Genomic DNA, 43,611 nt, shown 5'->3' with positions numbered 1-43,611 from the left:
TCGCCTTCGTCATCGACGCATTCGACCGCGAAATCATCGCCTGGACGGCGGTTGCCAATGCAGGCATTTCCGGCTCAGACGTGCGTGACATGATGTTGGAGGCGGTCGAGAAACGCTTCCATGCAACACGAGCCCCGCATGCTATCGAGCATCTCTCTGACAATGGCTCGGCTTATACCGCGCGGGACACGAGGCTGTTTGCTCAAGCACTCAATCTGACGCCCTGCTTCACGCCCGTGGCCAGCCCGCAGTCGAACGGAATGTCCGAGGCATTCGTTAAAACCCTGAAGCGGGATTACATCCGTATCTCGGCACTACCGGACGCCGAAACGGCGCTCCGTCTCATCGATGGATGGATTGAAGACTATAATGAAATTCATCCCCATTCCGCGCTCAAGATGGCTTCCCCTCGGCAGTTCATCAGGGCTAAATCAACCTAGCCGACGTGTCCGGCGAAACGGGGTGCACTCCACGCGCCGTTTATGCTCCGCGTATCGCCGACGAGGGTTGGAAGATAACCCAATGTAAATGGATTTCTCTTCTCCTTCGATTGCATAAATATACCGATCAACTTGACTTAATTTATCCTTCATATGAGCCTTACATTGCTCAAGAACATTATATCGAATGGCCGCAGTATACGCGGCAATATTGCGCGATCGAAATTCCCGAACGCTCTCGTATTGAAGGGCAACCCGAATAATTTTCTCAGCAGTCCACGACTCGTTCTGGGGAGTCATGTGCTGACAGAAAAAATCTAAACCCCTTTTGTGCCTTCGTGCGGCTGTATATGCTGCTGTCCCATGGTCGTGGAATTGTGCTCGCGTCTCATAATTAAGTGCTTCAGCCAAAATTTTATCTTCTGTCCATTTAGCCATTAAGCCACCCTCCCCAGCCAATCCTGGTTATCATTGGCCGCAACATACTTACCCGCTTCATTGCCCCACTATGACCAGCCCGGCCACGCTTGGCGTGCGAACAGCTCAAGGTACGGACCGTCCACAAGCCGCTCGATGCGCTCATAGTGCTCATCAGGCTTTCGGCTATGCTCACGACGGGGTGCCTTGATCAGCGAGCGCACACCTTTGCTAAGACGTCGCGGCTTTCCTCGCTTGAACAAGTGGCAGATTTCAACTTCCTGCCGGGTCCAATAACCCATTCCCATGCGCCCCTTGTCCCAGACAAAAGCCACGCTGACAGGACGGAATCCCCACGATGCAGCAACATCGAAAGCTTCACGCTGCAGATGTGAAACGGTCCACATGAACAGCAAACAATCGCTGGCGCATACCTGTTCGACAGGTAGCGCCTTGATATCGTCAAGCGACATCACGCTGTAAGGCTGGCAACCTCTAGCCGGCGCGACGTTCTTTTTGCTGTAGGTTCTAAATGCCCATGGCGGGTCCGCAAGGACGCAGCCGAAAGGCCCGCTCGGTAGCGGCTCATTCATCCTCATCTCCTGGTGTTTCGTGGTGGTAACCCGCCAGTTGGTGGCTGGCGGGGTGGTTGTTATAGGCTGGGTGCGCCACCGTGGCCGTTGGCGCAGCATATGCCGGACAGAGTCATGAACTGCGGCTCTCCGCATTCAGCGCAATTCTTCTGACCGCCGCATTGCTGCACAGCAGCAATCGGGCTGTAAATGTCGGGGAACCAGTCGTCATAGGTGGCGACGTCAATCATTGCGTCCGCCAGCGATTCAGTTTCTTGCCAATAGGCGTGGTAGTCAGGCTCGTCCTGTGGGCCTAGTGCGGCCATCCACGGTGCGTAGCTCACGCCGCCCTCACGGTAATTGTCTCACCGCCAACTCGCAGCACCGCACCCGGTACATCTTCGCCAGCATCAAGCGCCGCCTTTATCGCCGTTTTGTCGGGCTCGCGCTTCATCTTCACGACGTTGTCAGGAAGCAGGCTTTCGTCCACAATCTCAACCCCGGCGCGCCCTTTGCCGACCGACACAGTTGCTTCCGGTAAGCTCACCTTGTTCAAGTCAGCGGCTTTCAACAGACGCAGTAGCAGCGCACGCATTGCGTCCTTGCGTCTGCTGTATCGATCCTTTCGCGCGGCCAATTCCTTGGCACGCTCGCCAATAGCAAGCGCCATGCTGTTGGCATCGCGCTCGATTGCCAGTATCTTACCGAGCACGCGGTAGGCGTCAGTCTCGCCTTCGATTGTGTCGGCGCGCAGTTCGTCATCTTCTGCCAGTTCGGGGTATGCCGCAACCAAGTCGGCGAATTCCCGTTCCAGCACGGTAACATCATAGGCCAGATAGTTCTGCGCTTTCGCGTTGTCGGCTTTGTTCTGCATTGTTACTCCTCGTGTCGGTGGTTGGTATTGCTGCGATAAGCAGCGGTAGGTAAGTTAACACGCCTCGCGGCGTATCCCGTTAACGGGTTGTCAAAACGGAATATCGTCGTCCAATATTTCAGCCAGCCCAGCAGACACGCGGCCATAATTCTCCGCCGGCTCATTGTCGTTGCTCGCCTCCGGCACGTTATCATTGGCCGCGCCCGGCATGGCGTCGACCACTTCCCAGTATTTGCCGTTCGGCTTCACGACAATCTCTGCGGTTGCCAGCAATTCGTTCTGTCGCTCCATGAATTCCAGCACGGTTTTGGGGAACGGTGCCTGACCGCCGTGCTTTCGCCACCACCTGTCTGACTTAGACTTAAAGAAGCCGGTATGCGCAGGGCCGAGCCATTCATTGATGGGCGACATTCCAACCCAGTAAGACACCTTCACGCTGTCCTGCTTGCCGCCCTTGCCTTCGTGGTATGCAAAGGTGCGCCGTTCCACCTGACGTGTGCTGGCGTTGTCCTTCGACAACATCGGCACGTCTTCGGCCTGCGCAGATATCTTCGGCGTTTCATCAACCGGGAATTCATACCCGCAATCCGGGCAGGTGTGCAGCGAGGCATGTATCAGCGAGCCGCAGCCTACTAGACCACGATCGTCAGGATCTTGCGGACACTGCTTGACCGGCGCCTCCCCGTCGCCCTTCTTCATTCCGGGTGGTGTGACAGCATCGATCGGACCGTGCTTACGAACGACGCCCGCGAAATCCAGAAACAGGCAGTTTTCCTTGCCGGGATAAAGACGCAGGCCACGACCCGCCATCTGGACATAAAGGCCCGCTGATAAGGTGGGGCGACAAAATGCGACCAAGTCGATGATCGGCAGGTTCGTGCCGGTTGTCAGTACCGAGTTATTCGTCAATGCGCGGATCTTGCCAGCCTTGAAGTCAGCCAGAATCCGGTCGCGCTCACCGGTCGGAGTGTCGCCGGTCACTGTCTCACAGCTAAAGCCTCTACTGCGAATTTCATCCCGCATATGTCGGGCGTGTTCAACGCCGCTGCAAAAGCAAAGCCAAGCCTTACGCTCCGCACCTGACGCAGTGCCATATGTGACGATCTCGTCGACAACGGAGGCCGTGATATCGTCCTTGTCGATGGCCGCTTGCAGCGCGTTCTGCTTGTAATCGCCGCCCTGCTTACCGACGCCAGATAAGTCGAATGCGGTTGCCATACCCTTGGAAATAGGACGGCAGAGATAGCCTTCCTCGATCATTTCGCCGATCGGCTTTTCAAAGCAGACGTCGTCGAAAAGTGCGCCGTCACCTTCCGTCAAAAGCCCCTCGCCCAAGCGATAAGGTGTGGCCGTGAGACCTACCAGCTTCAGGTCAGGATTGATGGCACGCAGGCCCTCGATAAGCTTGCCATACTGCGTTTCCGAATTGCGTGGCATCAGGTGTGCTTCATCGACCAGAACGACATCGATATGGCCGATCTGCTCTGCCTTGTTTGCGATGGTCTGCACGCCGCCGAAAACGATCTGCGCCTTCGCATCCCGACGACCTACGCCGGCCGAAAAGATACCCGCGGGCGCAAACGGCCAGATGTTCAGCAACTCCTGATAGTTCGAGAGAATGAGCTCGCGAACATGTGTCACGACGAGCACGCGCATGTCAGGCCAGCCTTCGATTAGCTCCTTGCAGATCGTGCCCAGCACGAGGCTCTTGCCGCCGCCCGTCGGAAGCACGATAAGAGGCGAGCCAGGTTGTTCGCGCCAGTAGTCATAAAGGCCGTCAACTGAGGCGCGTTGATAATCGCGTAAGGTTAGCATGTCTTCTGAACCATGGTCCTTTGAAACTTGGGTCGCCATCACGTCTGCAATTGCAGCAGTTTCATCTGTGGCGTTTTCTGGTTGGTCCGCCTTCCAGTCAAAACGACAGGCTGACGCGGTTTTCGGCGATGTTCCTGCGTCTTTCGGGCTCTATCAGGAGCCAGCCAAAGAAATATCTTCGTTGTCAGACGCGACTTTTGAGATTGTGAATCACAATCGTCAGGCCCTGTTGCTGCACTCTCTTTCCATGGAATTTCCAGATGGGGTTGAGGTTATGCAGGCCCACGAAAGTACTGTCTCACTAATTCGAGACATCATTTCACAGCTTAGAAATAAACAGTCCGCGTACACTTTTGACATCCCGCACAGGATTCGTGGTTGCGGGGCCAACAGCGAACCACATCTGTTCACAATTCCGTTCAAGTGCAGATGGATCGACTACGAGAAGAAAAAATTTCCCTTCTCCTTGTATTTCAAGTGCGAGTACTCGTACGAAGGAAAGCCTGATAGGCATTTCGGATATCCTGGCGTAAGAATAATTCCACCTGACCATAGGCTAGACTGAGTCACCCCTCACCCCATCCACCCAAATCTCACCCGTCGCCAGTCGATAAGTAACAGTCTCCGCAACCTCATCGGCATCGATCTGCTCGCCATTTATCAGCCCCGGCAGATAGAGGTGAGCCGGGCAGCCGTCGCGTTGCTCGTCGATCGACAAAGGCTTGTTCCAGCGCGCGCATGACATGTGGCAGTCACCGCCATGTTCTGGCTGAACATGAAGACAGGTGCGGCAGTTCACGCGCGGCTGCACGCCTTCGTGGCAGACGCCACGGTGTTTGCAGAACATGCAGCCGAAGAACTCCGGGTCTTCACTGACACGGCTGGGCGGTTCGTCCGAAAACACGATGCGTTCGCAGCGTGCCAACAGCCGAAGGCAGAACTCGACGTCGTATTCAATCCGCTCGGCATAGAGTGTATCGGTGTTCTTGCACGACGCCAGATACAAGCAGCGCGTCAGACCGAAATCGTGCATTCCTAGCTGGCACTGGGCATAATGCAACGGCTTGGCTTTCTGGCAGCCGTGCTTCTGTAGTTCCTTGATGCCCTTCTCGTTGCTCGACTTAAATTCTAGTAGATGCTCAGTCTTCGGCGCTTCGGGCACGCCCATTGCCTTACCGTCGCACTTGCCCCGGACGAACCCCGAGACGAGCCTGATTTTGTCCTGTTGCCCGTAGACGTCGACGCCAATGCGTTCGAGGTCAGCGACCAAGCGATCTTCCTCGATATTACCCGTGGCGAACAGGCGAAGCTGGCGGCCCGAATGAACCTCGTGCGCCGACACCCAGCGGAAATTGAACCAAAGGGCTCTGTCACATTCTGTGCCAGCCTCGCCAACGCTGATACCCCACGAGTCCCAGGACTTAGCCTGGGCCTCGTAAGCTGCGTAGATGGCGCGGACCGTGCTGGATTCTGCTTTTGGGAGGGGGGCCATTACGCACCCCCGCCTTCCAGCAACAGAAATTCCTTCTGCGGATCAAACCATTCGTCTTTGATGATATTGCCTATATGGGTCACACCAGAATGGCTCGCGATTACCCGGCAGGCTTTACCCTTAAGATCTGACCACTTTTCTACGCCGACAACATCCATAACGCGTCGGATGAAAACGCCACCGTAATTGCCTGCGCCGGGATAATGCGGTGAAGTCGGATGCTGGCAAAGAACATATCCGCCAAAACCTTGACCAGCACCGCCGTAGTTCAGGTGAACCCATGCGCTCAGCACGCCATGATCGGCAGTGGAAAGGATGGCATCAGTAATGATTGCGTTCTTGGTTTCAGCCATCAGGAAATCACCTCCAACTCGCGCAACAGGCATTTGACGAACGGCATCAAGCTGGACGCCTCGTGGATTTCGACTTCGTATTCGCCATCTTCTGAAATCGCGATCTCGGTCACGGCTTCATGACGCAGCGCATATTCAATGGCGTTGAAGATCGTGGGTTCGGGGATTGTCACTGCCATCCCCTAAACCCTCAGAGGCATCAGCACGGCAGTCCATTCGCCCTCGCCTTTGACGACAGCAGGCGAGCCTGCATCGCTGAGGGCAAAGCGCACGCTCAGTTCGTCCAGAGCGCCAAGCATGTCGTTGACGTACCGGGCGTTAAAGCCGATTTCCAAAGGCTCGCCTTCGAACTCAATCGAAACTTCATCGCTGGCCTTGTCAGCCAGCATCAGCCGCAGCACATCGCCGACGGCGAACTTCACAGCGCGCGATTTGTCGTCTGCAACAGCGGCGACACGCTCGACCGCCTTGATGAGAGCTTGACGGTCAACGGTAAGCACGTTGCTATTGCCGGTAGGAATGACGCGCACATAGTCGGGAAACGTGCCGTCGATCAGCTTTGACGTGATAACCGTCGGGCCAGACCTGACACGCACCTTGTTCTGCGACAGTTCAACCGTAACCGCACCTTTCGGCAGTAGACCGACCAGCTTGCGCGGCAGGATCACGCCGTATTCCAACGTGCCTTCCGGGCCGGTGTTTCGCATTAGCCGGTGCCCGTCGGTTGCGACAGCAACCAAGCGGCCGTCAACGGTATGGAGATAAACGCCAGCTAGGTAATAACGGGTTTCTTCCGTCGAGATGCAGTGCACGCACGGCGCAACAAGCGCTGCCAGATCAAGCTCCAGCGTCGTGTCGAACTTCCCTGCGCTGAAGGACGGAAAGTCTTCGGCGGGCAAGACGTCGAGTTTATACCGGCTGCGACCCGACGCGACGGTAAGGCGGCCTTCATCTAAGGCAAGGGTAACGTCACCCATCGCGCGCTTTGCGATGTCCGCAAGCATCTTGCCGGGAACAGTCACGCTCCCCGGCTGGCAGTCGAGCACCGGGAGACTGGTCGTTATCTCCACATCCAGATCGGTGCCGGTCAGGCGCAACTGCCCGTCCTCGACCGCCAAGAGAACGTTGGCGAGAATAGGAATTGAATTGCGGCTTTCGATAGCCCGCGTAACGGTTGCCAAGGCGTGCGCGAGCTGTGAGCGGTCAATGCTGACTCTCATCAAAGTCTCCTCGTGTTTGGTGGTAGAAGGCGCGGTTGGTAGCCGCGCCTGTTTGGTTTAGGCAGCCAAAGGCCAGCCACCCTCGTCGAGTTCAGGCAGGACGAATTCGACGCCGTTGAGATTTGCGATATGCGCCAGCAGCGCTTCTGCAGTGCTCGGCATGTTGTCGTTCGCAGGCTGCACCCACGGCTCGCTTTCGGCGTCGTCGACGGTCAGGGCGTCAATTGCCGCCTCTATGGTGAAGGGTTTGTCTTCGTTGCCGAGAACAACCTTGTCGCCGTAGGCGCCGCCAATCTGGTCTTTCAGATCGTCCCATGTGTCGATTTTCACGCCACGAACTGCCAGTGCGATCTTCATCATATCGCCTTTGCCGATCGTGTAGCCGCGCTGCTGGTACTTCAGAACGCGTGTTGACGAAGCTAGCGGATATCGCGTTCCAGAGTTGAATTTCAGGAACCGCTGGCTGTTGTGCTTCAGGAAGTCCGGATGAAAAACAAAGCCGGAGTCGGGATGCTTTTCGCCAAGCGTGACACGTGAACCTCCCCTCCATTCGATTTTCTCCCCAGTATCCAAATCCACAGCACCCATGCAGACGGTGAAATCGAATGCCTTGAAGATATCTTCGGCAGCCGGAAAGAAGTCGAAATACATCAACTGGGCGATATTGTTGCTTTGGTCGGCAAACGTTACCGCCCGCTTGCTGGCCGCGACACACCATAGGCCTTCCTCATATGCGTCATAAACGGCACGCTCAAACGCCCGACGTGATTTGAAGTAAAGATCAACGTCATTGATCTTCGCCCCGGTGAAAACGCTCGTCACAGCGCCACCAGCTACAAAAGCGCCGTCAAAGCGTATTGGCAGCGCGGCATCGATCTGTCTGCGCTCCGCTTCATAAGCCATGCGTATCTCCTCGTGTTTGGTTCGGTACGGTGGTTGCTACCGGCGCCTTCGCGCCAGTAGCGGGTTGGTTAGCTCAACCCCAAGGTCGCTTCTTGCCTGCCGCAGCAGCAGCAGCCGGTGCAGGCTTGTTGCTGTTTGCCGCATCCGGTCGGTTGTCATTGGCCGGAAGGGCCTGCGCTACAGGCTGGTTGGTGTCGATTGAAGGCTGGGGGACGTTGCCTTCGTCGGGATAGTAATAGCGCTTTATCTCGGCGCGGGCTGGATACTGGCCATCCTTCGATGCCTTTCCGAGACCAATCTTTGCCGTGAACGTCTTGAAATGCAGTTCTTCGGAATCCTCGACTTCCGAAACACCAATTGCCCGGCAAAGGCTCGCGAACTGACGCTGGCCGATCTCTTGCGCCTGAGTGCTTTTGTTTTCGAGGTTGTAATTGTTGAAGAGCTTGCGCTTCGCGTACTCCTCCGGGCGGATAACGACCATTGTCGTCTTCAAGATGGTGCCCGTTCCGTCCTTCGTGGCGGCTACTTCGCTGGCCTCGATTTCCAGCTCATAGTCACCGTTCGGCAGCTCCGAGTAATCGGACTGTGTCGTGTCGTGTTTGGTCGCATCAAATGTTGAGCCAAGTCTGGCCATCTATAAAATCCTCGTGTGGGTGTGGTGCGGTTAGATATTCGTTACGGATGTTTAACTATTAACCATTTTCTTCTCATGGTAATTCGCTGCCGCGTAAGTAATCAGGGGAGGAGGATTACTTTGCGCCGCCGCTCCGCGCGCTCCGTCCGCAGCGGAGCGGCGTCTTTTACTTAATACAGCAACGTTGAGGTTTGAGCGCTTAAGCCTTCGCCCGATGAATGGCCGGGCGGAAGAACCCGCCGATGAAACCGAGCGAAGCGCCTATCTGCCACATCGCAAGGCCCGCCGCGTTGATGCCAACGGCGGCAAGGAAGGCGTGGATTGTTTCTGCGAAAAACAGGCCTACAACCCAGCCGACAAACGCGCCGCCGAGAACGCCGATGAGCGGTGCGAAAAAGAGGATGGCTGCGATTGCGACAAGGCCAGCTAGAGCTTTTTCCATTAGGCGGCGTCCTTGTTGACAGACAATGCCTTCGCCTTTGCAGCGGCTTCGCCCTTTGTTGGGAACAACAATGGGCTGTTACCCTCAATGACATGCGCCCATTTGCCATATTCAACGTTCACTTGAATGCCAAACAATGGCTCGAGCGTTGTGGTATCCACCCATTGATGAACACGGTGCTTACGGCCTTGCATTGCTGCACTGAACTGCACCGCCATCACGCCGCCTCCATCTGATCATTGTCGTTGGCAACCGGCCAGAACTTGGCAATATCGGTGAAACCCTGCCCTTTGCGGTAAACAACGCTGTCCGGCATCGAATAGCGGTTTTTGGCGTTGAAACCTGCCGCCTCGTTGAAGTGCACCTGGCGCTCTTTGCCGCCCTCGGCGTGGCTAACCTTCGTCTGGCGCGCCACTTCTTTTTCCTTGATGGAGATGCGGTAGTTCATGAAAGCGACGATGTCGGACTTCTCGCGAACCAGTGCATTCGATCGTTTATGCAACTTAGGCTGGTATCGACTATATGGATCTGTAGTCGGACTGTCGAAGCGCACGATTTCAGGGTGGGCCAGCATGACTACATACATGCCTGCACGGGACAGCGCCGACACGGCGGCCATAAGCTCGTTCCATTCGGTATCGGCTTCCACGTAGCCCTTTCCGAACCCAGCATCCTCGATGCCATTGATGCCGAGGCGGGCAGCAGTCGCACGCCAGACAAGCGGTTCCAGCCCATCGAGGCTGTCGATAATCACGGTGCGCCGATCATGTTCTTCGGTCAGCAGTTCGCCGATGACGTTCAGCAGATCGTCGAAGGATTCAATCGTGCCGGGCGTTGCCATTTCGATATCAGACGGCGGGCGCTCGCCTTCGGTTGCCAGATAGATCGGGTCCGGGAATTCTGCCGCGAGCGACGTTTTGCCGATGCCGTCGACGCCGTAGAGAAGGATCACAGGCGGATCGTTTCTCTTGGTCGACTTTAGGCTTGAAAGAGATAGAGCCATAGGTTTCCTCGTGTTCAGTAGGTGTGGTGGGTAACGGCGATTGCGGCGATGACAGCCGCAAGTATGAGCCAGCCTACAAGCCATGCCGGTGGGCTTGTAAGCAGCCACGCGCGTGGGGCGGTCACGCCGCACCCCACAGATAAAGCAGCCCATAGAACGGCAGCAGCAGGTTCCAAAACAGGAAGGCTGCGATTGTCATGGCGATTGCCAGCGCGAACGCTGCAAGCGCCAAGGACTGCCCTACGCGTCCGACACCGGGCTTTCGCCCGGGATCGATGTGCGGCATGTCAGCCGTGGCTTTTGTGGTGAAGGAAATCATGCCAGCACCCATGCGTAAAAGCCGACGGTCAGAGCGAGCGCAGCTACAACTGCCAAGCCCCACACAAAGCGGTCACCAAGGCCGAGCGTGGTTTCCGGCTCATAGAAGGTGTCACCGTCCGCATAATCTTTAGGCGCATAGTTGCGGGTGTGGCTGTACGTGGTGGAGGTCATGCGGCCCTCCGCGAATACTGCTCGTCGTGTTCCGCCCAGTGTTCAATAGCCCGCTTGGTTGCAGCCAAACCAAGGCCGGTTACGCGCCGCAGTTCTTTGATTGCCGCAACTTTCTGCCCGTTGGCCGCTAGGTTCTGCCATTCATGTTCATAAAGAGGGATCGGTTCGCTCACGGCTTCGGACAGCACGAACACGCCGAAATCCTGCCCTTTGTGCCTTGACGCGAGGCGCTTGGCTTCCTTGATCGCCGCATACTGGGATGGGTGAACACGTGGCTGCTCTGACGGCTTCGGCTGGCCGTCTTTGATCAGGGCAACGATTGCGGGTTTGGACGGCGCTGCGTTGTCGTTGCTCGTTGGCTCATCGAGCCATTCGGCGATGAGGTCTTTGTCACTATCTGGATGCCCCGGATAGAGAAACTTCCCGTCAGTAGACCAGCAATCAGACTCGTTTGATTTGTCGACAAATGGAAACAAAACACTCATGAGCGTGTTGTTGCTGCCGATTGGCCCAACCTTGCGCCCATCGCGGGTACGATAGAACTTGCCGGTTTCGATGGTGAGGGGAGCTGGTTCTAGGTTAGAGAGTTGGACATGCCAGTTGCGTCCTGTTTCTCCCCATCCGTCGAAGGGCGCATCAAATAATACTCGGGCATAACTCTTTTCTAGCTTCTCAATAAGGCCGATCGAACCACTGTGACGATACTCATCTTCACCGGCAGTTAAACGCACCCGATCACCGACCTTGAAGTCAGGCTTGCCGGTTGCGTCTGCAACGGGCAGGAGTTCGAATTCGTCAGTTGTCAGATAAAATCTGTCACCAACATCATCGGTCACCCATATATCGCCATCAAAATCGATGTTCTTGACTTCGTAGGTCGCTCCCTCACGCACATCCAGTTGCGTAACCAAGCTCTTGACCTTGTCGCCAACCTTCACTGTTTGCTTGTCAGCCATCACGCTACTCCCCTCGTCTTGGTGTTTTTCGTAAGCTTCACTTTCTTGGTGAAATCGACCGGGATGATGTTGTCCTCTTCAGGCTTGTCAGCATCGACACCGCCGCCGTCCTCTTCAAAATCCGGCTCGACTTCGAAGCGCGAGACCTCAAGCTGCACAAGGCCCGTACCGGGAATCATGAAACGCACCGTCAGCCAGCGAAAGCTGTCGCGCTCCTCGATAATGATACCCTTCCACTTCCAAAGCTTGTGGACGACGATCTCGCCCGGAAGATCCCAGCATTCACCGCAATCGCACGTCATGCGGTACCTCTTTTCGGTGCGCGGTGGTAAGTGACCGGCGCGTTGGAAACGTAGCGGCCGTCCTTCAATAATGCGTACTGCCGTGCTTCTGCTTTTTGCGCAGCTGTCCGATAAGGCTTGCGGTTTGTCATGTCCCGCTCGCCAGTTCGTGTGTATTTCGTTTTCAAGTAATGGCCTCCTCGTAGGGAGGTTAGTCGTCGGCCCCGTCTCTCTGCGGTCGGCCTGCCTTTCAGCAATTGCGCTGCCTCGTAAGGCTAGTGGACTGTGCCCGTAAATGGACCGTCCAGAATGGTTATGCGGGGCAACGAGACATAAATGTCCATGCACCCTCCCGAATAACCGCCGTTAAAAGTTGTGCGCCGCACAACAGTCTTCTCTGTTGGGCTTGGTGGCGGTAGCGTGGGCGACCTCTCCGAAAGCAGCGACCAAGCGTGGCCTCTGGTAATGCCCATCAGTTCCGCGATCTTCCCAAATGAAGCGCCTTGTTTACGGTGCGCGGCGGCAGTTGCCTGCAGTTCGTGTCTTGATGAATGCTGCATGTCTCCTCGTGTCGGTTGGTGATGGTTGACAAGCGCCGCATCTATCGGCATCTGTCTCGTCGGCCGGGGTGGTACCTGGCAAGGAAACCCCGGCGTAGAAGTGGCTTCGGCCCTCCTCGTGTTAACCGGGATGTACGGGAGCGGCGGGGTAACGGGTGGTGCCGACCCACAACGCCGCTCTTTTTAGATTTCGGCGTTGGAACCAAATTCGCCGCCAAGTAGTTTTCTTCTTGATAAACAAGGAGATCATTATGCTTACAGCCGGTGTGATGTGGCTTTTTGGCGTTCCGCTCGTCGTCGTAATTCTTGTCTACTTCTTATTCCTCAGAAGGCGTTAACGCCTTCGTCTGGGAACGCCGAAAGCGCCAGCCGCGTTTCAGCGGCCAGCGTCCCTGATAATGTCTATGGCGGCACTTCAACGAGAGCCGGTACGCTTCTGTCGGCAACTTTCGTCATTCGCTCTCTCCTCTATTTCGATTGCGCCTGAGCGCGGCTTCTATCTGTTGAGTGCCGATATCCTTGGGAGGATGTTTTCTGGCATCATGAGGTAGGCCCTCCTTCGAACTGTCCGGCGTCTTCTGCGTCGGTTGATGAGAACGGTTATATACGCGATTCGTATTTTCGTCAATCACTACAATACGTTTTTCGTATTTTTTGTTATAAAAACAAAAAAGGGCCGCTATAGCGACCCCTTACTACTATCCGATTAGCGTATTAAAGTTGGCGCCAGAATTCCCGCGAAATGCGTATCACCAGCTTGCGAGCCCAAACAATCCGAACGTCCTCTATGTCGGGAGCATTCGTACTAGATAGCGTGAATAACCCAGGCTCGGATCCGCGGCGGATCGTTTTGATTAGCATCCTGTCGTCCTCAAGACGAACCATGCAAGTCTGGCCAAGCGCATCGTCTGCAGTCAACTCCTTACCCGAATAGGCAACTAGGTCGCCATCTTCGAATATCGGATACATGCTGTCGCCACGCACGATAGCACCGACTGTCCCCTGCGGCAGCGCCGCCGCTACAGAAACCTCATAAAGCGGATCGCCATCATCGATTGGATATACAGCCGCACCTGCCCCAACATAGCCAAGCACTGGAATCACAGACTTGCGATCCGGCAAAGGCAACCCGCTCAATCGGCTCATGACGACCATTTCATGAGCTTTAAGCTGACGCTTGCCTTTGAGTATTTCGCTAATAGTAGGCTGACGACCGAGACCGAGCTCTTTCGCTACTTGCTCCTGGGTGAGCCCGCTGGCCTCTAAGGCCTCCGCAAACCACTTGATTACTTCGCTATCCATAAATGCGTTATCGCATAATCGTATATTTATGTCATATACGCTTTTCGTATTTCTAGCTTGACCCATCAATACGTTTATCGTATATATCTCCTCATCAGCAGCACGAAGACAGCCTCACCAGCTTGATCTGCTGACCAACCAAAACACGAGGAGAAACCCACATGACCGCAACAGCACCTAGAAGAAGAAGCTCGAAGCCTCGCCTGAATGAAAACATCGGCGGCGGATTCTTTGTATTCCGCCGCGGCAAGAAGACTGGCCGCGTTGGCGTCTTCACCACCATGCCATACGAACACGGCTCGTTTGAGCAGGCCTTGGCCGAGGCGACGCGTCTCGCTGCCCTGTGCCCCGGCGAGACCTTCGAAGTTTTCCAGACGAGCGGCGCAGTGGCCTGCTGTGCTCCGGTATATCTGGCGGAGGTCGCGTAAAATGGAGCGCGACCCCAACACTGAACTGGAGGATGCGCCGCTGTCGCGCGGACAAAAGAACATCGTCGACGCGCTGGCAGCGATCTATCCTCGCCGCATCTACATCAACGACCTCGTCGATAACGTCTACGCCTTCGATCCGAATGGCGGACCAGACAATGCGCGGCAAGTTTTGCGAACGCAAATTTGCCATCTCCGCAAGCGCCTGCCTTCCTTTGGCTGGATGATTCCGCAGACAAACGGCCAGCAAGGTCAACGGGGGTTCTACCGTCTCATGCCAGTTGCCGAGAACGACAACGTTCCAGCGGTGGACCGGAGGGCAGCAGCATGAACCGCGCGCTTTTGGAACTGCTTGCCGATGACGAGTTCGAAACGGAAACCGACGCACCGAAGGCCGGCAGTGTCGAGCCTATGCGCCGTCCTGATTATCGCGCCAAGAAGCACGCCCGGCCTCAGCCGTGGATAAGGTATGCAGCCAGAGAAGCTGTGGAGCTGGCTGACGTGCTGGGGTTCGTTGTAGCCGTGTGCGGCGTTGGGTTGGGGTTATCCGTATGAGGCGCGAAAGATAGCGACGGGGCGCTTAAGCCCCGAACCTCCCAGAATGACTGCCCTTGCGCATCTGGCGCCACGGCTTTTTGCACCCACCAACCACGAGGAGAATGACATGCACAGACATGTATCGACGACGTATACTGTTGTGGCGCCCACCCTGACCGCAGCTGAATTTCAGCAACAAGGCACGACCGCCGCGCAGGTCCTGTCGATTTCAAAGGCCGTGCGCGCTCTTGGCTACCACACTGAAGCCGAGACGCTACGCGACACTGCTTTCGAACTGGCGCGCCATACCGGCGCTCGGTTCCGCTATGGCGCGCCGCGCCAGCGTCGCAGCCCGGCCAACGACAATCGCCGTCGGCCACATAGGTACTAAGAGCTCGGAACACCTAAGCTGCGATATCGCTATCAAGGCTCATCAAGTATTCGACGAGCTCTTCCGCATCTCTCTTCCGGAGAGAACAGCACATTTGGCCATTAAGCGAGACAGGTTGGTTCGTGACCGTTTCTTGTACTGACCAGAGACCATCTGGTTGTTGAGAAATGTAATAAAAATGACTTGTCATAGCCAGCCCTCGCCACAGTGCATTCGACATCTTATCTCTCCCGCTATTCAATTATTAGGACAAATACCCCATCAACCAGAGCACCAGAATTACAGGGAGGGGTAATCCAATGAGCCAAAGCAATCCGCCCTTCAGCATGTGCAAAAATCTCCATCATTTCATTCCGCGCACTAACGCCGGAGGACGTTCGATGGTTCCGCTAAAGATCATGAATTGAGAAGATTTAATCAGCCAGTTTGTAGGAGCAGCTATGACCCTCCTCGACCGCCGCCCCAAACTAGTGACGTCGTGTAGGCAGTCCACGATGTGTAAAGGAAGACTGCCAATTCAAATAGAAGGCGATGTCGGCCGCTTCTGCTTCGGAAAGATCGCACACAAATTGTCCGCCAATTTTCGGGATTTCACCCGATTTGGCGTCAAATACCGACCAAGTACCATTCGGTTCACAGCGAGTAAAAAAGCGTACTTTGGGCATAGTCGTGGGCTCGTAACTCTGCCATTTTTACTCAGAATTTTGGGGTTTTCAACCGCCATTTCGCGCGCAAGGAGGCTGGGCATGACTTCTAAAGAACTAACACACGACGAACTGAAAGCCATCGTTGCCGCAAAGCTGGATATTCCAAACACCACGGCGACAGACATCCTGTCCGCGATTCTTGACGCGCGGCAAGAACCCTCTGAGGCAATGAAACTCATAGGAACGTGCTATTGCGATGAACCGGCTTCAGCTTGGCTTGCAATGCTTGCGGTGTCTCCTCTTGTAGAGCAGAACATATGAAACTCACCCGTGCGCAAAAGAAGCTATTAATTTCTCTTCAAAGCCGTGCTGAGTTTTTGAGTCGTGGAGAAGAAGTTCCTGAGCAATTGGTAAAGATGCGATTGGCGAAGTGGGTTGATACCTATATGGGGCGAGGTCTTCTATCGATTACACGTGCGGGCCGCGCCGCACTGAGCAAGAAAGATGAAGTGCAATGAACGCGCGTAGGCAAACGCGAATTCTCATCATCGCTGTGGCCATCGTCGCCTTCATCGTTGCCTATAACAACATTCCGCAAATTCGCATCGGAGAGCGTGCGCAAGGCAGCTACGAGGGTGGAAGCGCAACAGACGAGGATGTTTCGAAGGCAGTGCAGGAAGCAGAGAAAGCCGCGGAGAAGGCAGGCCGTGTCGTGTCGCCGGAAAGTGAGTGAGCGGTGCCAGCTTACACCTACGCCGACACTGAACGATGGCTAGACGCTATTGCCGGTGTAATTGCATTATTTCCTGAGACCGAAGCGAAGCTGATTCCACTTTATGAACGGGTGGAAGTCATGCAGCGCAATCTCACTGCGAACGACAATATTCGCGACCGCATCAAATCACGGCTGCGTCGAACGGCAGCGTGAATTTTTCCATCTGTTCTTTTCGCCATTCCAAGGAACCGCCCGTGCCATATCGTGGGCGGTCAACCGTATGACCCATCAGCATCCGGCGCAGTTCATCATCAAGGCCCGCCTCTTTCATGCGATCCTCAAAGGAATGGCGAAGCGAATAGACGGTATAGCCGGCACCCTTCGGAAACAGATCGTTGTCCTTGAAATACTTATTCAGCGTCGCCGATAGCGTGTCTTCCTTGTTCTTGTAACGAGGGAAGCCATTCCGATGTTTCTTAAAAACCTCATGCGCTATACCGACCAAAGGCAGCTTGCGAACAGACGAAGCGGTTTTAATCTCGCGCGGATCTGCAGCATCTTTTCGTGGCGCAATCAGGATATGCGGAACTTTGTCGGCCAGGAATATGTGCTCGGCCGTAATGTTGCAAAGTTCGCTTGGCCGACAGCCCGTTTCAATCATCGCTAGCACAATCCCGCGTGCCTCATCGTTCATACTGACGAGCGGGCCGTATGTCAGGAACTTGTCGCTGATCAACTGCGTCGGGATCGGTGGCCGTGACTTTTCAACCTTCTCTGCAAAGCTTAAATCGCGGAAAGGGTTCGGCCGATCCCTGTCGCCCATATGCTTGAAGTATTCAGCACAGAGAACACGCATCCCGCCCATCATGCGATTGCCCATACTTGCGGATATCGGCTGCTTCCCTTTGGCTGGCTTCGTTATCATTTGTAGCCAAACCTTATAGAATTTCTGGGCGTCTTCGCGGGTTATGTCAGCGATTGCTTTATCTGAGACAATCTTCACAAAATGATCGATCGCCCGCTGCTTGTGCGCGCGCCAACGTTTCTTCTGGATTTCGCTCTTTCCAGTCAGTTCATCAGGCGTAATTTCATCGAAGTAGATTTTCAACGCCTGCTTTACAGACACCGACGGGATGCTTGCGGCTCCCACGGTTGCAGTGTCTTCAGCAGGATTGCCCGTGACGAGTTTTAAACGGCTAGCCAGCGCATCATCAGTCAGCAAAAGCAGCTTTTCTGCTGGCATATAGGAAATGCCGATAGCGTCTGCTCGTTTAATGGCTGCATCATAAAAGGCGCGCGCTTTATCTCCGTCCGCTCCGGCCTTCAGCATTGACCAAAGTGCATCGTCAGCAGATTCGTACTCGTTGCGCTTCGTCATCGCGCGAGCCAGGTCATTTGTCTTTAAGCTGATCCTGACAATCGGGGCTCGGCCATCCTTGGACGCGACGTCCGTCGGCACTCGCCTGACGTATTGGTAGACGCCATCACGATCTTTCAAATACCGGTGCGGATCAGTTTTGATACGATAGCCAGCCATACAAGCATGATAACATACTGTTGCACACATTGTAGCGCATTTTGTAGCACAGTTTGTATCACAAAATGGTACGTTTAAGATCGAACCAACAATAAAAATTCCGCCTAAGCGGTTGATATTGCTATATTATTTTTGATGAATGGCTGAAAGTAATGGTACGGTCGGTTGGAGTTGAACCAACGACCTCAGGAGCCACAATCCTGCGCTCTAACCAACTGAGCTACGACCGCGTACCTTTGCCGGTATGAGCGCCTCAGCGCCGCCGACAGGGGGTCACATACGGAGAATCGATCCATATTGCAAGCGATTATAGCGCTCTTTTTTCAGAAATTCCCAATTGTCGGATTCAATGTCGAATTCCACCCATATTCTACAGAGACTGGTAACCATTGCAGGCGGCTGGCTGTGAACAACCGAAATATCGGGCACAACCTGTAAAATTGCCATCCCGGCATTAACTAATGAAACAGAAAATCGGGCTCATACCGTATGGGAATATGGACCCGCGGCCTCAGTGAGCTTATTAACAGGCGGTTAATAGCTACGACGGGGCGGTCGAGAGAACAGATAAGGACCGGTATGTCTGGATCATACCCATTCATCGATATTGCCGCGCTGGACGCTATCCGCGAAGGCTTTGCCAAAGGCGATGCGCAGATCGTGCTGACACGCGACCTGTCGGCTGTGCTTTGGGTGAACGGCGCCGGAGCCAGACTGTTCGGCTTCGACCGTATCGAGGATATGATCGGCAGTGCAATCGATCTGCCTGTCGCCGCCCGCCGTCAAATTGCAGCCGCCAGCGACGATAACGGTGCAGAACCCCGCGCAGTGTCTGTGCGCCTTGGCGGCGGCCTTCGTTCTGAACTGACGCGCCTTTGGATTTCCCACATTGTTCTGCCCGATGGCGTGGCTGGTCTTGCGATCACCGCCAGCGGTGCATCGAGCAACGCGGAGGATATCATCGCTGGTCTCAGCGATGACGACACGCATGTCGCGCTGATCGATGCCGACTGCAAGGTCATCGCGGCAAGCAAGCGTTTCGCCGCGCTCGATATTTCCGCTGCAACGCTTGAAGATCTGGTCGTGGAAGCCGCCGATACGCCTGATCGTATCGTCAAGCGCCGCATCCGTGCAGGCCGCCAGTCGGTTCCGGGCGCCATTGCCCGGCTGATCGATGCACCCGCGCTGCATCTTCTGTGCATCGTCGCCGAAGCCCCGGCGCAGGTCACAGCCGAGACGCCATCGGTTCAAGCGCACGAGCAAGCCGCTGTCCAGCCGCCAGAAGGCGCTGAAGAAATTCTAGAAGAAATGCTCCCCGAACAGGCACCGACCGTTCAGGACGAGCCAGTTGCTGCGCCAGTGGCTGAAGCCGTCAGCGAGCCCGCAGCGGAAACGCAAAAGCCGCAAGGCTTCCAGTTCGACCGCGATGCGCCGCCTGCCCGTTTCATCTGGAAGACCAGTGCCGACGGTGTTTTCAGCGAGATTTCGCCGGAGTTCGGCATTACCGTCGGCCCCAATGCGGCGGATGTAACCGGACGCCGTTTCAGCGATGTCGCCAATGTGTTCGGCTTCGATCACGATGGCAGCATTGCATCGCTGCTCAGCAAGCGCGACACATGGTCGGGCAAACGCCTGATGTGGCCCGTCGAAGGCACCAATCTGCGCGTGCCGGTGGAACTGGCCGCTCTGCCGGTCTATTCCCGTGATCGCGCGTTCATCGGCTTCCGCGGCTTTGGTCTGGTGCGCCCTGACGAAGCGGTAGAAGATCCGGAAGAAATCGGCCTCGCTTTGGCGGGCGGCATTCCGCAAAAGCGCAAGCCTGAAGTTCAGGAGGCCGTCAACAGCGATGCCTCTGACGACGATGTGCTGGCGCTGACCGAAGAGATCGCCAATGACGATCATCCCGGCGAGACGCTGCCGAAGCCGCCGCTCAACATCGCGCCCACAGCCGGACGCCGTGATTCAGACAAGGTGATCAACCTTCTGAATGCAGCGGCGCAGGAAAAGGTCGCATCCGATCAGGCGAAACTCCTGAAAGTCAGGGAGCGCGAACAGCGTCCGGAAGGCGGGCTGACCAAGACCGAGCGCAATGCGTTCCGCGAAATCGCTGATCGTCTGCGCAAGCAGGGTCTTTCCAGCTCGCAGGCTGAGACGGTTTCCAACGTGCCGGCGGACACGCCTGTCATTACGCCGGAAGAAGCCACCGCTGAAGCAACCCCGACAGCACCGGTTATCGAACATGTCGCTCCAATTGCGGAAGTCCCGGCAGAACAGCCCGCTGTTTCGCACCGCGAAGAGCAGCAGATCGAAAGCCTTGCCAGCGACACCACTCACGAAACATCTGCTATCGACGAGACGGCGCTGCTGGCCAATCTGCCGGTTCCCGTAATCATCCATTCCGGCGATGAAGTGCATTACGTCAATCAGGCGCTGCTCGACCTCACCGGCTATGATGCGATTGAAGACATTCGCCATGCGGGCGGCGTAGAAGCGCTGTTCAACAGCGAAAGCGATGACCATGCGCCGCGTCAGGGCATGGTGTTGCGCCACGCCGATGGCAGCGAACAGCCGGTCGACGCGCATCTGAACGCAATTGCATGGCAAGGTGGTCGCGCCTTGTTGCTAAGCCTCATGCCCGTTGCCGAAGCACCGGCTGCAGCTGCACCTGTTCAAACAGCCGTGCCGCAATCCGTCACCGATGACGAGGAAAGGCAGGCGCTGGAAGCCCATGTGGATGAGCTGAAAACCATCCTCGACACAGCGACTGACGGTGTCGTGCTGATCGACCCGGAAGGGCGCATCCGCTCGATGAACCATTCTGCATCCGCTCTGTTCGGCTATGACCGTGACGAGACGGAAGGCAAGTTTTTCTCCATGCTCTTCGCCATCGAGAGCCAGCGCGCGGCGATGGATTACTTGAGCGGACTGTCCGGCAATGGCGTGCTGAGCGTGCTCAATGATGGACGCGAAGTGATCGGTCGCGAAGCCAAGGGCGGCTTCATCCCGCTCTTCATGACTATCGGCAAGCTGCCGCAGAAGCGGGGTTTCTGCGCCGTGCTGCGCGACATCACGCAGTGGAAGCGCACGGAAGAAGAACTGACAAATGCGCGCAAGGAGGCCGAACGCGCCTCCAACCAGAAAACCGATTTTCTGGCGCGTATCAGCCATGAAATCCGCACGCCGCTGAATGCTATTATCGGCTTTTCCGAACTGATGGCCGACGAGAAATTCGGCCCCATCGGCAATGATCGCTATCGCGATTATCTGCGAGATATCAACCGCTCCGGCAATCATGTGCTGGCGCTCGTCAACGACCTGCTGGATATCTCCAAGATCGAAGCTGGCGCCCTTGAAATGCAGTTTGAAGCGGTGTCGCTGAATGACGCAATTGCCGAGGCCATTGCACTGATGCAGCCGCAGGCAAATCGCGAGCGCATCATCATCCGCTCCAGCTTCCAGTCCAATCTGCCGGACATCGTCGCGGATGCGCGTTCGATCAAGCAGGTGGCGCTCAACCTTCTGTCCAATGCAGTGCGGTTTACCGCGCCCGGCGGTCAGGTCATCGTCTCGACCAGCTATGAAATGAATGGCGACGTGGCGATGCGGGTACGCGATACGGGCATCGGCATGACCAAGTCGGAAGTCGAGCAGGCGCTGAAGCCGTTCCGTCAGGTCAATGCCTCGCAGCGCCGCCCAAGTGAAACGGCTCGTGATTGGCGCAATGAAGGCACCGGCCTCGGATTGCCGCTCACCAAGGCGATGGTCGAAGCCAACCGCGCCCAGTTCGCAATCGACTCGACGCCCGGTCGCGGTACGGTTGTGGAAATTCTTTTCCCGCCGACACGGGTTCTGGCCGACTGATCAGCTCCATCCTGATTTCCAAAAAAAAGCGCCGGGCAAAGCCGGCGCTACGAGAATCTCAGAGACAAAGACACAAAAGCAACTTGCAAGAGGATGCCGGAAACGGCGGCTCGATCATCACCCGTTGTGTTAACGCTTTCTCGCATAATGCCAGTTAATGCGACCTTAATTTCATCGTTCAGAATTTACACATTCGTAGCGACTGTAAAATCAGGGTTAAATTTCAGACAGTAATTGATTAACCATAGAGCGTTGCCAGCAAAATTGTGACACGGTTTTGCGTCAGGAACTGCGCGAAAACAATTTGAGCGATTCCCTTCAAGGCAGAACCGTTCTAAACGGAATCTGCGAAGGCGGCTTTGCTTTGTGGCGTGGCTCGTTTAAACGATAATAAAAGGGATTAGGGATCGGATGGTTGATGCGCTGGCCTAAGTTCGCACGCCTTGTCATCGCGCTCGTCATTCTTTGTGCCGCGGCTGCAGCGACCTTGCTGGCCGTGGTGCCTTTCATTGTCTCGACCGATGCAATCCGCGTGCGTGTGGCGCAGGAAATCAGCGCCTGGACCGGCTATAGCGTCGAACTTCGCGAAGCCCCTCGCCTGAAAGTCTTCCCCGTGCTGCGCGCCTCGCTGAACGGCGTCACCTTGAGCAAGATGACCGAACAGGGCCAGAAGCCCTTCATGAGTGCGGCCCGCATTGACGTTGAACTGTCGCCGCTTGATGCGATCATGGGGCATATTTCCTTCTCGGAAACGCAGATCGTGCGCCCGCATGTCAATCTCGACGGGCCGGTTTCCAATTTCCCCGCTTTGCTTGACGCCATCGCCAATTCCAACGGTCGTCTCGGCACCGCAATCCGTGCGCAGCGCGCCTTGCAGCAGCGCGGCACAAACAACAACACGCAGGCAGCCGAACAGGCATCGCAGCCTTTCGGCCGCGTGGTGGTACGCGATGGAACGGTTTCATTTCCGCGCCCTGAAAATGGCGGCGGAAACGGTGGAGATCCTGCCAAGGATGAACAGCTGACCAATGTGAACATGACGCTGGAATGGCCGCAGACGTCGAGCGCGGCGACGCTGCGCGGCAGCGGTAAATGGCGCAATGAAGCCTCGCAGTTCAGTATCACGGCGGCACAGGCGCTGCCGCTTCTGGCAGGCGGCACTTCGGATGTGACGGCGAGCTTTACCGCCAATCCGCTGAGCCTGACCTTTCAGGGCAAGGCCAATATTTCGGAAGACCGTTTCTTCGAAGGCGATCTGAGCGCGAAGACACCCTCCTTGAGCGGAGCGGTGCGCTGGCTGAGCCTGCCGCCCATCGCTGGCAGTTCGCAGGTTGGCGCGTTCTCGCTCGATTCCACCATCACCGCCACGCCGAAGCGCTGGAAATTTGCCGACGTTGAGATGAACGCTGGCGACAGCCCTGCCAAGGGCGTGATTGAAATCGGCCTTGAACAGGAACAGCCCGCCGTCACCGGCACGCTTGCCTTCGACAAGCTGGACCTTCGCAGTCTGTTCGCCGCTTTTGTGCCCCTGCCAGACACCACCGCACGCGCACCCAATGATCGAGGCAATACGGACGCCATCGATACGAGTTTCTTCGACCGTTCGGAGTTTGATCTTCGTCTTTCCGCCCAGAACGCCACGGCAGGCCCCGTTACGCTGACGGGTGTTGCAGCCGCGATCCAGATTCGCGGCGGTCGTGCGATTTTCGATATTGGCGACGCCAAGGGGTTCAACGGCACCTTGCAGGCCAATGTACAGATCGTCCGCGATCTCAAGAGCGCCACGGGTGAGCTGCGTTTCAACGCGAGCGATATCGAGAGCACGCAGTTCCTGACGGCGCTTGGTTTCGACAAGCCGTTTATCAGCGGCAAGGGCAATGTCTCGTTGTTCATGAAAGGCCCGGTCAATCGCTGGTCCGGCCTGCTTTCAAGCGCACAGGGCAACGTGTCGGTGCAATTGAACAACGGCCAGATGCAAGGCTTTGCCGTTCAGGACTTTCTGACCAAGGCGCAGAGCGAGCGGTTCTTCGCGCTGGAACGGAAAGACAATGTCGCACTGGCCTTCAACAGACTCGATCTCAAGGCCAATCTTTCCGAAGGCGTGGCATCACTGGAAAGCGCACGCCTCGACACTTCGGACGGGACGCTCAATCTCGCTGGCATCGTGCCTTTCGTGGATCGCAGTCTTGCGCTGAGCGGCGAGGTCATCTTCCCCAACAGCCAGCCTGAAACGCCAGAACAGCAGCCGCAGGCCGGAGCGGAAAGCCAACCAGCGCCAGCGACCGCCGAGAATGCAACGCCCGCCAAGCCGCCATTGCATTTCTTTGTCGGCGGCTCGTGGGATCGGCCATTCATCTCGCCATCGTCAACCGGATTGGGGCAGTAAACCCCAATCGGATTTTAACCCATACGGAATGCTGCCTGCTCATCGCGACGGCGCTGCACTTCGCGGCGCTTGTTGACGATGGATGCGATGATGACTCCCGTGGTCACCAGCGCGATCAGAATGGTGCAGACCGCATTGATTTCCGGCGTCACGCCAAGGCGCACCTGGCTGTAGATTTTCATTGGCAGCGTTGTGGCGCCCGGCCCGGAGGTGAAGCTTGCAATCACCAGATCGTCGAGCGACAGGGTGAAGGCCAGCATCCAGCCGGAAACCACGGCAGGCAGGATGACCGGCAGCGTGATCTTCATGAAGGTGGTGACCGGCGGCGCGCCGAGATCCATCGCCGCTTCCTCCAGCGAGCGATCAAAACTCACCAGACGCGACTGCACCACGACCGCCACGAAACACATTGCGAATGTGATATGGGCCAGCGTGACCGTCCAGAAACCCCGGTCGAAATTCATCGCCACGAAAAGCAGCAGAAGCGACAGGCCGGTGATGACATCCGGCATGACCAGCGGTGCGTAGACCATGCCCGAAAACAGGATGCGCCCGCGAAAGCGGGTATAGCGCGTCAACGCCAGCGCTGCGAGCGTGCCCAGCACGGTTGCAATGGTGGCCGACAGGAAGGCGACACGGATCGTCACCCATGCCGCATCCATCAGCGCCTGATTGCGGAACAGCTCAACATACCATTTGGTCGAGAACCCCGCCCAGACCGTCACCAGCCGGGATTCATTGAAGGAATAGATGACCAGCAGCACGATGGGCAGATAGAGGAAGGCGAAGCCGACAACCACCGATGCGATATTGAAACGGGACCAGTTGTTGTTCATCGCTTATTTCCCCTTTTCCTGCGCACGTGCCTGCACCTGCTGGAAGATCACAATCGGCACGATCAGCAGGATCAGCAGCACCACCGCAACAGCGGATGATACCGGCCAGTCGCGGTTGGAGAAGAACTCGCTCCAGATCGTCTTGCCGATCATCAATGTCTGCGACCCGCCGAGAAGATCGGGGATCACGAACTCACCGACAGCCGGGATGAAGACCAGGAAGCAGCCTGCCAGCACACCGGCGAGCGACAGCGGAAACGTAATTTTCCAGAATGCGGCAAACGGCGTGCAGCCCAGATCCTGCGCCGCTTCGATCAGCGAATAATCCATCTTTTCAAGCGACGAATAGATCGGCAGCACCATGAAAGGCAGATAGGAATAGACGATACCGATGAAGACCGCCGTATCCGTATTCAGAATATTGAGCGGCGTATCGATGACATTGAGCCACATCAGAAACTGGTTCAGCAGCCCTTCCGGCTTCAGAATACCGATCCACGCATAGACGCGGATCAGGAACGAGGTCCAGAACGGCAGGATCACCAGCATCAGCAGCGTCGGGCGGATTGTCGTCGGCGCGCGCGCAATGCCATAGGCCATCGGATAGGCCACCAGCAGCGTCAGGAAGGTCGAAATGGCTGCGATGCGCACGCTCGACAGATAGGCCTTGTAGTAAAGCGGGTCATCCAGCAGCCAGAGATAATTGGCGAATGAAAGCTGCTTGATCTTCTCCCAGTTGGACGCGAAGCCCTGGGCCAGATCGAATGTTGGCATATAGGCCGGGATCGCCATCGCGACTTCCGACAGGGAAATCTTGAAGACGATGAAGAACGGGACGAGGAAGAATACCAGCAGCCAGAAATAGGGTATCGCGATGACGAGGCGGCTGGCGATGGAAGCAATTAGCTTCTGCATGGGGCAATCCTCACGCTGTGAGCACCAGACCGGCGTCGGTATCGAAGGAAACCCAGACGCGCTCGTCATAGGTCAGCGGATTTTCGGTCTTGCGCACGGCGTTGAGGCTGGCGGCCTTGATGGTGCGGCCATTGTCGAGACGCACGTGGAAAACCGTCATATCGCCGAAATAGGCGATATCCCACAACTCGCCTTCCACCGCGTTGACTGACGCTTCTTCCGGCTTGGTGCGCGAAATGCGGGTCTTTTCCGGGCGCACCGCATACCAGACCTTCTGGCCGGGATTGAGCTGCTCGCGGGTTTCGGTCTGGATATGGAAGCCAAATTTTTCGGTGGCGATTTCCGCCTCGCCATTGGCGGACTTCACCACTTCGCCTTCGATGATATTCACATTGCCGATGAAGTCGGCCACGAATTTGGAACGCGGCGCTTCATAGACTTCGGCTGGCGTCGCCACCTGCTTGATGCGGCCCTTGTCCATGACCGCAATACGGTCTGACATGGTCATGGCTTCTTCCTGATCGTGGGTCACGACCATGAAGGTCATGCCAAGCTTGACCTGCAAATCCATCAGTTCGAACTGGGTTTCTTCGCGCAGCTTCTTGTCGAGCGCGCCAAGCGGCTCATCCAGCAGCAGCACCTTGGGGCGCTTGGCGACAGAGCGGGCAAGCGCCACGCGCTGACGCTGGCCGCCAGACAACTGATGCGGCTTGCGCTTGCCATATTGCTCCAGCTTCACGAGCTTGAGCATTTCCGCAACGCGCGCATCGATTTCCGATTTCGCCATACCGTCCTGCTTGAGGCCGAAGGCGATATTGTTCTCGACCGTCATATGCGGAAACAGCGCATAGGACTGGAACATCATGTTGACCGGGCGTTTATAGGGCGGGATGCCGCGCATATCCTGACCGTCCAGCGTGATACGGCCAGATGTCGGCTCCTCGAAGCCTGCCAGCATGCGCATCAGCGTGGTCTTGCCACAGCCGGATGCACCCAGCAGCGCAAAGAACTCGCGGTTGAAAACATTCAGCGACAGATCATCGACAGCGGTGAAATCGCCGAAGATTTTCGTCACATTCTCGAAAGAAATGTAGGGCTTGGCCGCCGCGTCATTCCAAGGCGCAAATTTGCGGCGAAAGCTGCCAAAAGATTCCATACCGTTCCCCTATCCGATCTACCCGGAACCAAAAGTCCGTCTCAAAACGAGACTGCTTTCGATGATTATGCAGCATTTACAAGACGTAGAGCGGCCCTCTGTCCAACAGTGAGCCGCTCTTCACAATGTCATATGCGGGTCATACCCCGGCATAGAGCGGTTCCAGTTAAAAACGGAATCGTAGAACCGCTCTATCTATTTGTTTTTCGCATTATCCGACGCAAAACCGCTACGCACTTTTGCTGGAAATGCTCTAGCGTTCGATTATTACTGGCCTGTGACGATCTTGGTCCAGGCACGGGTCACCACGCGCTGGGTCTTGGTGTCGTAAGGCGTCGGCACGAACAGCTTCTTCATGACGTCTGCGGTCGGGTAGATCGCCGGATCATTAAGGATGTCCTTGTTGATGAATTCCTGCGAAGCCTTGTTGCCATTGGCATAGAACACATAATCCGAAGCCTTGGCCGACACTTCCGGACGCATGATATAGTTCATGAATTCCAGTGCTTCCGGCACATGCTTGGCATCAGCCGGGATTGCCATCTGGTCAAACCACATCAAAGCGCCTTCCTTCGGGATCGAATAGCCGATCTCGACGCCCTGATTGGCCTTTTCGGCGCGATCACGAGCCTGGAAAATGTCACCCGAATAGCCGATGGCCATGCAGATATCGCCATTGGCGAGTGCATTGATATATTCCGACGAGTGGAACTTGCGGATATTCGGGCGGATCTTGAGATAGAGATCCTGCGCCTTCTGCAAGTCGTCCGGCGACGGAGAATTCGGATCGAGGCCGAGATAGTTCAAAGCCGGACGCAGCATTTCGCTGGCTGAATCCAGAAGATAGATGCCGCAATCCTTGAGCTTTGCCGACTTTTCCGGATCAAACAGCACATCCCACGAATCGATGGTGTCGGTGCCGAGCGCTTCCTTGATCTTGGCCTTGTTGTAGCCAATGCCAGTCGTGCCCCACATATAATTGACCGAGTATTCGTTGCCCGGATCGTAGGTTGCGGCGCGGCTCGAAATCTCGTCCCACATATTCTTGAGGTTCGGCAGCTTGTCCTTGTCGAGCTTCAGGAACACGCCAGCGGGAATCTGGCGGCCAAGAAATTCGCCCGACGGAACGACAAGATCATAGCCGCTGCCACCCGCCAGAAGCTTGGTTTCGAGGATTTCGTTGGAATCATAGACGTCATAGACGACCTTGATGCCGGTTTCCTTGGTGAAATCCTTCAGGATGGAGTCGTCGATATAATCCGACCAGTTGTAGATATTGACCACCCGCTCCTGTGCGCTGGCGGAGAATGTGGCGGCGGCAACAACGCTCGTCACGACGGTGGTGGCCAGAAGGAAGGATTTGATCCCCATTATTTGCTCCATTCTACACGCTCATTTTCGGTGCAGGTACAGGTTGGATATACTATTCCTTGATTGCACTTTTTTAGATTGCACCGGTTTCGTCAACCGCCTGCGTCGATCACGAACATAAAAAATTGCAACCTGAGCGCTGCTGGAGGGGCGATGAGATTCCGGCTGTGTTGAGCCGAAATATCGCGCCTCTATTGGAAATCGAAGGCAGAAAGCCCCGCCACCATCTCGTCCAGCCCCAGAGGGCGGGTCAAAGGCGGCTCGGCGCGGGTGACGCAGCCTTGCCGCTCGCACAGACGACAAGCCGGACCAATCTCTGTATTGCCCGCCTTTGCGATGGCTGCGCCGTAAACGGTCTCTTCCCCTGCCTCCAGCGCGCAGCCAAGCAGGATAGCGGTGCGGCGCGGGCGCTCGTTGAATGCGCCTTGCGGCCCTTCCAAAGTGCGCACGACGGTGAGAAATGCGGTGCCATCCGGCAGTTCCGTTGGTTCGACCAGCACCTGACCCGCCTGCGCGAAAGCCGCATAGACCGGCAGCTTCGGGCACTGCCCGCCAAACCGTGTCGGAAAGCCCTCGGCGCCTGCGACGCGCAACCGGTTACCGGCATGGTCGATTTCCATCACAAAGAACGGCAGAGCGCTCGCCCCCTGCCGCTGCAAGGTGGTGAGACGGCTCGCCGCCTGCTGGAACGACCCCCCGAACCGCGAGCGCAATGCATCGACATCATAGCGCATTCGCACTGCGGCATCACGAAACTGGCGATAGGGCATCATCAGCGCCTGAGCGGCATAGCGCGCCAGCTCGAACCGGGCGATGCGCTTTGCTTCACCGGACGATAGTTTCAGCCCTTCCGTCTCCGCGCCGATCACCACCTGCATACGGATGAGCGCCGCTTCCATGGCGATCTCCTGCAACTGATCAAAAGGCGACAGACGCTCCGAAATGAACAGGCGTTGCGAATGGCGATCATAGCGCCTGCGCCAGTTGGGCATGGTCGCGACCGGCAATGTGCGCACCGTGATACCATGCTCGCGCCGCAGCCATTCCTTCAAGGCTGCCGACAGATCGCCATCCGGTTTCAGCAGCGCGAAAAAGCTCTCTGCCTCTTCTTCGATACGCGGATAGTGATTGGGACGTCGCGCCATCACATCGCGCACTTCATCCAGCGGCAGGCGTGTGGCGGAAAGCTGCGCCGCGCTTCCCTCATGCGACAGCAATTGCGACAGATCGGACAGGCGCTGCTGCTGCTCGCGATAGGCCCGGTAGAGCTTCATGATTCCAACAGCGGCGTTGGGGGCCGCCTCGCCGATTTCAACCAGTTCCTGATCACCCGGCAACTCGCCGGTCAAAAGCGGATCGGAAAATACTTCCTTCAATCCGGTGATCGTCGCGCCGCTTTCGGCCTGCAAACTATCGAGATCCAGCTTGTAAACACTGGCGAGCCGCAACAACAGCTGCACGGTCAAGGGCCGCTGGTTGCGCTCGATCAGATTGAGATAGGACGGCGAAATGCCAAGCGCCTCGGCCATGGCCGTCTGCGTCAGGGACCGCTCGTTGCGAATACGCCTGATGCGCGGCCCGGCAAAAATCTTGCGTTCGCTCAACTCTGTCCTCCCAAACTCGCAATGGTGAATTTTACAATTCATGACAAAATAACTGCAAAGTCAGACTTTGACAATCTTTACAAATTTACAGAGTGCCTTCGTCAAATATCCGACAGCTTAACTTCAATTTTAATGCGCTTTTGCTGCTTTTTCTGGCTCATCATCCAATGCGAATGTAAATTCAGTCACAGAAAGAGCAGCGACTAACCGCTCTTCGAGAACCAGTGAAAAGTGTGAGGAGACACCGAGATGACAGATTTTTACAGCCTTATTCCTTCGGCGCCCAAGGGTCGTTTCGACGGTATCGAACGTGCGCATACGGCCGAAGATGTAAAAAGGCTGCGCGGTTCGGTGGAGATCAAGTATTCGCTGGCTGAAATGGGCGCAAACCGCCTCTGGAAGCTGATCCATGAGGAAGATTTCGTCAACGCGTTGGGCGCGCTTTCCGGCAATCAGGCCATGCAGATGGTTCGCGCCGGACTGAAGGCGATCTACCTCTCCGGCTGGCAGGTTGCAGCGGATGCCAATACGGCATCGGCCATGTATCCGGATCAATCGCTTTATCCGGCCAATGCGGCTCCGGAACTGGCCAAGCGCATCAACAAGACCTTGCAGCGTGCCGACCAGATCGAAACCGCCGAAGGCAATGGACTTTCGGTCGACACCTGGTTTGCCCCGATCGTTGCCGATGCTGAAGCAGGCTTCGGTGGACCGCTGAACGCTTTCGAGATCATGAAAGCCTTTATCGAGGCCGGTGCGGCAGGCGTGCATTATGAAGACCAGCTCGCTTCGGAGAAGAAGTGCGGCCATCTTGGCGGCAAGGTTCTGATCCCGACAGCAGCGCATATCCGCAACCTCAACGCGGCGCGCCTTGCGGCAGACGTGATGGGAACGGCCACACTGGTCATCGCCCGCACGGATGCGGAAGCTGCCAAGCTTCTGACCTCGGATATCGACGAGCGCGATCAGCCCTTCGTTGATTACGATGCAGGCCGCACGGCGGAAGGCTTCTATCAGGTGAAGAACGGCATCGAGCCATGTATCGCCCGTGCGATTGCCTATGCGCCTTATTGCGATCTGATCTGGATGGAAACATCCAAGCCCGATCTCGAACAGGCTCGCCGCTTCGCGGAAGCCGTGCACAAGGCGCATCCGGGCAAGAAGCTCGCCTATAACTGCTCGCCGTCGTTCAACTGGAAGAAGAACCTCGACGACGCCACGATTGCCAAGTTCCAGCGTGAGCTGGGCGCGATGGGCTACAAGTTCCAGTTCATCACGCTGGCCGGTTTCCACCAGCTCAACTTCGGCATGTTCGAACTGGCACGCGGCTACAAGGACCGGCAGATGGCGGCCTATTCCGAACTGCAACAGGCGGAATTTGCAGCCGAAGCCAATGGCTACACTGCGACCAAGCACCAGCGCGAAGTCGGCACCGGCTATTTCGATGCCGTATCGCTCGCAATCACCGGCGGCCAGTCTTCGACCACCGCCATGAAGGAATCGACTGAAACAGCACAGTTCAGACCGGCTGCCGAGTAGCCGTCAGCAATCAAACAGGAGGAACAGTTCCATGAATTCGCCAGCACGCGTCAAGGAAAGAGCAGAAGAACAATCGTCAAGCATGTCCACGGATCAGCAGACCGTTATCCGTATGCTCGCCAACGATCTGCATCGCCTCAACTACACCGTCATGAAGGCGGTCGAGGCAGGCGTTTCGGTGGAACTGGTCCGCTCCGCCCGGCATCATGGTGGAGACGGCAACTGGGGTGATCTCCTGATCCCGGTTATCGTCACCCACGACAAATGATGACGATCCTGACAATTGCCGTCGCCACCATGCTTCTTGATCTTGCCGGTGGCGACGGCAGAAAACCCATCCCGGTCATTGCTTTCCAAAAGCTTTGACCGACCAGGTCACCCAACGCTTTCCTCGTCTTCACTCCGTCCCCCGGCTGCCCCTTCAGCCGGGGATTTTTTTGCACAAAACATCCATTTCAGAAATCGTCGAATTTTCCAAAATTGCAATAATTGTGAATATAAATTTAATACAGAATTGCATATCGAAGTACGCTTTAATTCATGTTTTTAATATAACTTTATAAAAACATGAAACGGAGAAAAAAATGAAGAATAATATTCTATTTCTTTATATTATATCAAGCGCGATTATTACAATTCCCAATCATTCAATGGCGAAAGAAGTCGCTACAACAGCATATCAAGATCAGGCGACGCGAGGCATCGTCGATGACATCGAGTGCATTTACAAAAAAGTCTTCTTCGACCCCGAGTGCTGGAAATCATAAGTCTCAACGACCGGAAAAGCCCCTTGGATGGGGCTTTTCTGTTTCAGCAGTTTGTGGAGCCTCCAAACACAACGAACAAAACACAAGGATAGCCATATGAACGCCCTCCTCGCATTTCTTGCAATTGTGCTCATACCCTTGGCATTCGGCTCAAAGTATTCTGTTGTCCAGGACGTCAATGCTACCACGATCAATGATCGACAGGCATCGGCCCCACATACCATCGAATTAAAACTTCCAATCTGCATCATTGATCGGGAACTATGCGCTCCACGCATTGTGCCGTGATGACGAAACAAGGCTGAACCCAATCAGTCATTCGCCCTCCCGACATGTACAAGCCTCCGACTGCGGGCGGCGCTTGTATTTCCCACGAAGGCCTCCCGCAGATGTTCTTCATTGGATTCACTGGTTGTGCTGCACGATGCTGAAATCCGCGCCAAGCCGGCTTGCGATTGCCAGCGTATTTTTCTGGAAAGACACACCAATTTTAATAGATTCTAATGAATATAAAATATCTTACAAAAAATAATTCGATATTGGGCTATATAAAACGAATATTATCGTGCTTATCTGTAAATGCATCGATGCATATTTACTTTGAAAATTAATATTAGGATTTATATTATGAAGAAGTATTTAGTATATACAACGCTTGCACTCGCTACCATGGCTGCTTCTGCTGGTCAGTCTTATGCAAATCCCGTTCATGATGTTCAAAGCCAGCTATCTGCGAACGGCCCGGCCGATGGCTTTATTTGCATTGTAACGCCAGTCTTCAAGTGGTGCCCATTTAAGTAAGAACTCAAAGATGGAAGCTTGGGCATCAACCCAAGCTTCTCACATCAGCAGATAATCGACAGGCTGCGGGAGGTCCGGCAAATTGGCCTCCCCCAGGGCTTCCCGCAGGTTGATTTCAATCGTATCGGCAATTGCCTCTATCGGCAGATCGTTTGGCAAAACACCGAAAGGCTCTTCCAGTTCATCGCCCAGCGCATCAAGGCCGAAGAATGTATAGGCCACCAGCGTCGTCGCAAAAGGCGTGCCCCAGCCCAGCATGTCGGCAAATCCGAACGGGATGAAAAAGCAGAACAGATAAGCCGTGCGGTGCAAAAGCAGCGTATAGCCGAAGGGCACAGGGGTGAACCGCAACCGCTCGCATGCCGCCTGTATCTCCGCCAGCGCGCTGACGGAATTGTCGAGCGTCTGGAAATCGATCGGCTGGATATCGCCTTTTGCCCGCAGACCGGCCAGCACGCCGCCAAGCTTGCGCAGGATGAAGTCGGGTCCATTGCGGCTTGTGGCCATGGCGGCATGTTCATCCGTTGACAGCCACTTGTCTCGCTTTGCGGTGCTATTGCCCGGACGAAGATGGACAACCATCGCCTGACAAAAACCTATGCCGTAATGCAGCAACCGGGCGCGTGCGCCCTCTGTGCCGGGCACCACATCCAGAAACATCGTCTGGCGCGCGAGATTGCGTGTCGTATAAACCAGCTTGCCCCAGATTTTGCGCGCTTCCCACCAGCGGTCGTAGCAAGCATTGTTGCGAAAGCCGAGAAAGATCGACAGCGCAATGCCCAGCAAGGCGAAGGGTGTACCGTTGTTGAATGCGGGCACCCAACCCGGAAAGACATGATGCCCGGCGACCACAACCATCGACAGCAGAAACACTGCGCATATCTGCGGCAGTATGCGCACCACAATGGAGCCTTTGACGATGAAGAAGAGCTGCCACAAGGGCGGGCGCGGGCGAACGATCATGGTATTTCAGTCCGGAAGCAAAACGAGCCGCAAATAAAGCGGGAATAAACAGGCTATACACCCTTCTGCCAGCCAATAGCGAGCAGGAAGACCATCACGATCCTGTATTTTCTGCCCGTAGAATGCTGCACCGATCCCGATCATCTTGTGCGTTCAACACAGCCATGATTACGCAGGATAAAATGTCGGTTCAGTCTTTCATTGATAGCGTCGCCCTAAAGACCGGCATCGACCCTGCGGTCGGCGAACGCGTTGCAGGGATCATGTTTTCCGTCGTTCAACACGAAAGACCGGATCTTGGCGCCCGCCTGTTCGAGAAAATTCCGGGCGCGGAAGAACTGGCCGACGCCAATGACGTCATGGCCAAAAACGCGGAAGGCGGACTGTTGAGCTGGGTTGCCAATGCGGCCAACAGTCTTGCGGGCGAAAGAATCGGCGCCTTGTTGAAAGGCCTTGCGGCACTGAAGGCGAGCGGCCTGACGATGGAACAGATCAAGCAGGTCAGTTTGCAGGCGCTCAGTCACGTTCGGGAACTGGATAGCCTGCTCGCAGATGAGCTTAAGGCGCATTTTCGCAATTTGAAGGCACGGTTCGGCCTTTGAAAGCGGGGCTTCCTCGCCCAAATAGCGACAGTTTTCCGATAACCAAAAAAGCCTGCTGGCCCCATTTGTCAACCACAGCCGACGCAGCTATCATGCACATATCGAAATCATTTTCTGGTGATGGATGTCTGCTGATACGACGGAAAAGAAGGTTACGCGTGCGCCGCGTCGCCGTACGCCTGCCTATGTCAAATCCCTGCGCGGGGTGAAGAACTGGAAGCAGGCAACCGAATGGCTAGCCTGGCGGGATATCGAAGACATCGAATGCATCACCCCCGATCAAGCGGGGGTTGCGCGCGGCAAGATGATGCCGTCCAAGAAATTCACGTCCAACACATCGCTGGCGCTGCCCTCGGCTGTCTTTATGACGACGATTTCCGGCGACTACCCGGAAGACGGCTACGGCTTCCACTATCCGGAAGACGATGGCGATCTGAGACTTTTGCCCGACCTTTCCACCCTGTCGGCTGTTCCTTGGGAAAGTGATCCGACGGCGCAGGTGATCTGCGATCTGGTCTATCAAGACGGACGCGCCGTTGAATTCACGCCGCGCAATGTGCTGCGCAATGTCGTTGCGGCTTACAACAAGCGTGGCCTCAAGCCGGTTGTGGCACCGGAAATCGAATTCTATCTGGTGCGCAAGAACCCCGACCCGGATTATCCGCTAACCCCGCCGGTTGGCCGATCAGGCCGCGCCATCGGCGGCGGACAGGGCTATTCGATTGCGGGCGTTAACGAGTTCGATGAACTCATCGATGATATCTACCATTTCTCCGAAGGTCAGGGTCTGGAGATCGACACGCTGATCCACGAAGAAGGCGCCGGTCAGCTGGAAATCAACCTGCGCCATGGTGATCCAGTCGAACTGGCCGATCAGGTTTTCCTGTTCAAGCGCACGATCCGCGAGGCGGCGCTCAAACACGACATGTATGCCACCTTCATGGCCAAGCCCATTCAGGGCCAGCCGGGTTCGGCGATGCATATCCACCAGTCGATCATCGACAAGAAGACGGGCCGCAACATCTTCACCAACGAGGATGGCAGCGAGAGCGAGGCTTTCCGCCACTTCATCGGCGGCATGCAGCGCCATGTGCCGAATGCTCTGGTGATGTTTGCGCCCTATGTGAATTCCTATCGTCGCCTGACGCCGGATGCCTCCGCGCCGGTCAACGTCAAATGGGGCTATGACAACCGCACCACCGCCTTCCGCGTGCCGCGCTCCGACCCCAATGCGCGCCGCGTGGAAAACCGCATTCCCTCCTCCGACGCCAATCCCTATCTGGCGCTGGCGGCTTCGCTTGCCTGCGGTCTGATCGGCCTCGTCAACAAGATCGAGGCGGAACAGCCCGCCACCACCAGCGTCAACACCAAGGAAGTCGAACTGCCGCGCGGTCTCATCGACGCCGTGGAATTGTTCGAAAGGGACGACGAACTGCGCAACCTGATCGGCAGTTCCTTCGTCACGACCTATGCCGCCATCAAGCGCGCCGAGTTCGAAACCTTCATGGAAGTCATTAGCCCATGGGAACGCGAGTTCCTGTTGCTCAATGTGTAGGTTAGGGCAGTAGGGCAGTAGGGCAGTAGGGCAGTAGGGCAGTAGGGCAGTAGGGCAGTAGGGCAGTAGGGCAGTAGGGAACGATAAACGGGGGATCATGGCAGTCAATTCATACCGTGATCTCCTTGTTTGGCAGCAAGCGATGGAATTGGTGACTTCGATTTACGAATTGACCAATGGTTGGCCCAAAGAAGAAATTTATGGACTGACAAGTCAGGCGCGCCGGGCCGCTGTCTCTGTACCTGCCAATATTGCTGAAGGCTTTGGCCGCGAAAATCGCGGCTCCTACCAGCAGTTTATGCGCATAGCTCAAGGTTCCCTGAAAGAATTGGAAACACATCTGCTTATCGTCGAGCGGTTAGGTTACATCCAGAAAGAGGCAATAGATCCGATGATGGCTGCGAGTGAAAGTGTCGGCAAACTTCTGCGCTTTTTGATCAGAAAGCTCTCCGACTAGAAAAACATACTGCCCTACTGCCTTATTGCCTTACTGCCCTATTCCGCCCCGGAGACATCGATGCCCTACCAGTCCCCAATCTCCCCCGGCCTCTCATGGTACGAAGCGAGTGTGCCGGAGCGGCCTGAATATCCAGAGCTTGACGGTTCGCGGCAGGCCGATGTCGTGATCATCGGCGGCGGCTATACGGGACTTTCCGCTGCCTACCATCTGGCGAAACAGGGCGCGGATGTGGTTCTGATCGAGGCCGAGCGTTTCGGCGATGGCGCATCGGGGCGTAATGGCGGCCAGTTCGGCACCGGTCAGCGCACATGGGCGGAAGACCTCGAAGCCGAATATGGCTATGAGCGCGCCAAAGCCCTGTTCGACGTGGCCGAAGAGGCGAAAGCCTATCTGCTGGCCTTCGCAAGCGAGCACCAGATCGACATGGACTATGTGCCCGGGCAAATCTCCGTCGTGCACAAGCCACGCTATCTCAAGCAATATGAGCGCCACGCGGAACTGATGCAGAGCCGCTTCAACTATTCGCATGTACGTTTCATCGGTCGCGATGAAACGGCGGCCTTGCTGGGGTCCAGTCGTTATCACGGCGGCGTCTACGATGCCGGAACCGGCCACATACACCCGCTGAAGCTGCTCATCGGCACCGCCAAGGCGGCAAAAGCGGCTGGCGCAAAGCTCTATGAGAATACCAAGGCAACCGGGATCACCACGGCCAGCGGGCGCGTGGAAGTCGCGACGACACGCGGTACGATTGTTGCGAAAAACGCCTTCATCGCCGTCAATGCCTATGGTGGCACGCTGGAGCCGATCAGCGCATCGCATGTTATGCCGATCCGCTCATTCATCGGTGCGACGGTGCCGCTTGGCGATGACAGCCCGGTCATACCGGGTGGCGAGTCGATCGACGATTCCCGCTTTGTGGTCCGCTATTTCCGCCGTTCGAAAGATGGTCGACTGCTGTTTGGCGGTCGCGAAGCCTATACGGCAGACAATCCGCGTGAGATCAGCACACATATCCGCCGTCAGATCGCGGAAATCTATCCCGCGCTTGGCAATGTCGAAATTACCCATGCCTGGGGCGGTTCGGTCGGCATAACCATGCCGCGCCAGCCTTTTGTCCGTGAAGTGATGCCGGGCGTCATTTCGGCAGGCGGTTTTTCCGGCCATGGCGTGATGCTGGCGAACTTCGTGGGCAAGCTTTATGCGGACAGCATTTCCGGCAAGCGCGAGAAGCTCAAACTGTTTGAGGAACTGCGCATCCCCGCTTTCCCCGGCGGGCGCACATTCCGCGCACCGCTCCTCTTCCTCGCGCTGTCATGGTACGCGCTGATGGATCGCGTATAAATGGAGGCGAGGNTAGGCGCCTCGCCTTTCTTCGACCTGCATTCTTGCAGGCCGCTCCCCTAAGAGCACATCCCGAAAAGTGTGAAACGGTTTTCGGGAAAGATGTGCGTTAAAGCGCTCTAAGCCGCGCGCTCCCCGGCCCTCAAAGCCAGACGCTGATAGGTTTCTTCCACCACATCACGCATCGGCAACATGCCGCTGAGACACAACAATGCGCGCATATGTTCGCGTCCGCCCTCATAGCCCATGATCGGCGCGAAGGGCTGCATCACGATGTTTGGCTCGTCTGTGTAGAGCTGCTGATACTCGGCAAAATTCATGAAGCTTTTATAGCTGTCGCCACGCAGCAGATAGGTTTCAACCGCGGCCCCTTCGGCGAATATCGCTTCATGGCTGTCGAGCATAATATTGTAGTAATCTATGGATTGATCCATCGCCACGCGGGTAATGGAACGCCCGTTGACGAGATCCTTGGCGCGGATTAAAACGCCGTCGATGAAAAGCGCATGATTGGGCGAAAGATAAAGATCGCGACGCGGTGTCATGCGATCCAGCGCGTGGCTGGCGATGCGGATCGGCATCACGTCTTCGCCCCATTCTGCGCCGCCCTTTCTGTAGCGTTGCCAGCCAACCCATTTGACCGGCACGACCTTGCAATCAGCGGTCACGACAAGGTCGCCAACGGCGAGGTTTTCCACGGCAACCGGTCCGCTCATGGTTTCAACCAGCGTCCCTTTCAGCAGGCAGTTGGTGCCGCCGCCATCACCGCCACTGCCTCCATCCTCCCACCATTTGGTTCCCAAGGCGCGGGCTGGCGTTGTGAGAGATGACGCCAGAGCGCCAATCGTGGCAGCCCTTGCGGCAGCAGCTCCCGCCACGCCCAAAAAATGGCGTCGCGCTCGGTTGCGTGGTGAATGCCTGTTTTGTTGTTCTGTCGACATAAATCCCTCCGCTCCATCTGTCTGTTACGACGCATCGCCCGCATGAAGCGCCGCGCGCTTTTGCCGGAAATGCGGTTGAACATCGGCCTGAAAACCAGTGCGGAGTTTTGCAAAGCACGATGCACAGATTGAAAACCCGAAACGACGCTTGCCATTGCGTGGAAATTCGTCGTTTCGATCGCTTTGCCCCAAGACTACGGTTCTGATCTTAGCTGATCATTCCCCGCTGAATATTCCGGCAAAACGGACGAAATCCTCGGTAAACAGGCGTAGAGCCTACCTCCAAAGGGGGAGATTTTCGGCGTTTTCTCGTGAGCCACAAAGCTTCGCGAACTGATCGAGATTAAGCGCCACTGCTTGCAGCCCGTGATTCTGCTGCTTGTCGCGATGTTAAAAATAGTATACCCCCCTATTTTATAAGGAGACGGCGATATGAGCACGCATCATCCGCACGGCGATCATGTTCATTCACATGAGCACCCTCATTCGCATTCGCACGGGCGCCAGCTTGAAGCGCGGCACGAGCATGTGTTTCTGGGCGAGAACCACCAGCGCAACGAACGACGCACGTGGATCGTGATCGCCATTACCGCCACGATGATGGTGATCGAGATTGTTGCCGGAAACCTTTACGGATCGATGGCGCTGGTTGCCGACGGCTGGCACATGTCCACCCATGCGGCGGCAATGCTCATTGCAGCGCTGGCCTATCTCTATGCCCGCAAGCATGCCAACAATCCGCGTTTCACCTTCGGGACGGGCAAGCTCGGCGATCTGGCGGGCTTTGCCAGCGCCATCGTTCTGGCCCTGATCGCACTGCTCATCGGCTGGGAGAGTTTCCAACGCTTCAGTGCTCCGGTGAGCATCGATTTTCATGAAGCCATTCTGGTCGCCTGCGTCGGTCTCGCGGTCAATCTCGTCTGCGCATGGTTGTTGAAAGACGATCACGAGCACCACCACGGGAATGAACACGTGCATGACCATGAAAAGGGTCACGACCAGAACCTGCGCGCCGCTTATGTCCACGTGCTGGCCGATGCGCTGACCTCGGTACTGGCGATTGCCGCCCTTCTTCTCGGCAGCCTTTACGGCTGGCTATGGCTCGACCCGGCCATGGGCATTGTCGGTGCATTGGTGATTGCACGCTGGTCCTGGGGTCTCGTTCGCGATGCGGGCGCAACGCTTCTCGATTACATTCCTGAAGGCGAGGATCTGCCCGAAGAGATCAGTGAAATCATTGCGAAGGAAGGCGGCGAGATTGCCGACCTGCATGTCTGGCAGCTTGGACCGGGGCATCACGGCGCCATCGTGTCGATTGTCACGGCGACCCCAAAGGCGCCGTCCTATTACCGCAAGAAGCTTGCAGCGATCCACGATTTGTCGCATGTGACGGTGGAGGTGGAAGCCCGCCCCGCCTGACCGATCGACCATTCAGGAGCAGCCATGACCCATACCATCCGCGAAAAGCAGAAGCTTATCAACCGCGTGCGCCGCATTCGCGGCCAGCTTGAGGGTGTGGAGCGGATGCTTGAAGAGGAAAAGGGCTGTTCTGAAGTCATGCAGGTGATTGCAGGCGTGCGCGGCGCGGTGAACGGGCTGATGGCGGAGGTGATCGAGGATCATATTCTGATGCATGTCGCCGATGGCGACCTGCCACAGAAAGAGCGCAACGAAGGCGCCGGCGAACTTGTGGATGTGGTTCGCGCCTACCTCAAATAATGTGAGGCTGTCGCTCATATTTGATCGAACTGTGCTATCAGACCGATAATCTTTCGACAGATTCGGATTTTCTGCATGGCGACCGGTTCAGCTTCCACCGACAAGAAAACCGCAATTCCCTCAACCGTGTGGATTTTGGGTTTCGTCAGCCTGTTGATGGATATTTCGTCGGAAATGGTACAGACACTGCTGCCGCTTTATCTGGTGGCGGGATTGGGCGCGTCCGCAATGATGGTCGGCTTTATCGAAGGTCTGTCGGTCGCCATCGCTACGATCACCAAGCTTTTCTCCGGCGTCATATCCGACTGGACTGGCCGCCGAAAACCCCTCGCAGTGGCGGGCTATGGGCTCGCGGCCCTCTCCAAGCTTATCTTTCCGCTTGCCACGACTGCGGGCGGCATCGTCACCGCCAAAGCCATCGACCGTGTCGGCAAGGGCATACGCGGCACACCGCGCGACGCTCTGATTGCCGACGTTACGCCGCCGGAAATTCGCGGCGCGGCCTTCGGCTTGCGCAAGTCACTTGATACGGTTGGCGGCTTTGTCGGTCCGCTTGTCGCTATCGGCTTGATGCTGGCGACAAGGCGGCAGCATCGTCACGATCTTCTGGATTGCCGCCATCCCGGCCTTCATCGCGGTCGCACTTCTGATCGTCGGCATTCGCGAACCGGAATCGCCGCCCGCGCGTTCAAAAGGCTTTCCCCGCTTTGCCGATACAGGGAAACTCAATGCCGCCGTGTGGATCGTCATCGCTGTCGCGTCGATCCTGACGCTTGCCCGTTTTAGCGAAGCGTTTCTGCTGCTCAAAGCGCAGGAAGCCGGTTTTGCCGCGGCATGGGTGCCAATCACCATGGTTGTCATGCATGCGGTTTATGGACTGACCGCCTATCCCGTTGGCAGCCTGTCGGACCGGATGGGCCGCAAGGGCCTGCTTGCCGCAAGCCTTGGCTTTCTTGTCGCCGCCGATCTGGTGCTCGCCCATTCGACGTCGATTTATCCGTTTCTGGCGGGCATTGTCCTGTGGGGGCTGCATATGGGCTTTTCGCAAGGCATTCTGGCAACGCTTATCGCGGATACCGCGCCCGCCCATCTCAAGGGCACCGCCTTCGGCATATTCAACGTGATCACCGGCTTTGTCATGCTGGCGGGAAATATCGGCGCAGGCTGGCTATGGGAGGCCCACGGCTCGTCTGCCACGTTCCTCGCCGGAGCGTTCCTCTCCGCAGTCGCGCTTTTAAGCCTGCTGCTGCTTCCTAAACCGCGCACCAGCAATGCCTGAAGCGGCCCTAGAGCGGGCCTAAAGTGGCAATGCCGAGGTCTGCTTGACGGCCTGACTGGGCACATCCGTCTTGAGGTTCTGCACACCCTTGATGCGACTTAGATATTCCGACTGGAACCGCCGATATTCTTCAATATCTGCGGCGACCACGCGGATCATCGCGTCGTAATCGCCCAGCATGAAGTAGCATTCGAGCACCTGCGGCAGCTTCAATATCTCGCGCGCAAATTCCTGAAGCGTCTCCTCGTCCTGCCTGTCCAGCCGAATGCGGGTGAAGAAAGTCAGCCCCTTGCCGATCTTGGCGGGATTGAGCACCGCGACATAGCGGTCGATCACGCCCGCTTCTTCCAGAAGTTTCACCCGCCTGAGACAGGGCGATGGTGATAGTCCGACCTCGCGCGCCAGATCATTGTTGGCGATGCGCCCGTCGCGTTGCAGCACGCGCAGAATCCGCTTGTCGATCTCGTCCAGTTTCATTGGCCACCAATTCCATTTATGCCCGTATTATTGGCATTAACTGCCAAATATTGCTGCAATTGGCCAATCTTTGCAACCCGATTGCTCAAGACATTGGCTATATTGCCGTTCGCTCTCAGGCAAAGATGCTCAAGCATTTCCAGCAAAAGTGCGAAGCGGTTTTGCGTCGGATAATGCGTGAAAAAATGGACAGAGCGGTTTCGTAAAAACGGGAACCGCTCTGGAGTAACAGACAAGGGGCAGCCGCGAGGCCCGCCAACGGGAATTTTATGGATATTTCGCAGGCTTATGTGCCTCAACAAAGCAAATCCGGGCGCCGATCTGAATTCTGGCGGGGTGCAGCCGCTGGACTGCCGGTTTTGCTTGGCATTATTCCCTATGCTCTGGTTCTGGGCGCACAGGCCGCACAGAAGGGTCTCAGCGTCATTGAAGTGCCGTTAATGACCGGTCTGAATTTTGCGGGCGGCTCGGAGTTTGCAGCCATCCAGCTCTGGACCTCGCCGCCGCACGTCCTGCTCATTGCTGCCATCACGCTTCTGGTCAACAGCCGCCATCTGCTGATGGGCGCGGCCCTTGCACCCTTCATCCGCCATCTGCCGAAGCGCAAGGCTTTCGCCAGCCTGTTTCTGATGTGCGATGAAAGCTGGGCGCTCGGCCTCGCCGATGCAAAGCGCCGTCAGGCGAAGGGCGTCAATCCGGCGCTGAGCCTCAAATTCTATGCGGGCGTCGCCATCCCGTTCTACATCGCTTGGGTGGTGTTCACCACGCTTGGTGCAGCCTTTGGCCCGATGATGGGCGATTTGCGCCCCTATGGTTTCGACATGGCGTTTCCGGCAGTGTTTCTGGTGCTGCTGGCTGGCATGTGGAAGGGTTTTGCCGCAGCGCGCCCGTGGCTGGTCAGCCTTGTCGTCGCTGCCGTTACCTATCTCACCATTCCCGGCGCATGGTATGTCGCCGCTGGCGCATTGTCCGGCCTCGTAGCCGCCTATCTTTTGGCAGGTGAAGAATGATCGATCCGTTAGCC

Annotated in this window: 50 protein-coding genes, 1 tRNA gene and 1 pseudogene (1 of these 52 cut by a window edge); 23 read left to right on the top strand and 29 right to left on the bottom strand. The window is 56.3% G+C overall.

The features are described 5' to 3' along the window. The coding region (locus tag ACTJKP_RS17475) for an integrase core domain-containing protein (protein WP_440631580.1) at positions 1–440 on the top strand (440 nt) is incomplete at its 5' end. 506 nt (positions 441–946) lie between these two features. On the opposite strand, the gene ACTJKP_RS17470 is transcribed toward ACTJKP_RS17475, so the two are convergent. The 4 genes from ACTJKP_RS17470 to ACTJKP_RS17455 all read right to left on the bottom strand — a co-directional run bounded on the left by ACTJKP_RS17470 (position 947) and on the right by ACTJKP_RS17455 (position 4,118). Continuing rightward, complete coding sequence (locus tag ACTJKP_RS17470; RefSeq protein ID WP_440631579.1) at positions 947–1,450, bottom strand: MT-A70 family methyltransferase; 504 nt, start codon at positions 1,448–1,450, stop codon at positions 947–949. Positions 1,451–1,509: 59 nt separating this feature from the next. Further along, positions 1,510–1,773, bottom strand: a complete 264-nt coding sequence (locus tag ACTJKP_RS17465; RefSeq protein WP_440631578.1) for a hypothetical protein — start codon at positions 1,771–1,773, stop codon at positions 1,510–1,512. Beyond that, complete coding sequence (locus ACTJKP_RS17460; RefSeq protein ID WP_440631577.1) at positions 1,770–2,303, bottom strand: siphovirus Gp157 family protein; 534 nt, start codon at positions 2,301–2,303, stop codon at positions 1,770–1,772. Before ACTJKP_RS17460 ends, ACTJKP_RS17465 begins: the two co-directional genes overlap by 4 nt. A 90-nt stretch (positions 2,304–2,393) precedes the next feature. Further along, entirely contained in the window at positions 2,394–4,118 is a 1,725-nt protein-coding gene (locus ACTJKP_RS17455) for a DEAD/DEAH box helicase (protein ID WP_440631576.1), read from the bottom strand. Between ACTJKP_RS17455 and ACTJKP_RS17450 the strand changes: the two genes are divergently transcribed. Further along, the gene (locus ACTJKP_RS17450; protein WP_440631575.1) at positions 4,117–4,683 is read left to right on the top strand and encodes a hypothetical protein; all 567 of its coding nucleotides are present in this window, start codon (positions 4,117–4,119) and stop codon (positions 4,681–4,683) included. The two genes, ACTJKP_RS17455 and ACTJKP_RS17450, sit on opposite strands and share 2 nt — an antisense overlap. Here ACTJKP_RS17450 and ACTJKP_RS17445 read toward each other — a convergent pair. From ACTJKP_RS17445 to ACTJKP_RS17380, 14 genes are all read right to left on the bottom strand, one after another. After that, complete coding sequence (locus ACTJKP_RS17445) at positions 4,675–5,610, bottom strand: oxidoreductase (protein WP_440631574.1); 936 nt, start codon at positions 5,608–5,610, stop codon at positions 4,675–4,677. The two genes, ACTJKP_RS17450 and ACTJKP_RS17445, sit on opposite strands and share 9 nt — an antisense overlap. Further along, a complete protein-coding gene (locus tag ACTJKP_RS17440) occupies positions 5,610–5,963 on the bottom strand; it encodes a hypothetical protein (protein WP_440631573.1) in 354 nt (117 codons plus the stop codon). Before ACTJKP_RS17440 ends, ACTJKP_RS17445 begins: the two co-directional genes overlap by 1 nt. Then, positions 5,963–6,142: a hypothetical protein gene (locus ACTJKP_RS17435; protein ID WP_440631572.1), complete on the bottom strand. Its 180-nt coding sequence runs from the start codon at positions 6,140–6,142 to the stop codon at positions 5,963–5,965. Before ACTJKP_RS17435 ends, ACTJKP_RS17440 begins: the two co-directional genes overlap by 1 nt. A gap of 3 nt (positions 6,143–6,145) precedes the next feature. Next, positions 6,146–7,183 (bottom strand): DNA polymerase III subunit beta, encoded by a 1,038-nt coding sequence (gene dnaN / locus ACTJKP_RS17430; RefSeq protein ID WP_440631571.1) that lies wholly within the window; start codon positions 7,181–7,183, stop codon positions 6,146–6,148. 57 nt (positions 7,184–7,240) lie between these two features. Continuing rightward, the gene (locus ACTJKP_RS17425) at positions 7,241–8,086 is read right to left on the bottom strand and encodes a hypothetical protein (protein ID WP_440631570.1); all 846 of its coding nucleotides are present in this window, start codon (positions 8,084–8,086) and stop codon (positions 7,241–7,243) included. Between the two features lie 73 nt (positions 8,087–8,159). Beyond that, the gene (locus ACTJKP_RS17420; protein ID WP_440631569.1) at positions 8,160–8,720 is read right to left on the bottom strand and encodes a DUF669 domain-containing protein; all 561 of its coding nucleotides are present in this window, start codon (positions 8,718–8,720) and stop codon (positions 8,160–8,162) included. Between the two features lie 199 nt (positions 8,721–8,919). Further along, positions 8,920–9,162: a hypothetical protein gene (locus ACTJKP_RS17415; RefSeq protein WP_021587370.1), complete on the bottom strand. Its 243-nt coding sequence runs from the start codon at positions 9,160–9,162 to the stop codon at positions 8,920–8,922. Further along, positions 9,162–9,380: a hypothetical protein gene (locus tag ACTJKP_RS17410; protein WP_440631568.1), complete on the bottom strand. Its 219-nt coding sequence runs from the start codon at positions 9,378–9,380 to the stop codon at positions 9,162–9,164. Before ACTJKP_RS17410 ends, ACTJKP_RS17415 begins: the two co-directional genes overlap by 1 nt. Next, the gene (locus tag ACTJKP_RS17405; protein ID WP_440631567.1) at positions 9,380–10,165 is read right to left on the bottom strand and encodes an ATP-binding protein; all 786 of its coding nucleotides are present in this window, start codon (positions 10,163–10,165) and stop codon (positions 9,380–9,382) included. Before ACTJKP_RS17405 ends, ACTJKP_RS17410 begins: the two co-directional genes overlap by 1 nt. Before the next feature lie 121 nt (positions 10,166–10,286). Further along, positions 10,287–10,496 (bottom strand): hypothetical protein, encoded by a 210-nt coding sequence (locus ACTJKP_RS17400; RefSeq protein ID WP_440631566.1) that lies wholly within the window; start codon positions 10,494–10,496, stop codon positions 10,287–10,289. Continuing rightward, positions 10,481–10,657 carry a hypothetical protein gene (locus tag ACTJKP_RS17395; RefSeq protein WP_440631565.1) on the bottom strand — a complete coding sequence of 59 codons (177 nt, stop codon included), beginning with the start codon at positions 10,655–10,657 and terminating at the stop codon, positions 10,481–10,483. The genes ACTJKP_RS17400 and ACTJKP_RS17395 overlap by 16 nt, the downstream gene beginning before the upstream one ends. Then, positions 10,654–11,613, bottom strand: a complete 960-nt coding sequence (locus ACTJKP_RS17390; RefSeq protein WP_440631564.1) for a hypothetical protein — start codon at positions 11,611–11,613, stop codon at positions 10,654–10,656. The genes ACTJKP_RS17395 and ACTJKP_RS17390 overlap by 4 nt, the downstream gene beginning before the upstream one ends. After that, positions 11,613–11,915 (bottom strand): hypothetical protein, encoded by a 303-nt coding sequence (locus tag ACTJKP_RS17385; RefSeq protein WP_440631563.1) that lies wholly within the window; start codon positions 11,913–11,915, stop codon positions 11,613–11,615. Before ACTJKP_RS17385 ends, ACTJKP_RS17390 begins: the two co-directional genes overlap by 1 nt. A 1,253-nt stretch (positions 11,916–13,168) precedes the next feature. Next, positions 13,169–13,756 carry a S24 family peptidase gene (locus ACTJKP_RS17380; RefSeq protein WP_440631562.1) on the bottom strand — a complete coding sequence of 196 codons (588 nt, stop codon included), beginning with the start codon at positions 13,754–13,756 and terminating at the stop codon, positions 13,169–13,171. A 161-nt stretch (positions 13,757–13,917) separates the two neighbouring features. On the opposite strand from ACTJKP_RS17380, the gene ACTJKP_RS17375 reads away from it, so the two are divergent. The 7 genes from ACTJKP_RS17375 (at position 13,918) to ACTJKP_RS17345 (ending at position 16,492) form a co-directional block, all read left to right on the top strand. Next, on the top strand, positions 13,918–14,184 hold the full coding sequence (locus tag ACTJKP_RS17375) for a hypothetical protein (RefSeq protein ID WP_440631561.1): 267 nt from the start codon (positions 13,918–13,920) through the stop codon (positions 14,182–14,184). A 1-nt stretch (position 14,185) separates the two neighbouring features. Next, positions 14,186–14,515 (top strand): hypothetical protein, encoded by a 330-nt coding sequence (locus tag ACTJKP_RS17370; protein ID WP_440631560.1) that lies wholly within the window; start codon positions 14,186–14,188, stop codon positions 14,513–14,515. Continuing rightward, positions 14,512–14,739: a hypothetical protein gene (locus tag ACTJKP_RS17365; RefSeq protein WP_440631559.1), complete on the top strand. Its 228-nt coding sequence runs from the start codon at positions 14,512–14,514 to the stop codon at positions 14,737–14,739. Before ACTJKP_RS17370 ends, ACTJKP_RS17365 begins: the two co-directional genes overlap by 4 nt. A gap of 109 nt (positions 14,740–14,848) precedes the next feature. Continuing rightward, positions 14,849–15,112 (top strand): hypothetical protein, encoded by a 264-nt coding sequence (locus ACTJKP_RS17360; protein WP_440631558.1) that lies wholly within the window; start codon positions 14,849–14,851, stop codon positions 15,110–15,112. 746 nt (positions 15,113–15,858) lie between these two features. After that, a complete protein-coding gene (locus tag ACTJKP_RS17355) occupies positions 15,859–16,080 on the top strand; it encodes a hypothetical protein (protein WP_440631557.1) in 222 nt (73 codons plus the stop codon). Then, a complete protein-coding gene (locus ACTJKP_RS17350; RefSeq protein WP_078339784.1) occupies positions 16,077–16,277 on the top strand; it encodes a hypothetical protein in 201 nt (66 codons plus the stop codon). Before ACTJKP_RS17355 ends, ACTJKP_RS17350 begins: the two co-directional genes overlap by 4 nt. After that, complete coding sequence (locus ACTJKP_RS17345) at positions 16,274–16,492, top strand: hypothetical protein (RefSeq protein ID WP_440631556.1); 219 nt, start codon at positions 16,274–16,276, stop codon at positions 16,490–16,492. Before ACTJKP_RS17350 ends, ACTJKP_RS17345 begins: the two co-directional genes overlap by 4 nt. A 163-nt stretch (positions 16,493–16,655) precedes the next feature. On the opposite strand, the gene ACTJKP_RS17340 is transcribed toward ACTJKP_RS17345, so the two are convergent. Further along, a complete protein-coding gene (locus ACTJKP_RS17340; protein ID WP_440631555.1) occupies positions 16,656–18,011 on the bottom strand; it encodes a DUF6538 domain-containing protein in 1,356 nt (451 codons plus the stop codon). 153 nt (positions 18,012–18,164) lie between these two features. Next, positions 18,165–18,241 (bottom strand) — tRNA-His (locus ACTJKP_RS17335). A 349-nt stretch (positions 18,242–18,590) separates the two neighbouring features. Between ACTJKP_RS17335 and pdhS the strand changes: the two genes are divergently transcribed. Further along, on the top strand, positions 18,591–21,872 hold the full coding sequence (gene pdhS / locus ACTJKP_RS17330; RefSeq protein WP_440631554.1) for a cell-division control histidine kinase PdhS: 3,282 nt from the start codon (positions 18,591–18,593) through the stop codon (positions 21,870–21,872). A 418-nt stretch (positions 21,873–22,290) separates the two neighbouring features. Then, positions 22,291–24,258: an AsmA family protein gene (locus tag ACTJKP_RS17325; protein ID WP_440631553.1), complete on the top strand. Its 1,968-nt coding sequence runs from the start codon at positions 22,291–22,293 to the stop codon at positions 24,256–24,258. A gap of 14 nt (positions 24,259–24,272) precedes the next feature. On the opposite strand, the gene ACTJKP_RS17320 is transcribed toward ACTJKP_RS17325, so the two are convergent. From ACTJKP_RS17320 to ACTJKP_RS17300, 5 genes are all read right to left on the bottom strand, one after another. Beyond that, positions 24,273–25,094 carry an ABC transporter permease gene (locus ACTJKP_RS17320; protein ID WP_078339788.1) on the bottom strand — a complete coding sequence of 274 codons (822 nt, stop codon included), beginning with the start codon at positions 25,092–25,094 and terminating at the stop codon, positions 24,273–24,275. 3 nt (positions 25,095–25,097) lie between these two features. Next, positions 25,098–26,009: an ABC transporter permease subunit gene (locus ACTJKP_RS17315; protein ID WP_078339789.1), complete on the bottom strand. Its 912-nt coding sequence runs from the start codon at positions 26,007–26,009 to the stop codon at positions 25,098–25,100. 10 nt (positions 26,010–26,019) lie between these two features. Then, entirely contained in the window at positions 26,020–27,165 is a 1,146-nt protein-coding gene (locus tag ACTJKP_RS17310) for an ABC transporter ATP-binding protein (RefSeq protein ID WP_078339790.1), read from the bottom strand. Positions 27,166–27,432: 267 nt separating this feature from the next. Further along, positions 27,433–28,536 (bottom strand): polyamine ABC transporter substrate-binding protein, encoded by a 1,104-nt coding sequence (locus ACTJKP_RS17305; protein ID WP_440631552.1) that lies wholly within the window; start codon positions 28,534–28,536, stop codon positions 27,433–27,435. Positions 28,537–28,727: 191 nt separating this feature from the next. After that, positions 28,728–30,140: a helix-turn-helix domain-containing protein gene (locus ACTJKP_RS17300; RefSeq protein ID WP_440631551.1), complete on the bottom strand. Its 1,413-nt coding sequence runs from the start codon at positions 30,138–30,140 to the stop codon at positions 28,728–28,730. A 249-nt stretch (positions 30,141–30,389) separates the two neighbouring features. Here ACTJKP_RS17300 and aceA point away from each other — a divergent pair, with 249 nt between their 5' ends. From aceA to ACTJKP_RS17285, 3 genes are all read left to right on the top strand, one after another. Continuing rightward, positions 30,390–31,679: an isocitrate lyase gene (aceA, locus tag ACTJKP_RS17295; RefSeq protein ID WP_151591806.1), complete on the top strand. Its 1,290-nt coding sequence runs from the start codon at positions 30,390–30,392 to the stop codon at positions 31,677–31,679. 31 nt (positions 31,680–31,710) lie between these two features. Then, on the top strand, positions 31,711–31,947 hold the full coding sequence (locus ACTJKP_RS17290; RefSeq protein WP_078339793.1) for an SMc00767 family acetate metabolism repressor: 237 nt from the start codon (positions 31,711–31,713) through the stop codon (positions 31,945–31,947). 316 nt (positions 31,948–32,263) lie between these two features. Continuing rightward, positions 32,264–32,446 carry a hypothetical protein gene (locus ACTJKP_RS17285; RefSeq protein ID WP_440631550.1) on the top strand — a complete coding sequence of 61 codons (183 nt, stop codon included), beginning with the start codon at positions 32,264–32,266 and terminating at the stop codon, positions 32,444–32,446. A gap of 840 nt (positions 32,447–33,286) precedes the next feature. Here the strand turns inward: ACTJKP_RS17285 and ACTJKP_RS17280 are convergent. Then, on the bottom strand, positions 33,287–34,210 hold the full coding sequence (locus tag ACTJKP_RS17280; RefSeq protein WP_440631549.1) for a bestrophin family protein: 924 nt from the start codon (positions 34,208–34,210) through the stop codon (positions 33,287–33,289). A gap of 182 nt (positions 34,211–34,392) precedes the next feature. Between ACTJKP_RS17280 and ACTJKP_RS17275 the strand changes: the two genes are divergently transcribed. The 4 genes from ACTJKP_RS17275 (at position 34,393) to ACTJKP_RS17260 (ending at position 38,171) form a co-directional block, all read left to right on the top strand. Beyond that, on the top strand, positions 34,393–34,812 hold the full coding sequence (locus tag ACTJKP_RS17275; protein ID WP_440631548.1) for a DUF2267 domain-containing protein: 420 nt from the start codon (positions 34,393–34,395) through the stop codon (positions 34,810–34,812). Positions 34,813–34,936: 124 nt separating this feature from the next. After that, the gene (locus ACTJKP_RS17270; protein WP_078339798.1) at positions 34,937–36,367 is read left to right on the top strand and encodes a glutamine synthetase family protein; all 1,431 of its coding nucleotides are present in this window, start codon (positions 34,937–34,939) and stop codon (positions 36,365–36,367) included. Between the two features lie 97 nt (positions 36,368–36,464). Further along, a complete protein-coding gene (locus tag ACTJKP_RS17265) occupies positions 36,465–36,824 on the top strand; it encodes a four helix bundle protein (RefSeq protein WP_440631547.1) in 360 nt (119 codons plus the stop codon). Positions 36,825–36,884: 60 nt separating this feature from the next. After that, the gene (locus ACTJKP_RS17260) at positions 36,885–38,171 is read left to right on the top strand and encodes an NAD(P)/FAD-dependent oxidoreductase (protein ID WP_440631546.1); all 1,287 of its coding nucleotides are present in this window, start codon (positions 36,885–36,887) and stop codon (positions 38,169–38,171) included. A 119-nt stretch (positions 38,172–38,290) separates the two neighbouring features. Here ACTJKP_RS17260 and ACTJKP_RS17255 read toward each other — a convergent pair whose 3' ends face one another. Beyond that, positions 38,291–39,112: a Hint domain-containing protein gene (locus ACTJKP_RS17255; protein WP_440631545.1), complete on the bottom strand. Its 822-nt coding sequence runs from the start codon at positions 39,110–39,112 to the stop codon at positions 38,291–38,293. Positions 39,113–39,544: 432 nt separating this feature from the next. On the opposite strand from ACTJKP_RS17255, the gene dmeF reads away from it, so the two are divergent. From dmeF to ACTJKP_RS17240, 3 genes and pseudogenes are all read left to right on the top strand, one after another. Next, positions 39,545–40,531: a CDF family Co(II)/Ni(II) efflux transporter DmeF gene (gene dmeF, locus ACTJKP_RS17250; RefSeq protein ID WP_440631544.1), complete on the top strand. Its 987-nt coding sequence runs from the start codon at positions 39,545–39,547 to the stop codon at positions 40,529–40,531. A 24-nt stretch (positions 40,532–40,555) separates the two neighbouring features. Continuing rightward, on the top strand, positions 40,556–40,831 hold the full coding sequence (locus tag ACTJKP_RS17245) for a metal/formaldehyde-sensitive transcriptional repressor (RefSeq protein WP_440631543.1): 276 nt from the start codon (positions 40,556–40,558) through the stop codon (positions 40,829–40,831). Between the two features lie 75 nt (positions 40,832–40,906). Continuing rightward, positions 40,907–42,110, top strand: a pseudogene (locus ACTJKP_RS17240) (MFS transporter). Between the two features lie 18 nt (positions 42,111–42,128). On the opposite strand, the gene ACTJKP_RS17235 reads toward ACTJKP_RS17240, so the two are convergent. Both ACTJKP_RS17235 and ACTJKP_RS17230 read right to left on the bottom strand, forming a co-directional pair. After that, on the bottom strand, positions 42,129–42,587 hold the full coding sequence (locus tag ACTJKP_RS17235) for an Lrp/AsnC family transcriptional regulator (RefSeq protein WP_440631542.1): 459 nt from the start codon (positions 42,585–42,587) through the stop codon (positions 42,129–42,131). Continuing rightward, positions 42,584–42,823 carry a hypothetical protein gene (locus ACTJKP_RS17230; RefSeq protein ID WP_440631541.1) on the bottom strand — a complete coding sequence of 80 codons (240 nt, stop codon included), beginning with the start codon at positions 42,821–42,823 and terminating at the stop codon, positions 42,584–42,586. The genes ACTJKP_RS17235 and ACTJKP_RS17230 overlap by 4 nt, the downstream gene beginning before the upstream one ends. A 33-nt stretch (positions 42,824–42,856) precedes the next feature. Between ACTJKP_RS17230 and ACTJKP_RS17225 the strand changes: the two genes are divergently transcribed. Both ACTJKP_RS17225 and ACTJKP_RS17220 read left to right on the top strand, forming a co-directional pair. Next, complete coding sequence (locus ACTJKP_RS17225) at positions 42,857–43,597, top strand: AzlC family ABC transporter permease (RefSeq protein WP_440631540.1); 741 nt, start codon at positions 42,857–42,859, stop codon at positions 43,595–43,597. Then, positions 43,594–43,611, top strand: the 5' portion of a protein-coding gene (locus ACTJKP_RS17220) for an AzlD family protein (RefSeq protein ID WP_440631539.1). 282 nt of this gene lie beyond the right edge of the window; only the first 18 of its 300 coding nucleotides appear in the window; the start codon lies at positions 43,594–43,596; its stop codon lies off the right edge, out of view. Before ACTJKP_RS17225 ends, ACTJKP_RS17220 begins: the two co-directional genes overlap by 4 nt.

Origin of the sequence: Brucella sp. 22210, assembly GCF_052045675.1 — a bacterium.
Classification (GTDB): domain Bacteria; phylum Pseudomonadota; class Alphaproteobacteria; order Rhizobiales; family Rhizobiaceae; genus Brucella.
This window is presented reverse-complemented; position numbering and strand designations above follow the sequence as displayed.

Excerpts from the sequence above, each read along its gene's own strand:
- ACTJKP_RS17235 (WP_440631542.1), bottom strand. The coding sequence starts at position 42,587 with ATGAAACTGGACGAGATCGACAAGCGGATTCTGCGCGTGCTGCAACGC.
- ACTJKP_RS17360 (WP_440631558.1), top strand. The coding sequence starts at position 14,849 with ATGCACAGACATGTATCGACGACGTATACTGTTGTGGCGCCCACCCTG.
- ACTJKP_RS17370 (WP_440631560.1), top strand. The coding sequence starts at position 14,186 with ATGGAGCGCGACCCCAACACTGAACTGGAGGATGCGCCGCTGTCGCGC.
- ACTJKP_RS17265 (WP_440631547.1), top strand. The coding sequence starts at position 36,465 with ATGGCAGTCAATTCATACCGTGATCTCCTTGTTTGGCAGCAAGCGATG.
- ACTJKP_RS17395 (WP_440631565.1), bottom strand. The coding sequence starts at position 10,657 with ATGACCTCCACCACGTACAGCCACACCCGCAACTATGCGCCTAAAGAT.
- ACTJKP_RS17315 (WP_078339789.1), bottom strand. The coding sequence starts at position 26,009 with ATGCAGAAGCTAATTGCTTCCATCGCCAGCCGCCTCGTCATCGCGATA.
- ACTJKP_RS17420 (WP_440631569.1), bottom strand. The coding sequence starts at position 8,720 with ATGGCCAGACTTGGCTCAACATTTGATGCGACCAAACACGACACGACA.
- ACTJKP_RS17290 (WP_078339793.1), top strand. The coding sequence starts at position 31,711 with ATGAATTCGCCAGCACGCGTCAAGGAAAGAGCAGAAGAACAATCGTCA.
- ACTJKP_RS17310 (WP_078339790.1), bottom strand. The coding sequence starts at position 27,165 with ATGGAATCTTTTGGCAGCTTTCGCCGCAAATTTGCGCCTTGGAATGAC.
- pdhS (WP_440631554.1), top strand. The coding sequence starts at position 18,591 with ATGTCTGGATCATACCCATTCATCGATATTGCCGCGCTGGACGCTATC.
- aceA (WP_151591806.1), top strand. The coding sequence starts at position 30,390 with ATGACAGATTTTTACAGCCTTATTCCTTCGGCGCCCAAGGGTCGTTTC.
- ACTJKP_RS17425 (WP_440631570.1), bottom strand. The coding sequence starts at position 8,086 with ATGGCTTATGAAGCGGAGCGCAGACAGATCGATGCCGCGCTGCCAATA.
- ACTJKP_RS17320 (WP_078339788.1), bottom strand. The coding sequence starts at position 25,094 with ATGAACAACAACTGGTCCCGTTTCAATATCGCATCGGTGGTTGTCGGC.
- ACTJKP_RS17365 (WP_440631559.1), top strand. The coding sequence starts at position 14,512 with ATGAACCGCGCGCTTTTGGAACTGCTTGCCGATGACGAGTTCGAAACG.
- ACTJKP_RS17305 (WP_440631552.1), bottom strand. The coding sequence starts at position 28,536 with ATGGGGATCAAATCCTTCCTTCTGGCCACCACCGTCGTGACGAGCGTT.
- ACTJKP_RS17375 (WP_440631561.1), top strand. The coding sequence starts at position 13,918 with ATGACCGCAACAGCACCTAGAAGAAGAAGCTCGAAGCCTCGCCTGAAT.
- ACTJKP_RS17340 (WP_440631555.1), bottom strand. The coding sequence starts at position 18,011 with ATGGCTGGCTATCGTATCAAAACTGATCCGCACCGGTATTTGAAAGAT.
- ACTJKP_RS17355 (WP_440631557.1), top strand. The coding sequence starts at position 15,859 with ATGACTTCTAAAGAACTAACACACGACGAACTGAAAGCCATCGTTGCC.
- ACTJKP_RS17440 (WP_440631573.1), bottom strand. The coding sequence starts at position 5,963 with ATGGCTGAAACCAAGAACGCAATCATTACTGATGCCATCCTTTCCACT.
- ACTJKP_RS17255 (WP_440631545.1), bottom strand. The coding sequence starts at position 39,112 with ATGTCGACAGAACAACAAAACAGGCATTCACCACGCAACCGAGCGCGA.
- ACTJKP_RS17435 (WP_440631572.1), bottom strand. The coding sequence starts at position 6,142 with ATGGCAGTGACAATCCCCGAACCCACGATCTTCAACGCCATTGAATAT.
- ACTJKP_RS17415 (WP_021587370.1), bottom strand. The coding sequence starts at position 9,162 with ATGGAAAAAGCTCTAGCTGGCCTTGTCGCAATCGCAGCCATCCTCTTT.
- ACTJKP_RS17285 (WP_440631550.1), top strand. The coding sequence starts at position 32,264 with ATGAAGAATAATATTCTATTTCTTTATATTATATCAAGCGCGATTATT.
- ACTJKP_RS17225 (WP_440631540.1), top strand. The coding sequence starts at position 42,857 with ATGGATATTTCGCAGGCTTATGTGCCTCAACAAAGCAAATCCGGGCGC.
- ACTJKP_RS17380 (WP_440631562.1), bottom strand. The coding sequence starts at position 13,756 with ATGGATAGCGAAGTAATCAAGTGGTTTGCGGAGGCCTTAGAGGCCAGC.
- ACTJKP_RS17280 (WP_440631549.1), bottom strand. The coding sequence starts at position 34,210 with ATGATCGTTCGCCCGCGCCCGCCCTTGTGGCAGCTCTTCTTCATCGTC.
- dmeF (WP_440631544.1), top strand. The coding sequence starts at position 39,545 with ATGAGCACGCATCATCCGCACGGCGATCATGTTCATTCACATGAGCAC.
- ACTJKP_RS17405 (WP_440631567.1), bottom strand. The coding sequence starts at position 10,165 with ATGGCTCTATCTCTTTCAAGCCTAAAGTCGACCAAGAGAAACGATCCG.
- ACTJKP_RS17350 (WP_078339784.1), top strand. The coding sequence starts at position 16,077 with ATGAAACTCACCCGTGCGCAAAAGAAGCTATTAATTTCTCTTCAAAGC.
- ACTJKP_RS17410 (WP_440631568.1), bottom strand. The coding sequence starts at position 9,380 with ATGGCGGTGCAGTTCAGTGCAGCAATGCAAGGCCGTAAGCACCGTGTT.
- ACTJKP_RS17245 (WP_440631543.1), top strand. The coding sequence starts at position 40,556 with ATGACCCATACCATCCGCGAAAAGCAGAAGCTTATCAACCGCGTGCGC.
- ACTJKP_RS17470 (WP_440631579.1), bottom strand. The coding sequence starts at position 1,450 with ATGAATGAGCCGCTACCGAGCGGGCCTTTCGGCTGCGTCCTTGCGGAC.
- ACTJKP_RS17260 (WP_440631546.1), top strand. The coding sequence starts at position 36,885 with ATGCCCTACCAGTCCCCAATCTCCCCCGGCCTCTCATGGTACGAAGCG.
- ACTJKP_RS17345 (WP_440631556.1), top strand. The coding sequence starts at position 16,274 with ATGAACGCGCGTAGGCAAACGCGAATTCTCATCATCGCTGTGGCCATC.
- ACTJKP_RS17455 (WP_440631576.1), bottom strand. The coding sequence starts at position 4,118 with ATGCTAACCTTACGCGATTATCAACGCGCCTCAGTTGACGGCCTTTAT.
- ACTJKP_RS17450 (WP_440631575.1), top strand. The coding sequence starts at position 4,117 with ATGTCTTCTGAACCATGGTCCTTTGAAACTTGGGTCGCCATCACGTCT.
- ACTJKP_RS17460 (WP_440631577.1), bottom strand. The coding sequence starts at position 2,303 with ATGCAGAACAAAGCCGACAACGCGAAAGCGCAGAACTATCTGGCCTAT.
- ACTJKP_RS17275 (WP_440631548.1), top strand. The coding sequence starts at position 34,393 with ATGTCGGTTCAGTCTTTCATTGATAGCGTCGCCCTAAAGACCGGCATC.
- ACTJKP_RS17445 (WP_440631574.1), bottom strand. The coding sequence starts at position 5,610 with ATGGCCCCCCTCCCAAAAGCAGAATCCAGCACGGTCCGCGCCATCTAC.
- dnaN (WP_440631571.1), bottom strand. The coding sequence starts at position 7,183 with ATGAGAGTCAGCATTGACCGCTCACAGCTCGCGCACGCCTTGGCAACC.
- ACTJKP_RS17270 (WP_078339798.1), top strand. The coding sequence starts at position 34,937 with ATGTCTGCTGATACGACGGAAAAGAAGGTTACGCGTGCGCCGCGTCGC.
- ACTJKP_RS17390 (WP_440631564.1), bottom strand. The coding sequence starts at position 11,613 with ATGGCTGACAAGCAAACAGTGAAGGTTGGCGACAAGGTCAAGAGCTTG.
- ACTJKP_RS17325 (WP_440631553.1), top strand. The coding sequence starts at position 22,291 with ATGCGCTGGCCTAAGTTCGCACGCCTTGTCATCGCGCTCGTCATTCTT.
- ACTJKP_RS17385 (WP_440631563.1), bottom strand. The coding sequence starts at position 11,915 with ATGACGTGCGATTGCGGTGAATGCTGGGATCTTCCGGGCGAGATCGTC.
- ACTJKP_RS17400 (WP_440631566.1), bottom strand. The coding sequence starts at position 10,496 with ATGGGTGCTGGCATGATTTCCTTCACCACAAAAGCCACGGCTGACATG.